The sequence below is a fragment of the Bifidobacterium colobi genome, from assembly GCF_018555455.1.
GTDB classification, from domain to species: Bacteria; Actinomycetota; Actinomycetes; order Actinomycetales; family Bifidobacteriaceae; genus Bifidobacterium; species Bifidobacterium colobi.
Map to the genome: position 1 here is coordinate 346,028 of NZ_JAFEJU010000003.1, position 57,671 is coordinate 403,698.

At 57.9% G+C, this 57,671-nt stretch carries 45 protein-coding genes, 2 tRNA genes and 1 pseudogene (2 of these 48 running past the window's edge); 12 read left to right on the forward strand and 36 right to left on the reverse strand.

Annotation, left to right across the window (positions count from 1 at the left end):
* A protein-coding gene (locus JS530_RS06020) for a DEAD/DEAH box helicase (RefSeq protein ID WP_214376274.1) crosses the window boundary here: on the reverse strand, nucleotides 1-2,792 show its 5' portion. The gene continues 1,354 nt to the left of window position 1, outside the view; only the first 2,792 of its 4,146 coding nucleotides appear in the window; its start codon is at nucleotides 2,790-2,792; its stop codon lies beyond the left edge, outside the window.
* 119 nt (nucleotides 2,793-2,911) lie between these two features.
* Here JS530_RS06020 and JS530_RS06025 point away from each other — a divergent pair, with 119 nt between their 5' ends.
* Nucleotides 2,912-4,021, forward strand: a complete 1,110-nt coding sequence (locus JS530_RS06025) for a helix-turn-helix transcriptional regulator (RefSeq protein ID WP_214376275.1) — start codon at nucleotides 2,912-2,914, stop codon at nucleotides 4,019-4,021.
* Here the strand turns inward: JS530_RS06025 and JS530_RS10940 are convergent.
* Nucleotides 4,003-4,125, reverse strand: a complete 123-nt coding sequence (locus tag JS530_RS10940) for a hypothetical protein (protein WP_281067685.1) — start codon at nucleotides 4,123-4,125, stop codon at nucleotides 4,003-4,005. The two genes, JS530_RS06025 and JS530_RS10940, sit on opposite strands and share 19 nt — an antisense overlap.
* A 142-nt stretch (nucleotides 4,126-4,267) precedes the next feature.
* Here JS530_RS10940 and dapD point away from each other — a divergent pair, with 142 nt between their 5' ends.
* The gene (gene dapD / locus JS530_RS06030; RefSeq protein ID WP_214376276.1) at nucleotides 4,268-5,287 is read left to right on the forward strand and encodes a 2,3,4,5-tetrahydropyridine-2,6-dicarboxylate N-succinyltransferase; all 1,020 of its coding nucleotides are present in this window, start codon (nucleotides 4,268-4,270) and stop codon (nucleotides 5,285-5,287) included.
* 566 nt (nucleotides 5,288-5,853) lie between these two features.
* Here the strand turns inward: dapD and JS530_RS06035 are convergent.
* Together JS530_RS06035 and map are read right to left on the reverse strand one after the other, a co-directional pair.
* A complete protein-coding gene (locus tag JS530_RS06035) occupies nucleotides 5,854-7,146 on the reverse strand; it encodes a citrate synthase (protein WP_214376277.1) in 1,293 nt (430 codons plus the stop codon).
* Between the two features lie 251 nt (nucleotides 7,147-7,397).
* On the reverse strand, nucleotides 7,398-8,180 hold the full coding sequence (gene map / locus JS530_RS06040) for a type I methionyl aminopeptidase (RefSeq protein WP_033891369.1): 783 nt from the start codon (nucleotides 8,178-8,180) through the stop codon (nucleotides 7,398-7,400).
* 944 nt (nucleotides 8,181-9,124) lie between these two features.
* Between map and JS530_RS06045 the strand changes: the two genes are divergently transcribed.
* Nucleotides 9,125-9,688, forward strand: coding sequence for a hypothetical protein (locus JS530_RS06045; RefSeq protein WP_214376278.1), 564 nt, complete (start codon nucleotides 9,125-9,127; stop codon nucleotides 9,686-9,688).
* A gap of 975 nt (nucleotides 9,689-10,663) precedes the next feature.
* Here the strand turns inward: JS530_RS06045 and JS530_RS06050 are convergent.
* Both JS530_RS06050 and JS530_RS06055 read right to left on the reverse strand, forming a co-directional pair.
* Nucleotides 10,664-11,623, reverse strand: a pseudogene (locus JS530_RS06050) (glycoside hydrolase domain-containing protein); the annotation flags it as partial.
* Between the two features lie 280 nt (nucleotides 11,624-11,903).
* A complete protein-coding gene (locus JS530_RS06055; protein WP_214376280.1) occupies nucleotides 11,904-12,554 on the reverse strand; it encodes an HdeD family acid-resistance protein in 651 nt (216 codons plus the stop codon).
* Nucleotides 12,555-12,723: 169 nt separating this feature from the next.
* On the opposite strand from JS530_RS06055, the gene JS530_RS06060 reads away from it, so the two are divergent.
* Nucleotides 12,724-14,904, forward strand: a complete 2,181-nt coding sequence (locus JS530_RS06060) for a M13 family metallopeptidase (RefSeq protein ID WP_214376281.1) — start codon at nucleotides 12,724-12,726, stop codon at nucleotides 14,902-14,904.
* A gap of 116 nt (nucleotides 14,905-15,020) precedes the next feature.
* Here JS530_RS06060 and JS530_RS06065 read toward each other — a convergent pair whose 3' ends face one another.
* On the reverse strand, nucleotides 15,021-15,650 hold the full coding sequence (locus JS530_RS06065; protein WP_240541113.1) for a single-stranded DNA-binding protein: 630 nt from the start codon (nucleotides 15,648-15,650) through the stop codon (nucleotides 15,021-15,023).
* Between the two features lie 278 nt (nucleotides 15,651-15,928).
* A complete protein-coding gene (locus JS530_RS06070) occupies nucleotides 15,929-17,731 on the reverse strand; it encodes a proline--tRNA ligase (protein ID WP_214376282.1) in 1,803 nt (600 codons plus the stop codon).
* 172 nt (nucleotides 17,732-17,903) lie between these two features.
* Between JS530_RS06070 and JS530_RS06075 the strand changes: the two genes are divergently transcribed.
* Nucleotides 17,904-20,603, forward strand: coding sequence for an SCO7613 C-terminal domain-containing membrane protein (locus JS530_RS06075; protein ID WP_214376348.1), 2,700 nt, complete (start codon nucleotides 17,904-17,906; stop codon nucleotides 20,601-20,603).
* Between the two features lie 108 nt (nucleotides 20,604-20,711).
* Here the strand turns inward: JS530_RS06075 and amrS are convergent, their stop codons facing one another.
* The 7 genes from amrS to JS530_RS06110 all read right to left on the reverse strand — a co-directional run bounded on the left by amrS (nucleotide 20,712) and on the right by JS530_RS06110 (nucleotide 29,690).
* Entirely contained in the window at nucleotides 20,712-21,788 is a 1,077-nt protein-coding gene (gene amrS / locus JS530_RS06080; RefSeq protein WP_214376283.1) for an AmmeMemoRadiSam system radical SAM enzyme, read from the reverse strand.
* Nucleotides 21,775-23,526, reverse strand: a complete 1,752-nt coding sequence (gene amrB, locus JS530_RS06085) for an AmmeMemoRadiSam system protein B (RefSeq protein WP_214376284.1) — start codon at nucleotides 23,524-23,526, stop codon at nucleotides 21,775-21,777. Before amrB ends, amrS begins: the two co-directional genes overlap by 14 nt.
* Nucleotides 23,527-23,567: 41 nt before the next feature.
* Complete coding sequence (locus JS530_RS06090; protein WP_214376285.1) at nucleotides 23,568-24,980, reverse strand: DEAD/DEAH box helicase; 1,413 nt, start codon at nucleotides 24,978-24,980, stop codon at nucleotides 23,568-23,570.
* A 13-nt stretch (nucleotides 24,981-24,993) separates the two neighbouring features.
* On the reverse strand, nucleotides 24,994-25,644 hold the full coding sequence (orn, locus tag JS530_RS06095; RefSeq protein WP_214376286.1) for an oligoribonuclease: 651 nt from the start codon (nucleotides 25,642-25,644) through the stop codon (nucleotides 24,994-24,996).
* Between the two features lie 324 nt (nucleotides 25,645-25,968).
* Complete coding sequence (gene guaB, locus JS530_RS06100) at nucleotides 25,969-27,519, reverse strand: IMP dehydrogenase (protein ID WP_214376287.1); 1,551 nt, start codon at nucleotides 27,517-27,519, stop codon at nucleotides 25,969-25,971.
* A 168-nt stretch (nucleotides 27,520-27,687) separates the two neighbouring features.
* The gene (locus tag JS530_RS06105; RefSeq protein WP_342590060.1) at nucleotides 27,688-29,025 is read right to left on the reverse strand and encodes an MraY family glycosyltransferase; all 1,338 of its coding nucleotides are present in this window, start codon (nucleotides 29,023-29,025) and stop codon (nucleotides 27,688-27,690) included.
* Nucleotides 29,022-29,690, reverse strand: a complete 669-nt coding sequence (locus JS530_RS06110; protein WP_425350857.1) for an L-threonylcarbamoyladenylate synthase — start codon at nucleotides 29,688-29,690, stop codon at nucleotides 29,022-29,024. Before JS530_RS06110 ends, JS530_RS06105 begins: the two co-directional genes overlap by 4 nt.
* Before the next feature lie 202 nt (nucleotides 29,691-29,892).
* Here JS530_RS06110 and JS530_RS06115 point away from each other — a divergent pair, with 202 nt between their 5' ends.
* A complete protein-coding gene (locus tag JS530_RS06115; RefSeq protein WP_214376346.1) occupies nucleotides 29,893-30,549 on the forward strand; it encodes a sugar O-acetyltransferase in 657 nt (218 codons plus the stop codon).
* Nucleotides 30,550-30,632: 83 nt separating this feature from the next.
* Here JS530_RS06115 and prmC read toward each other — a convergent pair whose 3' ends face one another.
* From prmC to JS530_RS06140, 5 genes are all read right to left on the reverse strand, one after another.
* On the reverse strand, nucleotides 30,633-31,514 hold the full coding sequence (prmC, locus tag JS530_RS06120) for a peptide chain release factor N(5)-glutamine methyltransferase (RefSeq protein WP_214376288.1): 882 nt from the start codon (nucleotides 31,512-31,514) through the stop codon (nucleotides 30,633-30,635).
* Between the two features lie 12 nt (nucleotides 31,515-31,526).
* A complete protein-coding gene (gene prfA / locus JS530_RS06125) occupies nucleotides 31,527-32,615 on the reverse strand; it encodes a peptide chain release factor 1 (RefSeq protein WP_214376289.1) in 1,089 nt (362 codons plus the stop codon).
* Nucleotides 32,616-32,814: 199 nt separating this feature from the next.
* Entirely contained in the window at nucleotides 32,815-33,027 is a 213-nt protein-coding gene (gene rpmE, locus JS530_RS06130) for a 50S ribosomal protein L31 (RefSeq protein ID WP_214376290.1), read from the reverse strand.
* A 129-nt stretch (nucleotides 33,028-33,156) separates the two neighbouring features.
* Nucleotides 33,157-33,230 (reverse strand) — tRNA-Ile (locus JS530_RS06135).
* Between the two features lie 77 nt (nucleotides 33,231-33,307).
* Nucleotides 33,308-34,546 carry an ROK family protein gene (locus tag JS530_RS06140; protein WP_214376291.1) on the reverse strand — a complete coding sequence of 413 codons (1,239 nt, stop codon included), beginning with the start codon at nucleotides 34,544-34,546 and terminating at the stop codon, nucleotides 33,308-33,310.
* Nucleotides 34,547-34,791: 245 nt separating this feature from the next.
* On the opposite strand from JS530_RS06140, the gene JS530_RS06145 reads away from it, so the two are divergent.
* From JS530_RS06145 to JS530_RS06155, 3 genes are all read left to right on the forward strand, one after another.
* Nucleotides 34,792-36,312: a xylulokinase gene (locus tag JS530_RS06145; RefSeq protein WP_214376292.1), complete on the forward strand. Its 1,521-nt coding sequence runs from the start codon at nucleotides 34,792-34,794 to the stop codon at nucleotides 36,310-36,312.
* 184 nt (nucleotides 36,313-36,496) lie between these two features.
* Nucleotides 36,497-36,823 (forward strand): hypothetical protein, encoded by a 327-nt coding sequence (locus tag JS530_RS06150; RefSeq protein WP_214376293.1) that lies wholly within the window; start codon nucleotides 36,497-36,499, stop codon nucleotides 36,821-36,823.
* On the forward strand, nucleotides 36,823-37,167 hold the full coding sequence (locus JS530_RS06155; protein WP_214376294.1) for a hypothetical protein: 345 nt from the start codon (nucleotides 36,823-36,825) through the stop codon (nucleotides 37,165-37,167). The genes JS530_RS06150 and JS530_RS06155 overlap by 1 nt, the downstream gene beginning before the upstream one ends.
* A 254-nt stretch (nucleotides 37,168-37,421) precedes the next feature.
* Here the strand turns inward: JS530_RS06155 and JS530_RS06160 are convergent, their stop codons facing one another.
* The 6 genes from JS530_RS06160 to JS530_RS06185 form a co-directional block, all read right to left on the reverse strand.
* Nucleotides 37,422-37,604, reverse strand: a complete 183-nt coding sequence (locus JS530_RS06160; RefSeq protein WP_214376295.1) for a hypothetical protein — start codon at nucleotides 37,602-37,604, stop codon at nucleotides 37,422-37,424.
* A 319-nt stretch (nucleotides 37,605-37,923) separates the two neighbouring features.
* Nucleotides 37,924-39,273 carry a xylose isomerase gene (gene xylA, locus JS530_RS06165; protein ID WP_214376296.1) on the reverse strand — a complete coding sequence of 450 codons (1,350 nt, stop codon included), beginning with the start codon at nucleotides 39,271-39,273 and terminating at the stop codon, nucleotides 37,924-37,926.
* Between the two features lie 240 nt (nucleotides 39,274-39,513).
* Entirely contained in the window at nucleotides 39,514-40,923 is a 1,410-nt protein-coding gene (locus tag JS530_RS06170) for an NAD-dependent succinate-semialdehyde dehydrogenase (protein ID WP_214376297.1), read from the reverse strand.
* A gap of 259 nt (nucleotides 40,924-41,182) precedes the next feature.
* Nucleotides 41,183-41,602, reverse strand: a complete 420-nt coding sequence (locus JS530_RS06175; protein WP_214376298.1) for a peptide deformylase — start codon at nucleotides 41,600-41,602, stop codon at nucleotides 41,183-41,185.
* Between the two features lie 111 nt (nucleotides 41,603-41,713).
* Complete coding sequence (locus JS530_RS06180; protein ID WP_214376299.1) at nucleotides 41,714-42,664, reverse strand: ROK family glucokinase; 951 nt, start codon at nucleotides 42,662-42,664, stop codon at nucleotides 41,714-41,716.
* 305 nt (nucleotides 42,665-42,969) lie between these two features.
* Nucleotides 42,970-43,046 (reverse strand) — tRNA-Asp (locus JS530_RS06185).
* A gap of 231 nt (nucleotides 43,047-43,277) precedes the next feature.
* Between JS530_RS06185 and JS530_RS06190 the strand changes: the two genes are divergently transcribed.
* Nucleotides 43,278-44,258: a Gfo/Idh/MocA family protein gene (locus tag JS530_RS06190; RefSeq protein ID WP_214376300.1), complete on the forward strand. Its 981-nt coding sequence runs from the start codon at nucleotides 43,278-43,280 to the stop codon at nucleotides 44,256-44,258.
* Nucleotides 44,259-44,342: 84 nt separating this feature from the next.
* Here the strand turns inward: JS530_RS06190 and JS530_RS06195 are convergent, their stop codons facing one another.
* The 3 genes from JS530_RS06195 to JS530_RS06205 all read right to left on the reverse strand — a co-directional run bounded on the left by JS530_RS06195 (nucleotide 44,343) and on the right by JS530_RS06205 (nucleotide 47,742).
* Nucleotides 44,343-45,548: a hypothetical protein gene (locus JS530_RS06195; protein WP_214376301.1), complete on the reverse strand. Its 1,206-nt coding sequence runs from the start codon at nucleotides 45,546-45,548 to the stop codon at nucleotides 44,343-44,345.
* Nucleotides 45,549-45,650: 102 nt separating this feature from the next.
* Nucleotides 45,651-47,123 carry a DHA2 family efflux MFS transporter permease subunit gene (locus tag JS530_RS06200; protein WP_214376302.1) on the reverse strand — a complete coding sequence of 491 codons (1,473 nt, stop codon included), beginning with the start codon at nucleotides 47,121-47,123 and terminating at the stop codon, nucleotides 45,651-45,653.
* Nucleotides 47,124-47,298: 175 nt separating this feature from the next.
* The gene (locus JS530_RS06205) at nucleotides 47,299-47,742 is read right to left on the reverse strand and encodes a hypothetical protein (RefSeq protein WP_214376303.1); all 444 of its coding nucleotides are present in this window, start codon (nucleotides 47,740-47,742) and stop codon (nucleotides 47,299-47,301) included.
* A 322-nt stretch (nucleotides 47,743-48,064) separates the two neighbouring features.
* Here JS530_RS06205 and ettA point away from each other — a divergent pair, with 322 nt between their 5' ends.
* On the forward strand, nucleotides 48,065-49,744 hold the full coding sequence (ettA, locus tag JS530_RS06210) for an energy-dependent translational throttle protein EttA (protein WP_214376304.1): 1,680 nt from the start codon (nucleotides 48,065-48,067) through the stop codon (nucleotides 49,742-49,744).
* Between the two features lie 466 nt (nucleotides 49,745-50,210).
* Complete coding sequence (locus tag JS530_RS06215) at nucleotides 50,211-51,116, forward strand: acyl-CoA thioesterase (protein WP_214376305.1); 906 nt, start codon at nucleotides 50,211-50,213, stop codon at nucleotides 51,114-51,116.
* Between the two features lie 12 nt (nucleotides 51,117-51,128).
* Here the strand turns inward: JS530_RS06215 and JS530_RS06220 are convergent, their stop codons facing one another.
* The 7 genes from JS530_RS06220 to tilS all read right to left on the reverse strand — a co-directional run.
* On the reverse strand, nucleotides 51,129-51,659 hold the full coding sequence (locus JS530_RS06220) for a DUF3180 domain-containing protein (RefSeq protein ID WP_214376347.1): 531 nt from the start codon (nucleotides 51,657-51,659) through the stop codon (nucleotides 51,129-51,131).
* A gap of 61 nt (nucleotides 51,660-51,720) precedes the next feature.
* Nucleotides 51,721-53,244: a 2-amino-4-hydroxy-6-hydroxymethyldihydropteridine diphosphokinase gene (gene folK, locus JS530_RS06225; RefSeq protein WP_214376306.1), complete on the reverse strand. Its 1,524-nt coding sequence runs from the start codon at nucleotides 53,242-53,244 to the stop codon at nucleotides 51,721-51,723.
* 28 nt (nucleotides 53,245-53,272) lie between these two features.
* A complete protein-coding gene (gene folP, locus JS530_RS06230; RefSeq protein ID WP_214376307.1) occupies nucleotides 53,273-54,145 on the reverse strand; it encodes a dihydropteroate synthase in 873 nt (290 codons plus the stop codon).
* Between the two features lie 128 nt (nucleotides 54,146-54,273).
* Nucleotides 54,274-54,855 (reverse strand): GTP cyclohydrolase I FolE, encoded by a 582-nt coding sequence (folE, locus tag JS530_RS06235; protein ID WP_152208864.1) that lies wholly within the window; start codon nucleotides 54,853-54,855, stop codon nucleotides 54,274-54,276.
* 123 nt (nucleotides 54,856-54,978) lie between these two features.
* Nucleotides 54,979-57,078 (reverse strand): ATP-dependent zinc metalloprotease FtsH, encoded by a 2,100-nt coding sequence (gene ftsH / locus JS530_RS06240; RefSeq protein WP_214376308.1) that lies wholly within the window; start codon nucleotides 57,076-57,078, stop codon nucleotides 54,979-54,981.
* 2 nt (nucleotides 57,079-57,080) lie between these two features.
* The gene (hpt, locus tag JS530_RS06245) at nucleotides 57,081-57,638 is read right to left on the reverse strand and encodes a hypoxanthine phosphoribosyltransferase (RefSeq protein ID WP_214376309.1); all 558 of its coding nucleotides are present in this window, start codon (nucleotides 57,636-57,638) and stop codon (nucleotides 57,081-57,083) included.
* Nucleotides 57,625-57,671: the end of a tRNA lysidine(34) synthetase TilS gene (tilS, locus tag JS530_RS06250; protein WP_214376310.1), read on the reverse strand. The gene runs 1,081 nt beyond the window's last position; only the last 47 of its 1,128 coding nucleotides appear in the window; the start codon falls outside the window, past its right edge; the stop codon is at nucleotides 57,625-57,627. Before tilS ends, hpt begins: the two co-directional genes overlap by 14 nt.

Genomic DNA, 57,671 nt, shown 5'->3' on the forward strand with positions numbered 1-57,671 from the left:
TACACCAATGATGCCGGGCAGACAATGAGCGATGGCTTCAATGGCTCCGCAGTCTCCGTCCGCGCGGCCCGCTGATATCGGGAAAGAATCAACGCGATGAGCTGCACGGATTTGCCCAAACCCATTTCATCGGCGAGAATGCCGCCGAAACCTTTATCGCACAACGTGCTCAGCCAGCGGAAACCATCGGCCTGATACGGGCGCAGAATGTTCTTGAGACTGTCCGGCACCTCATAGGAAGTCGGATCGATGACTGCCAGATCATCAATGTATTGGGTGAAGGATGCGTCTTTGACCACATCCGAACCGTCGTCGGGCAGTTCGCCGTCCAACAGGAACGCCTGATTGCCGGGCAGTTCAATGGAACCGGAGTCAAGCTGCTTCTCGCTGAGGTCAAGGTCGGACGCCAGTTTGTCTAATGTGCTCAAATCGGCGCCATCGAGACGAACCAGCGTGCCATCCTTCAACTGGTGGAAGCGTTGTTTGCGGCGATACGAGGCCAGCAATGCGCCTACCTCGTTCGGCGGCACTTCATCGGCGATTGGTGAAATCTCCACCAGATTGCCTTTGACAGACAACCCCACCTTCACGCTTGGCGCTTTGGGCGCCACCAGCCGGTCGAAGGCGGGCGTGGTGAACACGCTGCCGACCTCGTGTAAAGCCCGCAGTCCTTCGTCGAACAATCGCACGATCTGCTGGGTGTTGTCCCGGTCGATGGTGGCCGCGCCAGCCTGCTTGGCCCGGGTGCGTGCCGCGGTTCGTGCCGCAGCGGCCCGTGACGTTTTCGTGGTGAATCCTCGCGCCGCGGATGCCGGTTTTACGTCTCGTCCGCGCGCATCCGGCATGTCGAAGAACGCGCGCACCACATCCGTGGCGAGGTGCTCCGTTTCGAAATCACGGCCTACGACGGCGTTCGCCGGCGTATTATCACGTGCATGCACCGCAGGCCCTGCGGGCACCAGCGGCACCACCGTTTCGTCATAGCGGGCTTTGATCACACATTCCACACCATATTCAGTGCGGTCCAGATAGAATTCGTTCTCGCATTCGGTGGGGCTCAGCTCGGCAAGTTCGCGTGGAAGCTCATGCGCATCCAGCAATCCCGCCGTCACCAGACGAGGCAGCAAGGTTCTAGCGAACAAGGCCATATCATCGCCGGCAATAACTTGGCCTTCACCACCCGGCGCAAAAAGCTCGCCAATCAGGGTGCGAATATCCGCCAATTGTTCAGGACAGCGCACGAACCGGCATCCCGCCGCGCTTTTTCGCTGCGACTGCAGCATCATCGGCGAGGTATAGGTGAGCGGACTCGCGGCGGCAAGCAACAGCCACGAGTGTTTGCCCGCCTCAACCACCGCTTCCACGCCGGGTTCGCCTTGCAGCAGATATCCGGCGTTCGACCCATATTCACGGTAGTCGCGGCGAGTCAATCGCATGGTCAGACCGGGGTCGCCGCCATCCACCGGCACGGATGCCGGCTGACTGGAAAACCAGGAATCCAGCACCAGTTGGATGCCCTTGCCCTCACGAATCCCCAGTAGGGACGCGACCTCCCGGGCCGAAAGCGTCATACGCCGGTCAATGGCAATATGCCCGTAATAGCGATCCTGCTGCTCGGCGGCCTCGCGTACGGCGAGCGCGGATTCCAGGAAATCCAGCAGCGGCTCACTATCCGTATCCAGCATCTGCGGCGTATGCGCAAACGCCAGTTTCTTGCCGTAATCCACATATTCGCCGTGTCGCATAGCACGCACGAATTGAGGAATCGACTTCAACACATAGTTTGCGCCATTAACGGGAGCGCCGATTTTCAATTCCACGCTCCACACGCCGTCGATGAAGCTCAGGATGGGCGTCACATGCACTTGCCCCGGCGCCACCGTTTGCGGCATGCCTTGGTACCCGCTTCGGCCCGCGGATTTGCGCCGACCGGATGGCATGGAAGCCGAACCGTTCGCGTCCACACGTTGCATGATGGCCGTACGCCGACGCTCCTTGGCCTGCGCTTGGCTTTTGTCCAACCGCTCCATGTAATCGAGCATGATGCGAGACGGGCGCACGGCTCCGGCCTGATAGCCGTCGAATCGTTGCGGATCGTCACAGAAGGCGAGCGCCACCGCCACCATATGCTTGCACAGGCCGTATCCACGCCCGTATGCAGGGCAAGTGCAGGATCCTCCGTTGAGCTCACCGGTGTCCAGCGAGAACATCACTTCCGTGCGATACCGGCTGGAGGGGCTGGTGGTGCCGCGGAGCGTGGCATTGAGCTGCGCATATCCGATGCGATCATTACTGCTGAACGCAGGGGCCAGCATCATCAGCGAAGCATTATTGGCAATCACGCGCGCCCTGTCGAGAACCGCACGGGACGTGGACGTTTGGATATCCCTGCGCAGCGCGTCAAAGGGAATATATGAACCGCGGGCTTGCGCATTGCCTTGATTTCCCGCATTACGCGCAACAGTACCATCATCATCAAACCAGACCGCGCGACCTGACCTGTGCGCATACGGCACCGGCATATCATCCGCGCTTAAGGCATCTGCGGAACCGAATACTGCGGCATTATCAGTCGCAGCAGCCGCAGCAGTCACATCTGTTTCATCATCATCTGCAGCCGCATATCCACGAGGATTACGCCGCCGTTGAATCCAGCGGCGCGCGGCATCATCGAACTCATCGCCAAGCGCATCGTCATAACCATAGGATTCATACCCGTCGTCGTGAGGACCACGAGAATCATCCGCAGCCTCATCGGAGACATGCCCGAACACACCATATCCGCTCACCAAGGCGCATCTCCTCTCCAGTCCGGCCTTGCTCCGGACCACATTCCCGGGCTGCTCAAATTCAGAACAACCCAACATTCCCATCCTAGACGAAACGCGGTAGCCTTGAATCTATGGACGCCATGGATGCGGGATATGCAACAGATGATTCAGTCGATTCAGCCAAGCGCAAAACCTACGCCGGCAATAGCGCGTTGGAAATCCTCGAAGTACTGTGGCGGCACAGCTATTTGGGTCACGGGCTTTCCGTGCGGGAGATTCTCGATGAGCTCGCCACAATGCATCATACGGACGACCCTCGCGACCTGCCAACGGCGAAAACCGTGCGCAACCAGTTGAGAAAACTCTCCGAAGCTGAATTCCTCGGCAGACATGTGGGCTACATCACCGAAGAAGACAGCCTCAAAGTAGGCTGCAAAGACCCTCAGCCCGGTTGGTATGTGGACGCGTTCCTCACACCCGCCGAAATGCGATTGCTGGCGGACAGTCTCACCCTCTCGCGCATCAGCATCGACACCTTGGATGAGCTCGTCGGGAAAATCCGCGAACTCGCCGGAGCTGCAGGCGAATCCATCGACTACTTGAACCATGTGACCGCCTACACCCATATCAACGGCGAATTCCTTTCCACCATCGACCAGATCAACCAAGCCATCGAAGACGGTCATGCCATCAGCTTCCAATACTGTGATTACGGACCGGATGGCACCATGGTGCCGCATATCAGTCACACCACCGGATCACGCGGCATCTATATCGTCGACCCGTACCAGATGGTGTACAAAAACGGGCGATATTACCTGATCTGCCACATGCACGGCGAACATCATCTGCGCATATTCGTCGTCAATCGCATAGCCGGCGTCACCACTCGGGGAGCGAACGGGCCGCTGCGCATCGAACAGCCCGCCCCACACGATTTCGACGCCGTGACCTTCATGCGGCACAGGCCGTATCCGGTTGCCGATGCACCGGTCAATATCCGCATGGCCATCCGGGACCGCTCCATGCTCAACAACGTGTTCGAATGGTTCGATGATCCGCAAGTCAAACAATCAAAGGACGGCGAACAGTTCGAAGTCATCGTCGAGGCGCCCGAGAGAGCCGTATTTTGGTGGGCATTGCAGTATTCATGGGATGCGCGACTGATCATCATGGAACCGCAATCCCTGCGCGACCGGCTGTACCAAGCCGGCCTGCATATGGCCAACGTCTACAAGCCAGCGCCATAACCCATGGTTTCCATGGTTTCCATGGTTTCCATGGTTTCCATGGTTTCGGCTCCCATCACACTCACAGGGGAGCTGGCAGCACAGCTGACTGATGGGACACCCATATGCCATATGCCGTGATTGCACGCCGCATGCCGTGATTGCACGCCATAACCTGAAAAACCGTATGCATCTATACCCCACCTGCCATTAAGCTAGACAGTTAGTGATGAATTCACGCTACACGCAACACATAAGGAGCACTATATGAGCGAAGAGCGTACAGCATGGGGCTGGGGTCTGGCCAGCGTAGACGCAGCCGGCAACACCCTGGATGTCTGGTACCCGGAGCTGACCCTTGGCGAAGCACCAGCGGAAGCCGATCGTCCGAATCATAACTTCGGTACTCTGGCACACACGGAAGCCGATGCACGTGGCGTACGTCGCGTTCCTGTGTTCGCCGTCAGCCAGCTGGACGAGCCGATTGCTTCTCCGGCCGACGCCTATCTCAAACTGCATCTCCTGAGCATGCGTATGGCCAAACCGAACACCCTGAATCTGGAAGGTATTTTCGCCCAGCTCAACACCGTGGTCTGGACCAACTACGGCCCGTTCGCTGTTGAGGACTTCACACTGCGCAAGGCCGATGTGGAACGTGTGGCCACCGATGCCGCCCTGGCATTCGCCACGCAGACCGGCCTTCCGGCAGCAGCCCCCGCCGCCACCGTCAACGTGTTCGGCCTCGATAAGTTCCCGCGCATGATCGACTACGTGACCCCCACCGGCGTACGCATCGGCGATGCCGATCGCGTCCGTCTGGGCGCCTACCTGTCCGCCGGCACCACCGTGATGCATGCCGGCTTCGTGAACTTCAACGCCGGCACCCTTGGCGTTTCCATGGTTGAAGGCCGCGTCTCCCAAGGCGTTGTGGTTGGCGACGGTTCCGACATCGGCGGCGGCGCCTCCATCATGGGCACCCTGTCCGGCGGCGGCAAGCTCCGCAACTCCATCGGCGAGCACTCCCTGCTCGGCGCCAACGCCGGCATCGGCATCTCGCTGGGCGACAACTGCGTGGTCGAAGCCGGCCTGTACATCACCGCCGGCACCAAGGTGACCATCTGGGACAAGGCCAAGGCCGCCGCCGGCGAACCGCTCGAAGTGGTCAAGGGCGCAGACCTGTCCGGCAAAAACAACATCCTGTTCATCCGCAACTCGGTGAACGGCCGCATCGAAGCCCGCTACCGCAAGGTGGGAATCGAGCTCAACGCTAAGTTGCATAAGAACTGAGTGCACACTAGTGGAGCGTTATCTTCGTTGCTCCTCGATCGACGTACCATCGTACGCCTTCCCTCGGTGCGCCTCGATACCGCACACACTATTGCACACTCAGAACTGACTCTGCCGGTTCTTATGCAACCGACGCCGCATGATTCAGTGCATGATTATTCGGAATCATGCACTGAATCATGCACTGCAACGTCTCGTGCTGTATCGCAGTGGGGCGAACCCTCAAGCCGCTCGAAGAAACGCCTCGCTGCGCGTATGCAAGCGGGGCGTTCTTGTATATCTCTCGAGATATTGCCCCGCTGAACGCATCCCAACAAGGAATTCCCACGATTAGGTCGAGGTTTTGCTCCGCTTAGCACATGCTCACCAGAGCAAAACCTCGACCCAATCAACGTATTGCCCCAGTGAGCTCTCTAAACGCCGCAAATCCTCGACACACTCGAGGATTTGCCTCGCTAAGCACCCTCTCAGCGAGGCAAATCCTCGGCCCAATGCGATATTCCATACGCAATGCAACACATGTTGAGCACGTTTCGCTCACATGCTAGCAGCATGCCGAATTGCTATCACCGTTCGTCAAGCGGCACGTAATCGCGCTCCACCGGGCCGGTGTAAACCTGGCGCGGGCGGCCGATCTTGGTGTTCGGATCAGCGAGCATCTCACGATACTGTGCAATCCAACCGGGGATACGCCCCAAAGCGAACAATGTGGTGAACATGGCCGGATCGAAGCCGATGGCACGGTAAATCAAACCCGTATAGAAGTCCACGTTCGGATACAGATTGCGCGAAACGAAGTACTCGTCGCTCAGGGCAATGCGTTCCAACTCCACGGCCACATCGAACAATGCACGTTCGTCGGCCGGCAGCTTGGATGTATCCTCGCGTTCCATAATCTTCTCCAAGTACTGCTTGGCGATGGCTGCACGCGGATCATAGGACTTGTACACACGGTGACCAAGGCCGGAGATCTTCTGGCCGTTCTTCTTGGCCTCTTCCACGAACTCGGCAACCGTCTTACCGGAATCGCGAATCGCCTTCAACTGGCGCAACACAGCCTCATTCGCGCCGCCATGCAACGGACCGGAAAGCGCGTTCACGCCAGCGGCCACCGCGGAATACAGGTTGGCGTGGGCGGAACCGGCGATGCGCACCACGGACGTCGAGCAATTCTGCTCATGATCGGCGTGGATAATGAGCAGTCGACCCAGTGCGTGCACATACAGCGGATCGGATTCGAACGGTTCATAGGGAACGGCGAAACACATGCGCAGGAAGTCATCCACATAGCCGCGCGCGTAATCCGGATACAGCATCGGTTCATCACGGCGACGACGGAAGATGTAGGACACGATGGTACGCACTTTGGCCATGATGATGACCGCCGCCTCATCAAGCTGGTCGGAATCGGTGATATCCGTAGTATCCGGATAGAACGTGGCCAGTGCGTTGATGGCGGAGGCGAGCACGCTCATCGGATGCGCGGTACGCGGGAACGAACCCATGAAGGTGCGGAAATCCTCACCGACCATGGTGCGATGGTTGATGGCGGAAACGAACTTCTCGTACTGCTCCTTGCTCGGCAGGTCTCCATGGCGCAGCAGCCACGCCACTTCCAGAAAATCGGACTGGTCGCAGAGCTGTTCGATTGGGTAGCCGCGATAGCGCAGAATCGAATGCTTGCCATCGATATAGGTGATTTTCGACTCGCACTGAGCGGTGGTCAGAAATCCCGGATCAAGCGTCACCCAGCCATCGTTGCGCAGTTTGGAGACGACGATACCGTCCGCACCTGCCGTTGCCTTAACCACCGGCAGGGTATATTTGCTGTCATCCACATTCAGCTGGGCTGTTGCCATACTTATTGCTCCCTATTACATACGGGCTGATACCGATGGGCGTGCCATTCGGTTCAAAAGTATGGCTCACTATATGGCACCTATGTTTCAACGCAAGTTGTCGTCTCAAAAACACGCGCGACACCATTGCGCCGCAATAAAAAAACCTCCACGGTGTGGCAAACAACACTATGGCCATTCCGCTAAAACCGCAGAAATAAGCCATTTTCGTTTACCACACCGTGGAGGAATCACCACACCGTGGGAGAGAATCACAGGTTGGTGCGATCGGTGAAGATGATCGGGCCGTTTTCGGTGATGGCGATGGTGTGCTCGGAGTGAGCGCCACGGGAGCCATCCTCGGAACGCAACGTCCAGCCGTCCTTCGGATCCTGGTAGATCTCGTCGGTGGTCTTCAGGAACCACGGTTCGATGGCGATGACCAGGCCTTCGCGCAGCTTGTAGCCGTGGTGCGCCTTGCCGTCGTTCGGCACATGCGGGTCACCGTGCATAATGTGACCCACACCATGACCACCGAATTCAAGGTTGATCGGATAGCCGTAGGTACGAGCAACGTCGCCGATGGTGCTAGAGATGTCACCGAGGCGGTTGCCCGGCTTTGCCACGTCAATGGCGGCGGCGAGCGCTTCCTCAGTGCACTTGATCAGTCGCAGGTCTTCCGGATCGGGGTCCTTGCCGACCACGAAGCTCACTGCGGAATCGGCAACCCAGCCGTCCACGGAGATGGCGAGATCAAGGGAGACCAGATCGCCGTCCTTCAGGTTGTAGTCATACGGAATGCCGTGCAGTACTGCGTCGTTGACGGACGTGCAGATGTAGTGGGCGAACGGGCCGGTGCCGAAGTCCGGCGCGTAATCCACGTAGCAGGATTCTGCACCCTTGCGGTCCACGATCTTCTTGTGAACGAATTCGTCGATTTCCAGCAGATTGGTGCCGACCTTGGTGGTTTCCTGCAGTTCCTTCAAAATGCCGCCGACGAAACGGCCGGCAGGCTTCATTTCCTCGATTTCACGAGGGGTTTTCAGTTCGATCATACGGTTCTTTCTACCTTGTTGAGACTTGTTCTCAACTCTAGACCAGCCCGGGGTCAACCGCCAGGGACTATGCGCTATTTCTTGCGCACATGCCGTCCCCGCCTCCTCTCCACTCGGCCAATACGAACATCCACTAGAAGAGACGTTTCTTTGTAGTTCTCTGGCTGCTTCTTTTTCCCTCCCAACACGCCAAATTCCAAACATCCTGCAATATAGTTTGCGGATGTCTGAATGCTAGTTCTTCAGGGCTGCATCGCGCATCGACGGCCCGTAAGATTCGATCTCGTTCGAGCATTGATCGCATTTCCTCTTCCGTAAGGTCATAAACATCCGACTCGGACGTATTGCCCGCTCTATTGGCTTCATGTTTGAAAACGAGTTTCACAACGACTCCCTCCCGTCTATATCGGGAAATGGGAGACCCGCACCAGAAAAGACCAAAAGCATACAGACCGCTTAACAGCGTGCGGGGCCATCAACTCATTCTTATTTTCAAGACAACAGAATTCCGTTGATGGCCCCGCACCACAATTCTGTAGGCAGGTCTCTTTGCTTTGAATATGAACGTCCACAGCCAGCTTCGCTGCAGCAAATGATCGATACGCCTAATGAATGGCCAGTTCAATAAAAGGCATAGTCGTTACAACTTGTCAGTTCAGTCCATCGCTCTCCTTTCGTGAGAAGTCTGCGCACACAATAGGGTTCAATAACCTAACCGTCATATACTGGATTTGGTTGTCCAGCGAATATCGGAACTAAGTTCCAAACCTGTTTTTATCGTAGGAAAACTGCCCTTGGGCACTGAAGGCAAAGCGAGGCAAAGTGAGGCGAAATGAAGACGAACTTGACTCTGGCTCAGTCAGGTAACATGTACGCACTAGGAGATTTTTTGCGCCATTGCCCACTTGTACGCGATTGGAGTGCCCCACAGCAAAATCGGGTTTATGAAAGATTTTTTCGATCAAGCACGATTGGATTTGCAACTGCAAGTACTGAGGCATAATCGAGAGCACCCCTATCCCGATACCTGCCAGTTCTGCCACAGCACCATACAAATGAAACCACCGAGCGACGAGGATGTTACAGCAAGAGAGGCAGATTTTGATCGACAAACTTTCGATATCACAATAGACGGTTATTCAAAAGCAGCTGAACAAGGTAAAGGTTACTGTGCACTCCTCAACACCGTGTTATTGCTTGCTTTTCACGACTATCTGAACAGACGATCATCACATGCCCTTCAATGGCTGCTCATCGACACTCCTTTGCTGGGATTTGATGAAGGAGTCCATGCCATCAGCACATCCATGCGCGCTGGACTGTTCGACGCATTAAAAGAACAAGCCAAAGACCAGCAAATCATCATCTTAGAGAACACAGATCATATCGATGAGCTGGATTTTGACAGTAACGTCAACCTCATTCGCTTTACCAAAAATCGCCACCAAGGTCGTTATGGCTACTTGAATGACGTTTACGACATAACGGAAACCACTCCATTACGATAGGATAGAAATGCCAAAATACATATGCAAAAATTCAAATTTTTTTGCAAAGAAATATCATCTTTTTATTCTCGCAAATACCATACTCCCTTCGTTTCTTTTATTCATACAACTTCGAATCATATTTGAAATAGTAAAAATGACCTGGTTTATTCCATTACTATATATCGGCATAATAACAATTCCACATATTTCATTTTCATTTGTTTTTTATTTACTAAATAAAAAAGTATTCAAATCGATAAAATACAATTTTTCACTAGTATTAATATCACTAATTCTTTCTTACATATTTAATAATATAAGCATAATATGCTTATATTATTCACTTAACATTGATATAATTAACAGTTTTTTGACTTCATACATTATATCTATATCGATGACGGATCATGGATTGGTCGCCTCTATGGCTCATATGGCATACCAGCATTAATTTATGCGCTTGGGTTGGCTCTCTCTATAGAAAAACCAACCCAAGCGCAGAAATAATTAGAAGATATAATCAGCTAATGCTTTACACGATGCGTTAATTACATCAGCAGAAACCTCTCCAATTATTGACCACTTCAATATCCCATTCCCCCAATCCACTTTAGTTCGGAAAGCAGTGGCAGCATCATTCTGATTGGTAGCACCCATACTCCACGCAATTTGCTTGAAACGATTTGCCAATAAGCCAGCATCGTTGTAGTAGTCACGCATGGTCTGAGACAGCAGATGTGTGGATTCACCATTACCCGCACTAAGCACTTGAGCAAAACGAATAGCATCACCATCGCAGCATAAATCGTCACGATTACACGAATTACTGATGGACTTCCATACACCATTCACATATTTGCCGGTAATCAAATTAGCAATTCCCGGATGCGACAGGTATGTCTCATCTTGCCCAACAAGCGCCTCGCAAACGGCGTGAAGATCCGCATCGGGATTCCAATCCATGACATCTTGGATATTACTCATCGTCGAGGCCAAATCCCATCCCTGACCCCTGTAATTACTGATTTCAGTAAACTGGTCATATACCCAATCATTAGGAATCGGGAATCCCAGATTGCCGGAAAATCCCGTAGACATGTCCGACACGAACGCACATCCAGCACACCCCGCTTCAATAATACGTGTGCAAATGTTGCGCGAAGCGTAGATACCAACTTTATAACCACCACCAAGGCTAGAGAGAATCGCACGGAAATACGGAAGAATGGTGCTGCTCACCTGATCATCGGTAGCATCGAAATCGACCGCGAAATAGATATATGTTGGCGGAATACCCAAACGCTGCGCCGCCTCTCGAGCGCTCTGGGCATGCTTCCTACCGTTTTCCACAGTGAAATGGCTAAGCTTCGTGGAATATTCTTGGAAAATCGGGAAGAATTGCATACCACCCGCAGTAATGCGTTCAAGCTCGCCAGGACGAATTGCCTTGAAGTATTCCGATGGGTCAAGCTTATTCTGTCCAGGCTCAGTCAGATAACGACCAACAATTCGATAACCATCTGCCTTGAGCGTCGCCAATCGCTCCGCTGTAATTTCAAAACGGGTATCACCACCAATGCCCATATCAGTCTTGAGATCTTTAATTGCCGAACCGGTACCGCTGTAAAAATGTTGAGAGATATTGCTACCAGTTGAGTACCCCTTGCACCAGAGCGCTCCTTGGATGATGGAATATACATTCGATTTGGCCCCATCGCCGTCTTTCTGCTGCTGGACACCGTTAGGATACCGCTTCGCAAAAAGACTCTGCGTAGAAGGACCGAAATTATCGGCTGTGGTTTGGATACCTAGCTCAATTTGCAGCGCTCGCGTCAAACCGTAAATCGTTTCCCAACCGGTTTGCCCATTTTCAGAGACAGCGTTGAATCGAGAATCCTTCCCATAGGTTTTATTCAGCCACTGCTGTGTTTGCAAAACCATCTGGTCTACCATAATGTCCTCCTTTATAGGATCAGTACTGTTCGGGCGGGAATAATCACCCGCCTTCACTCGTACTGCCGCAGAAGATCAGATTGTTAACCAATCAACATCGACGGCGCTCCATCCGTGTCATAAAAAACGGTGCCCGAAATATCATTTATTATTTGTCTCAACGCTTAATCAACCGCTAAGTTCGACGCTCCACTGAGACAATGTATACAGTCGATAAAGCGCCCTTGCAGGAACAATTCCCGACAAGGACGCTTTGGACTCGGCAGCGCTTCAGCACACGCTACTTCCTGCGCTTGCCGAACGTGAACGCGCGGACGAGGGCAGTGATGCCCATGACCACCATCGCGCAGCCGCCGAAGACGATCATGAAGATCGTGGAATTCAACGGGCTCATCAGCACCACAAAGCCGGCAATGATGGAGATAATGGCGTAGGCGATGGCCCAACCGGAGCGTGGGATGCGCCAGGATTCCACCAGTGCCATCACGCCTTCCATAATCCAGCCGAAGCCCACCATCAAAGTGACGAGCAAGGCCAGAGTCTCGCCGGTCAAACCGTAATTGCGCACGACCACCACACCGCCGAAGGTGAGCAGGATGCCGATCAACACATCCAGCACGCGCCAGCCACCCGGCAACAGAGGCGTCACCAAAGCGCTGACGATGCGCACCACGCCGGAAATCACGAAATAGACGCCCAGCAGCAACGCGGCCAGCGCCAAAGTCTTATTCGGTGAAATTAGCAGTGCCGCACCAAGGGCAATGGCGGCAACGCCAACTACACCGTAGATCACACGAATGGTGGACTTGGCACGCTGTGGCAGCCATTCCTCAATCAAACGAAATGGGCTGAAATCACCGGCATACCAATTCGGCTGCTCCGGCTGCGGGGTGTACGGGTTCTGGTTGTTGAAATTCGGGTCGCTCATCATAGCTCCTTCCAATTCATGTTCCAATCACCGATTTTAGACAAACTGCCTAATTCACACCATAAGCACAGCTAGTCATAGTGTCTAATTTTTTATTAGTCGCACTACGAAATCAGCCCACAGCCCAATACAGTGAGCCGAACCTAACGCGCCATGGTCTAGGCTGGAGGGCATGACTAACGAAACCGCAGCAACGAAGTCGGGCATCGACCCGTCATCCTTCTCATCCACCATCAAGCCGGTCAACGACTTGTTCCGCTACGTTAATGGCCCTTGGATCGACACCTACCGTCTGCCGGACGATCGCTCCCGCTATGGTTCGTTCGATAAGCTCGCCGAGGATGCCGAGAACCAGGTACGTGAAATCCTCGAAGACAACGACTCCCCCGCCGTCAAATCTCAGGCGCTGTATCGTTCGTTCCTCAACACCGAAGCCATTGAGGAGGCCGGACTTGACCCGATCCGCGACGAACTGGATCTCATCGATTCCGCCATTGACAAGGCCGCGCTGACCCGCGTGCTCGGCACCATCAATCCCGCTGGCGGCCCGGATCTGTTTGGCCTGGCCGTGTATGGCGACCCTGGCAACCCGGATCTCAACATCGCGCATATCGAGCAGGGCGGCATCATGCTGCCCGATGAAGCCTACTACCGAGAGGATCACTACGCACCGGTGCGTGAAGCATACGTGACCATGGTGGCCACGCAGCTGGTCAACGCCGGCTATGCGCCCGCCGCCGATTCGGCCGGCAATGACGATCTGCCGCAGTCCGCGGATGCCAATGGTGACGAAGCACCGGCCGTAGTGCCGAGCGAGGCCGCACTGGCCATGGCCCGCCACTTCCTCGAGGTGGAAACCAAGATCGCCGCCAACCATTGGGATAATGTGGCCACCCGCGACTCGGTGAAGACCTATAATCCCACCGATTACGTCGACCTCGCCGCTACGCTCAAGAACTTCGACGTGGACTCGTGGATTAGCGCCTGGCAGTCCGCCTATGATGCCACCACGGCGGCAAAGGCCCAGCCCATCGATTTCAGGTCCGTGTTCACCCGCACGATCGTGCACGAACCGAGCTTCCTTAAGGGTCTTGATCAGTTCTGGGCTGACGCCGACTTGGCTGATTTGAAGCTTTGGGCTCACGTGCATGTGATTGTTGGCTCCGCGAGCATGCTGTCGCACGTGTTCGACGTCACCAACTTCGACTTCTTCGGCAAGGTGCTTTCCGGCGCCAAGAAGCAGCGCGACCGTTGGAAGCGCGGCGTGAGCCTCGTCAACGGCATCTGCGGCGAAGATGTGGGTCAGGAATACGTGCGCCGTCACTTCCCGGAAAGCTCCAAGCAGCGCATGGAGCAGCTCGTGGCGAACCTCATCGACGCCTACCGCGTGTCCATCTCCAATTCCGATTGGCTGGGCGAGGCAACCAAGGCCAAGGCTTTGGAGAAGCTTTCCAAGTTCACTCCGAAGATCGGTTACACCAATCATTGGCGTGACTACTCCGCGTTGGATGTTTCCGCCGATGCCGTGCTCGCCGACAACGCCAAGGCCGCGAACCTGTATGAGACCGGCTATCAGCTGGCCAAGGTGGGCAAGCCCGCCGACAAGGATGAATGGCTGATGAACCCGCAGACGGTGAACGCCTACTATGAGCCGAGCATGAACGTCATCGTGTTCCCGGCAGCCATTCTGCAACCTCCGTTCTTTGATCCCGAAGCCGATGACGCCGCCAACTACGGCGGTATCGGTGCCGTGATCGGCCACGAGATCGGCCACGGTTTCGACGATCAGGGTTCCCAGTACGACGGCGACGGCAAACTCAACAATTGGTGGACCGACGAGGACCGCAAGAACTTCGAGGAGCGCACCAAGGCGCTGATCGACCAGTACAACGGATTTGTGCCCCAACAGTTGGTTGAGAAGTATGCCGACGAGCCGGACAAGGCTCCGCATGTGAACGGTGCATTGACCATCGGCGAGAACATCGGCGATCTGGGCGGCGTGAACATCGCGCTCAAGGCGTATGCGTTCGCGCTTGGCAAGGCCGAAGGCACCATCAACGGCAGCGGTGACGAGAACGGCTCTCCGGCTGCCATCAAGGCGCTGTTGGATACCGCGCCGGTAATCGATGGTTTCACTGGTTTGCAGCGGTTCTTCCTGAGCTACGCCTCCATCTGGCGTACCAAGAACCGCGACGAGCTTGCCGAACAGTATCTGCAGATCGATCCGCACTCCCCCGCCGAGTTCCGCACCAACGGCATCGCCAGCAATGTGGATCTGTTCTACGATGCCTTTGGCGTGCACGAAGGCGATGCCATGTGGCTTGCTCCTGACCGCCGCGTGCGCATCTGGTAACGCATCCCACAGATGTCACCGACTGTGTGAACCCGGCTCACCGACTGTGTGAACCCGGCCTACAGCTGCACACCGATGCCGCTGTAGGCCGTTTGTTTATGCGCAATAATCTCCATTCATATCTGCGCCTCTTCAGCGAATTCATCATCGTAGGTTTGCTGCAAGGTATCCTGCCCGGATTCCATTGGCATAGTCGCGCACATCGATGCCGGATCGGATGCATCTTGCCGGAAGGCGCCATCACCGAGTTCAACCGGTGGCGCGGTCTGCTGCGGCAGTGTCGCATCGGCTGCACCACCCGGAATGCCGGTCGCACTAGGAGGCACAGCGTTACCGTTCGCATTGCCATTCACTGCGGCATTTCTACTGTTGCCATTCTGGCGCTGTGATTTTGTAAGATTCGTGGTGCCGAACATCAAATCATGACCGATATTCGTAGCCTCAAGTACCGTCCTACTGCGCGGCTCTCCGTGCTCATTTGTCCACTGTTCGGTGTTCAGCACACCAACCACAATGATGCGGTCGCCGCGTCGGATTGATTGCAATACATTATTGGCCAGAGACCGGAATGATTTTACGGTAAGCCATACAGTGCCAAATTCCTCCCATTGTTTGGTGTTGGGATTCAATCGGCTGCGCGTGCTGCCCATACGGAAGGTCGCCACTACAAAATTGTCATTCCCGCCTTTAACGAGGTCTCCGGCAACGAAGCCGGTCATCGTCACTGATGCCTGTTGGTTCGCCATGATATATCCTTTCCTTCGCGCCGCAATGGCGCAATACTATGGACCGCCGGAGTCGTTGTACGCACCGTTGCGAACAATCCGAGCGGCGGTATCTCCACTGTGAGGCATGTCGGTTGAGCAGCACAAGGGCAACTGGCAAATGTGGATACTATGACGGGGTTTGAAGCGTTGTGGATAACTTTTGGTTATCCACAATACGCAACAACGAACAGCACAATACGCAACAAAAAACGCCACCCTGCTGTAGGCAGGATGGCGTCAGTGCTTGTTTCGAAGCGTTACAGACGCTCGAGCAGGGTCTTCACGGCCTCGTCAGCCGGCACGGCAACCTTGTTCTCGCCATTGCGGTCACGAATCTCGATCGTGCCGTTGTTCACAAAGTCGCGGCCCACCACGGCGATGGTCGGCACGCCGATGAGCTCGGCATCCTTGAACTTCACGCCCGGAGAAACCTTCTTGCGGTCGTCGTAAATGACCTCGACGCCGTTGGCCTCAAGCTCTTCGACCAGCTTCTCGGCGCCTTCGAACGCCTGAGCGTCCTTACCGGTGGCCACCACGTGCACCTGAGCCGGAGCGATCACGGACGGCCAAGCCAGGCCAGCCTCATCGTGGTGCGTTTCGGCGACACATGCGAGCACGCGGGACACACCGATGCCGTAGCAGCCCATCCACACCGGCACAGTCTTGCCGTTCTGGTCGAGGACCTTCAAGTCCAGAGCCTTGGAGTACTTCAAGCCCAGCTGGAAGACCTGACCGATCTCCACACCACGCTCGAAGCTCAACGGGCCGGAACCGTCCGGGCTCATGTCGCCATGGCGCACCTCGACGGCCTCCACCACGCCACTGGCCTCGAAGTCACGACCGTAGACGAGGTTGTAGTAGTCCACTTCATGCTCATCGGCACCGGTGAACCATGCGGAACCCTTCACCACGTGCGCGTCCACGAAGTAGCGCAACGGCTCCTTGACGCCAGCGGCCTCAGCCTGCGGGCCAAGCACCATCGGACCAATGTAACCCGGCACGAGTTCGGGATGCTTCTTCAGGTCCTCTTCGGTGGCCTCTTCAAGCTCGGAGGGAGCGAACTGCGCCTCGAGACGCTTCATGTCGACCGTACGATCGCCCGGCACACCCACAACGATCAGCTCACGCCACGGCTCGTCATGCTCCTCATCCTCCGGGTGCTTGACGGCGATGACCACGTTCTTCAGAATGTCGGAGGCAGCCCATTCGCGGCCGTCATCACGCGGGTGATCGGCGTTGGCGCGCTCGATCATCTTGTCGATGGTCTTGGCGTCCGGCGTTGATTCCTTGCTGGCGGCAGGCGTGTTGGAAGCGTCGATTTCCGGCAGTTCCGGCGTATGCAGCGCCTCAACATTCCAAGCCTTGCCGGAGGGGGCCAGCGCGAAGGTATCCTCGCCGATCGGCATCGGAGCCAGGAACTCCTCGGATGCGGAGCCACCCATCGGGCCGGACATGGCGAACACCGGCACGTACTTGAGGCCGATGCGCTGGAACACGCGCTCATAGGCACCACGCTCGTCCATGTATGCCTTGCGCATGCCCTCTTCGTCCACGTTGAACGAGTAGGCGTCCTTCATCACGAATTCACGGCCGCGAATCAGGCCGGCGCGCGGACGGAATTCGTCACGGTACTTGGTCTGAATCTGGTACAGCACAACCGGCAGATCCTTGTAGGACGAGTACATGTCCTTGACCAGCAGGGTGAACATTTCCTCGTGGGTGGGAGCCAGCAGGTAGTCGGCCTGGTGACGATCCTTCAGACGGAAGATGTTGTCGCCGTACTCCTCCCAGCGATGGGTGGCCTCATACGGCTCGCGCGGCAGCAGGGCCGGGAAGTGCACTTCCTGTGCGCCGATGCCAGCCATCTCTTCGCGGATGATGGCCTCGATCTTGTTGAGTACGCGCAGGCCGAGCGGCAGCCAGGTCCAGATGCCGGGGGCCGCCTTGCGGATGTAGCCGGCGCGCTGCAGCAGCTTGGCGGAATCCACGTCCGCGTCCGCCGGGTCTTCGCGCAACGTGCGCAGGAACAAAGTAGACATACGAAGGGTATTGGAAGTCATAGGTTCCAAGATATTCATGCGAACCGACAAGCCGGCTATCAACCGATAGTATCCACCTGACGCGATGTATCAATGTACAGGAATCGCCATTGACTTATGTAGCTTTACGCATCTTGGTTTTCCGTCACCCGCGTGCGACAATGGGAAGCGATAGAAGGGGTAGGTGGGAACAATGACGCAGCCGCAATATTCTCCAATTCAACCGCAGCCTGGACCGCAACCGTCGCCATTCCAGCCACAGCAGCCGCAGCAGCCACAGCAGCCACAGCCGATGTTTGGGCAGCCGCAGCAGCCGCAGTTCGCGCCGCAGCCGCCATATGCTCAACCGCTGGCATCACCGCTGATGCAGCCGCCGGCACAACCATATGCGCCACCGTACGCACCGCCATATGGTCAGCCACCGATGCAACAACCACCGATGCAACAGTCACCAATGCAGCCGCTGCCCAATCAGCCACAGCCACAGCAGGCAGGACTGCCACAGCCAAACGGACTGCCACCGATGAACCCGCAGGCCCAGGACTCTGGACTATCGATGATGCAGGATTATTTTGGGCAGCAGCCTCAGGAACCACAACGTGCACGTAAGCCTCAGCACTCTAGCGTCCAAGTGCTGCTGCTGATTCTCGGTGTCGCTTTGGTGACCATCGCCGTGCTGGCGTTCGCATCGTTCGCGTATACGCTCATCGGCGATATCGGTCGCGCGATTTCCATCGGCGTGGTCGGTCTCATCGCACTGGTCATTGGCATGCTGCTCACCAAACGACTGCGCGTCACTGCGGAGGGATTGACATGGGCCGGTCTTGCGGCACTGTCCATCGATGCCGCACTGGTGAGCGATATTCCACCGGTGGCCAAAGTGGTTGCTGATGGTATTTCCACAGGCATTATCATCGCGATGATTACCGTACTGGCCTATGGGCTGCGATTCATGGCCCCTTATGTGGCCTTGCCTGATACGGGCAAGCGAGCACAGCCAGTTCCGCAACCGGGTGCTGATGCCGGCACTGTTGCCGGTGCTGTTGCCGCAGAACCATCTGACCACCAGAACATGACCGCCAGCAAGACCGTCCCGGTGATGCCGCTCAGGGCCACCACCTTGTACGCCATGTGGTCGATTCCATATGCCGTATTGTCGCTGGCTTCGTCGCTTCCCATTACCAATAAGGATCTGCTCTGGCCGTTGGCGTTCATTATCACGGCCGCAAGCATGGTGCTTTTTGCCGCTTTGGTACGCGTGCCCTCACAGGGCCGCTACGCTGATTTCGAGTGGATGACCTCGCTGATCGTGGCCAGCATTGTTCTGGTGATCGCCGGCTTTTCCGCTTCGTTCACGTTGCAAAGCACCAAACCTCATTGGCTGGTCGCCATCACGTTCATCATGGTGCCCATTCTTTGGGCCGGCATGCTGCTGATTTTGCATCTGAGGAAGGCCTATCGCACTGGCAAACCGGTCAACCCGGCACTCCGCATCGTACCCACGCTGGGGCTGGTTTGGTCGCTGACCACAGGTCCCGAATCCGTGCTGCGTGAAACGTTACTGCCGGTAATCAGCGACGATTGGGCATGGACCATCCCGGACATCATTTCGACACTTATTCTGGCGATCATACTGACGGTCAGCACACTGCTGTTTACCCGCAGCAAGACGCTCAGCCCTCACGAGCGTATTTCAGCCAGCGCAATGGGGGCGATACTTCTCTCGATTCTGTGCACTTCGTCGTTCTCGCAAAGCAGCACACTGCAAGCGGTGATGGGCCTCGCTGGATACGTCATCATGCTTACGGTGAGCGCGGCGGCATGGCTGATATCCCTGCGGGCTTCTGTCGCGGCACAAGCAGAGACCGAAGCGCCGGCGGCCGACACTCGGATTCCTGCCCAGATGGCGGTGAGGCCAAACCGGGTGAAGCCAAACCAGACCAAGGCGACGCGCACCAATGGCGCGTCCCCGCGCACGCACACACCCAAACCCAAAGGATTCATGCCGTCCCCGTATATTCCGGAACGCAGCACCCAACCGCATCCGGAATCATTGCGCTCTCGTCCCTATCCCCCGGCTCCTGAAGATGCAGAAGTCAAGGCAATAGCGCAACCGGCATCAGCCGTCAATGTCATGGCAGCCGCCGTGCCGACAGCCGCGGCCACACCAATGCCATCGGCACCATTGGCGGCAAATCCGTATCCTGTGCAACCTCCTGCGCAGCCTTCCATGCAACCTCCTGCACAGCCTTGGGCGGTGTCGCCATACCCGATGCCGCCGGCACAACCCATGCGATCCACGCCCATGCCGCAGCAGCCGGCGCCTCGAACCGCATATCTGAGGAAAGACACCGTAACCTATCATCTTTCCCCGTCGGCGCTTATCGTGACTGGCTTCTCCCTCGTCAGCGCCATTGCGCTGATACGTACTGCAGCCACTGAGGTAGACCCCTTCGTTCCGGTGGACGTCATCACCGCCCTTGCCGGTTTGGCAGCGCTGATCGTTGGCATTTGCTGCCTTCAGCTCAAGCCACGTCTCCGCAGCTGGCCCGCGCTGTGGCTCGGATTGACACTGCTCATGGTGCCGTCACTGCTGATGAGTTGGACCAACACCCCAGCATTGCCACGCACGATTGCACTGTTCACCATCGCCGTGATCGCACTGCTTATTGGCGCCATCAGAGGACTGCAAGCACCATTGGTGTACGGCACGGTGATTCTCATCATCCATGTGATTACGGTGATTTGGCCGTGGCTTGCCGAATTCTCCCGCCACTATTGGTGGGTTTGGCTGCTCGTCGGCGGCGTGATACTCATTGCCGCAGCAGCACGATACGAGGCGAGTCTCAAATCGATGCGCACGTTGGCCGCTCGCATCAGCGACCTGCGCTAAGCTGCTCGTCCAGATCAATAAATCCATATCAATAGGCTCTTCGCTCCATCGCGGAGAGCCTATTGTTCTTTCGTCTCGCCGCTCTACGTGCTCTGCGGTTGTGCGTTCTCACCACCGGCCGGCAATCGGCGTACCGCATTCGGGGCAGCGCCCATCGGTGCCGCTTAACCGGTCGGTGATGATGCGATACCAGTCGCGTTCAATCAGCACTGCCCGGCACTTCGGGTTCGGGCAGTATGTGGTGTCGCCGGCGTGATCGTGCACGTTGCCGGTGTACATATAGTGCAGTCCTTCGTTCATGGCAATCGTGCGTGCGCGGGTCAACGTGCCGTGCGGGGTCGGCTCAATATCCTGCATTTTCCAAGCTGGGTGGAAAGCGGAGAAATGCAGCGGCACATCATGGCCAAGATGCTCTCGAATCCACGCGCATTCGGCGTGAATCTGCGCATCATCATCGTTGAGGCCGGGAATCAATAGCGTGGTGAGTTCCACCCACACGTGATCGCCGCTTGGCGTGCGCGCCTCGTTCACCGCATAGTCGATGGTGTCGAGCACATCGTTGAGATGCGTGCCGGTCACTTTCCAATAGAAATCCTCGGTGAAGCCTTTCAAATCGATGTTCGCCGCATCCATCGCCGCGTAGAACTCCGGCCGTGCCGCGGCACTCATGTATCCGGCGGTCACGGCAATCGGATGAATGCCCCGCTCGCGGCATGCTTGAGCGGTATCAATCGCATATTCCGCGAACACGATTGGATCATTGTAGGTGAACGCCACCGAGTCGATGCCTCGGTCCGCCGCCACTTGTGCAATCTTCTCCGGACTGGCTTCCACGCCAAGCCTATCGAAGTCACGAGCCTTGGAAATATCCCAGTTCTGGCAGAATCGGCATCCGGAATTGCAGCCGGCGGTACCGAAACTCAGCACGCTGGACCCCGGATGGAAATGGTTGAGCGGCTTTTTCTCCACTGGGTCCACGGCGAATCCCGAGCTGCGGCCATAGGTGTCCGACACGATAACGCCATCATGATTGGAGCGGACGAAGCAGAATCCTCGTTGCCCAGGCTTCAGCACGCAGCGCCGTGGGCACAGTTCGCAGCGCGCGCGTTTGCTGCCATCATCGTATTTCGTCTGCCAGCGGCCGATGGCAGCTGCCGGCACTGTGGAATAATCAGTGCTCGGCATACGCGCTCACCTCGTATCGTTCACAAGTGATTTCGCCGTCATGCCAGTCATACGATGGCGCAATGCCAGCTTTGGCCAGCAGATGCGAAACGAAATCATGCGGTACCTGCAACTGCTCCCAGACTTGCGGCAGGAAGGTGGCTCTACGGCCGTGACGGTCGGTCAGAATAAGACCATCGATGCCGGGCCGCAGTGTTTGCTCAAGTTCAGTGCGCGACTGTACCGGCAGCGGACTCGGCTTGCCAAGTACCGAAACCTCCACGTGGAGCAGCGGATATTCATCTTTGCTCACCGGGAAGAATCGCGGGTCATGGGCCGCGGCATCCACGGCATGATCCGCCACATCCTTGCCAAGCGCCCGGTAGGCTTCCAATGTGCCGATGCAGCCACGCAGCTGACCGTGTTCGGTCAAAGTCACAAAGCTGGCACCGGGCTCGTCCAGCCAAGGATTGCTGCTGATGATTACTTCCGGACTGTTGCTTGGGTCATTCTCGAGTCCCAGATGCTGGCGAATGGCCGCGCGTGCGAGACTGAGCAGTGCTGTGCGACGATTTGCCTCATCTACTTGCTCTGCTGACGTACGACTGGCGGAATCCTGCTTGGAATCATTACTGACATGATTATCGACATGAGTTCTGGAGGCAGACTCAGTGCTGTTGCCGGTAGCTTCGCTTTGCCATACCGCGAACGACGCATAGCCGACCACGGGCTCGTCGGGATCGTCCATCGCGGGGCGCGGCTTGCCGGCGAGCGCCACCACGCCATCGTCGCCGGAAGTGCTGCGGCAGAGGAGCCGTAAGTCGAACTGCGGGTTTGTGGGCGTGGCGGTATTCTCCTGCGACGAATCAGCTGTTTCACGAGATGTTTCACGCTTTGCCGAGTCGAGTCCGCGGGTCAGTACGTCGAGCAGCCCGTTGATAGGGTACGCGCCGCACGCCCTGCGCGGATGGATCGGCAGCCGCAAGTGCGCAATATTGTCTATGGTCTCGTCATCCAGCTGGCGCGCATAGGCTTCTGGATGGTAGTGCGATAAATCAGAGCTGATGACGATGACCGTCTCCGGGCCTCCCCACAGTGAACGCAGCACGTCACCGACTTCTTCGGGGCTGGCATCCCCGGCGTTCAGCGGCACAATGCTCAGGTCAGGGCCGAATATGGTTTGCAGGAATGGGATCTGCACTTCCACCGCATGCTCGTGCGCATGTGTAGGATCGTTGACAATCAGCGCCGAATCTGGAACATTAGGATGCGCATGCATACCGGAACGCAACGGCTCATCAGCTGCCAGTCCCAAAGCCCTGCGCTCTGCATTCACATCTACTGATGCCTCACCTAGCGGCGTTGCAAATGCCGTTGCCGTAGAACAGGCGACGCCACGCACGGCAACACGGTGGGTGGGCCCCACAATCACCGCACGGGTCACACTTCCCCGCCCCCGTTCAAGCAAAGCGTAGGCGAGCGCCGCAGTCGTACCGGAATACACGTATCCAGCGTGCGGCACAATCACTGCTTTCGGCACACCTGCCGGCAGCTGCGGCGCTAGTTCTTTGAGCAGCGCGCGGCCGTAGTCAAGCTGGGTATTGATCAGCTGCTTGAGCCGAGTCCTATCCGCCGGGTAGAACGTGCCGGCAACCGCAGCCGGGCGCACATACCCTTGCCGAGCACTGTTGCCTGCGCTCGCTGCGCTCCTTGTAGTACTGCGAACATCCTTGTTCTGATGGATATCGAAACTCACCATAACGACCACCCCTAAGTATTATGGTAGTCGTCTCAGTCCAATCAAAACAAAGCATCCTGGGCGAAGTCGTCATCAGCATCGTCGAGCGCGGTGGCGGACGGCTTGAAGGCGGATGGACCTTCTTGGGCGAGCTGATCGCTGGCGGCTGCGGAAGCATCGCGCAAGGTGCCGTCGAGCGTCACGGCATCCGGTGAGACGAGGAACATGCGATTATTGACACCGGCCAAATACAGTCCGCCCAGCGATTCCACGCGGGACAATGCCACGTACCCCATGCCGGGGGCGAAGGTGCGGCGCAAATCCATCACCGCGCGGTCGAGCGTCATGCCTTGGGACTTGTGAATCGTGATGCCCCACGCACAGCGCAACGGCACCTGCGAAACCGAAGCCAGCACGGTTTCGCCATCCATCATCTCCCATGTGGCCGGCTTCATCGTCACGATATTGCCGTTCTCGAATTCCACAATCGGCCAGCCACCCTTAGCCTCAGGCGCGAATGCGCGCACCGTTCCCAGCGAACCGTTGACGAACTGCCGGTCGGCATCATTGCGCAATGCCATAACCGCCGCACCTATCTTGAGCACCAAATGCTCCGGGGCGAGCATGTTCTTCTTCAGCCGGTCCACCAGATTCACCGGACCAGCAGTCTCGGCAAAGAACTCATGGCTTTCGCTTGGAATCTGGCGCAATCGCAAATCGTTCAGCCCATCAGCCTGGCGATTCACTGGGAACAGATGCACTGCCACTTTGCCGGGCTCCGGCATGACTCCTAGGCGAGTCACCAATGCGTCGAGATCGCTTTGGGTCACGTTGCTTTCGCGAATGTCGGTGAGCACGGTGAGCAACGCACCGGTGTCTTGCCTGTGCTGCTCGGTCAGATAGCAGATGGCGGGATTCAGCTCATCCCATACCAACGATTCAGTGACGAATCCTTCCGGATTTCTGCCAGCCTTGGCATACTGCTCACGAGCTGCCACAAATTCAGGTGTCGGCGCAATCACATCATTATTGCGCCCGGAAACGGAAACCGGCGGCAGCTGGAAGAAGTCGCCGGAGAGCACAACTTGAATACCGCCGAAAGGTCTGGGATCGCGGCGGACTGCACGGCAAACCTGATCGACCATGTCGAACAGCCAGGCGTGCATCATGGACACTTCATCGATAACAAGAATGTCGGTGGCCTGAATCTTGCGTTTGCGGCGGGTTTTGATGAGCTTCAGCAGATTGGCGGTCAAGCTTGTGGCCACGCCTATGCCACTCCACGAGTGAATGGTCTGCCCATTGATATGCGTGGATGCTATACCTGTGGACGCAGTGACCGCCACATCAGCGCCGTCGGCCCTAGCCTGACGAATGAACTCGTTGAGCGTGTAGGTCTTGCCGGCACCGGGAGCGCCGGTCAAGAAGACATTCGCACCGGCATTCAGGATGGCTAGGGCTTCGCTTTGGCGCATTCTTGGTTTCGTTCTACTTATTCAGCAGGCTGGTGGCTACGATTTGCTCGGCAATGGCCTTGGCCTGGGCATCATCCGGACCGGGGGCCGGAGCCATGAATGCCTTGCGGTAGTAGCGCAGCTCATCAAGGGATTCGATGATGTCTGCGAGCGCACGGTGACCGCCGTTCTTCGGCGGACGGTTCTCGTACACGGCCGGGTACCAGCGGCGGGCAAGTTCCTTGAGGGTGCTCACGTCCACACTGCGATAGTGCAGGTGGCTCATCAGATTCGGCATGTAATGGTCAAGGAACTTCTTGTCGGAGCCGATAGTGTTGCCGGCGAGCAGCGGCTTCACGCCTTCCGGGGTGAAACGAAGCACATAGTCGGTGACCTTCTTTTCGGCTTCTTCAAGGCTCAGGCCGTTTTCCCACTCGTTAATCAGACCGGAGCGGGTGTGCATGTTGCGCACAAAGTCGTTCATATGGTCCACGGCCTTCTGGCTGGGCTTGATGACGAAGTCCACGCCCTCGTCCAGCACATTTAGGTCGAAGTCGGTGGGTACCACGGACACCTCGACCAGCTCGTCGCCGCCGAAGATATCCAATCCGGTCATTTCGCAGTCAATCCAGATCAGGCGCGAATCCTTGGCGCTGTAGGTTTCCGCATCATGGCTGTCTACCATGTTTTGCCTCTTTTCTTCGTTTCACCCGTTATTGCAAGAACAGTTCAGACTATACCCCAGCGCCTACAAGCCTCATGCAGGACGTCTTTCCTGAAAACTTCCTTTGACTGTAGGTTTTTGAACGAAATATGTCCAAAACCCTACAGTCAGAGTGGAATTTCCTACAGCGACCGTTCAATTCCCTTCAGTCAATCAATGTATTCCATGTACTTGATGGGGACTGAGGGCACATACACGAAAAGGGCCCGCCTGAGCGAGCCCTTTCAGCAGTAATCAAGTAATCAGACCTGGCCTATCCAGCAATCAGACAAGCCGGCAGTCGGATCAGTTGTGGAAGCCGGAGTAGTTCGGAGCTTCTGCGGTCATCACGATGTCGTGCGGGTGGGATTCGCGCAGACCGGCATCGGTGATGCGGATGAACTGGCCACGCTCCGGCATTTCGGCGATGTTGTGCGCGCCGATGTAGAACATGGACTGGTGCAGGCCGCCGAGCATCTGGTAGAGCACGGCGTTCAGCGGGCCGCGGTACGGCACTTCGCCTTCCACGCCTTCCGGCACGACCTTATCGCTGGAGGTCACGTCGGCCTGGAAGTAACGGTCCTTGGAGTAGGACTTCTTGCCGCGCGGAGCCATGGCGCCGAGGGAGCCCATGCCACGGTACAGCTTGTACTGCTTGCCGTGCAGGAGCACCTTCTCGCCCGGAGCTTCCTCGCAGCCTGCGAGGGCGCCACCGAGCATCACGGAGGATGCGCCGGCGACCAGAGCCTTGGCGATGTCGCCGGAGTAGTGGATGCCACCGTCGGCGATGCACGGAATACCGGCGGCACGGCAGGCCTGGGCGGCCTCGTACACGGCGGTGAGCTGCGGCACGCCAACACCGGCGACCACGCGGGTGGTGCAGATGGAGCCGGGGCCAATGCCGACCTTCACGGCGTCGGCGCCAGCGTCGATCATGGCCTGAGCGCCGGAACGGGTGCCGACGTTGCCGCCAATGATCTGCACGTTGTCGAATGCGGAGTCGTGCTTGAGGCGGGAGATCATGTCGAGGGCCAGGCGGGCTTCGCCGTTGGCGGTATCGACCACGAGCACATCCACGCCGGCTTCCATCAGAGCGGAAGCGCGCTGCCATGCGTCGCCGAGGAAGCCAACGCCGGCGGCCACGCGCAGGCGACCCTGCTCATCCTTGGTGGCATCCGGGTACTGCTCGGTCTTGACGAAGTCCTTTACGGTGATCAGGCCGGTCAGGTGGCCTTCGGAGTCGACCAGCGGCAGCTTCTCGACCTTGTGCTGGGCGAGCAGACGGTGGGCGTCATCCTTGGAAATGTTGGACGGACCGGTGACCAGGTTCTCCTTGGTCATCACGTCCTTGACCTTCAGGGTGTTGTAGTCTTCAGAAGCGATGAAGCGCATATCACGGTTGGTGATGATGCCGACGAGCTTGTTTTCCTTGTCCACCACCGGCAGACCGGAGATGTGGAACTTGCCGCACAGCTTGTCGAGATCGGCCAGGGTGACTTCCGGGCTCACGGTCAGCGGGTCGGTGATCATGCCGGACTCAGAGCGCTTGACCACATCGACCTGAGCGGCCTGGTCGTCGATGGAGAGGTTGCGGTGCAGCACGCCGATACCGCCGTTACGAGCCATGGCGATAGCCATCTCGGACTCGGTCACGGTATCCATGGCTGCGGAGAGCACCGGGGCCTTCATCGTGATCTTGCGGGTCAGATGGGTGCTGGTGTCCACCTCGGAAGGAATGACATCCGTCTCGTTCGGCAGCAGCAGCACATCGTCATAGGCAAGGCCGAGCTTGGCGAAAATCGGGGGAAGGGGGGCGTACGCCGACTGGGCGTTCAATTCATCAAGGTTTGTAGCCATGTAAACACTATATGAACATGCGCTGACCTAACGCGACACACTGCTGTTAGCGGTCACAATTTCATCAAGAATAACTGACCTAATCCGATGCCTTCAGGCTGATTCCGCACTGTGGTCATGACTGTGGTCACGCCTGAGGTCACTGCGCTGGCTATGCCCGGGCAGCAATCATGCGCCATGCTGTTGGGTATGACTCTGCTCAGCCACGGCGACATCAGCTGCGATGGCGGCAGCCGGCGAGGCAGCAGTCGTATTGTCCGCAGTAGTACTGGCAGCATCCGCACTGTCAGCAGCATCACCATCAGCTTCAGCAGCACCCGCCGCATCATCAGCGCCCTTCGCCTTACCCGCCGGCATGGTCACATGCCGTGCGCCTTCACGAACCGCCTCCATAGCGAGGCTTTCCGCGCGCAGTTCAGGAATGCGATGTTTCAGATACGGATACATGGTGGCCACAGTCAGCACGGCGACCGCCACAATCATGCCGATAAGCACATGCTGAGCCTTAAAGAACAGAATCGTCAGCGAACCGAAGGCGATCAGTGCCGCCCAACCCCACAGAATCAGCACGGCCCCGCGCACGGAGTGACCGATTTTCAGCATGCGGTGATGCAGATGCATACGATCCGGATGCATTGGGGATTGGCCTTTGGCAAGCCTTCGTACAATGGCCAGGCACATGTCGAGCACTGGCAGGAACAGTACCAGAATCGGCAACAGGATTGGCATGAACACCGGCAGATAGATGCTTGCGTGGATGGATGCCGGGTCAAGACGGCCGGTCATCACAATCGAAGCGCAGGTAATGAGGTAGCCGAGCAGCATCGAACCGGAGTCACCCATGAACAGCTTGGCCGGATGCCAGTTGTGCAGAATGAAGCCTACGCACACGCCCACCATCATCACGTCAATCAACGTGGCCAGCGACGCATAGCTGGGCGAATAACGCGCGATGATGTACGAGTACAAGGCGAACGCAATACCGCCGATGGCCACAATGCCGGAAGCCAGACCGTCCAATCCATCCACGAAGTTCACTGCGTTGATGGATGCCACGATAAGGAACGCGGTAATCGCCATGGACAGGCTTGGCGAGGCGGTGACCAGCGAGCCGCCCAACGGCAGTGAGATGATCTGCAAACCGCCCCAGGCCACGAACACGGATATCAGCAACTGACCGGCGAGCTTCAGCATCCAATCCAGATCCCAAAGGTCATCGGCCATGCCAAGCAGGCTGATCATAATGCCGCCCGCCAGAATCACCCACATTTGATGGTTTCCGGTGAACAGACCGGATAAAAACATGGTTTTGCTGGCGAATATGGTGGCCACCGTGAACCCGATGAGCATACCCAGGCCGCCCATGCGCGGGGTGGGAATCTTATGCACATCGCGGGCGCGCACCTCGCCCACTGCACCGATTTCAATGGCCACGTGGCGAATCAGTGGTGTTACCAGCCAGGTCACGCCACCGGCAATGGCGGCAATCAGCAGATAGATTCTCACTCGCCCAATCCTCCACCGTTCATATGCAGTGCCTTACGAATCACACTTTGCGCGATTACGCCTTCGCGCAGGATCTCAATACCGTCACGCCCGTAGGGATCGGCCTTGACCACCGTGCTGGACACATGACCGGGAGTCGGGCCGCCGTCCAGATACAAATCAACCTCGTCGCCGAACGCGCGCACAGCCTCCTCAACGCTTTGCGCGCTTTCCTCGCCGGAGCGGTTCGCGCTGGATGCGGCAAGCGGACCGGTGGCGCGCAGAATATCAAGGCAGAGAGCGGAGTTGGGGATGCGAATGCCTTGGGTTCCCGGCCGGCCTTCACCGGTATCGGCCAATGTGGCCAGCGTGCAGTCGGGGCGCGCCACGGCAATCGGCGAGAATGCGCCGGGCAGGAACGCTGCGGACAGTCGGTTCAATGGGGACGGCAGATCAAGACCGAGCTCGTCAAGCTGATCAATGGATGCCAGCAATACCTGCAATGCCTTGTATCGCGGCCGGCGCTTCAGCGCATATACATGATCGATGGCTTCACGGTTGCGTGGATCGCAAGCCACGCCGTACACGGTGTCCGTAGGAATGACGACCAGTCCGCCCTCGCTCACGATCTGCGCGGCCAAAGCCAGCGACTCATCGGTGATTTTCAGCGTCTGCGTGGACCCCATAGTTCTGCCATCTCCGTTCATGTGCGTATGCAACAATCTACCATTGCACCATCGAACCGGGACGTGCACAGCACATGATTCCTCGTGGCATTGCCTCATTACCCGGCCATCGTACCTTGCGTATAAGCCACGCACTATTACAATGGACACGATTTTTGTTTCTCAAGGCAAATAAAGGAGTGACGCTGTGAGCAACGAATCCATGAACGAACTGCCTCCCGTTGAGCCGCGCATGCCGCGTGCCAGCGAGCGCGAGGAGATGCTGGCCGGCAAACTCTATAATCCAGCCGACCCCGAGCTCGTTGCACTGCGCGACAAGGCCGCCGACCTCTGCACCCGCTTCAACGCCACTTCCCGCGCCGATCACGCCACCCGCAACGCAATTCTTGACGAGCTGTTGCCCGGTCACGGCAAAGGCTTGGATGTGCTGGGACCGATTTTCTTTGACTATGGCTGCAACACCACCATTGGCGAGCGCGTGTTCGCCAACTTCAATTTCACTGTGCTTGACTGCAATCCGGTGACCATCGGCGACGATGTGCTCTTCGGCCCGAATGTCTCTTTGCTGCCGCCGATGCATCCGCTGCGCTGGCAGGATCGCAATGTTCGACAGGCTCCTGATGGTTCGATGTATGACTATGAGTATGGCAAGCCGATTGTGATTGGCTCGAACTGCTGGTTCGGCGGTAATGTGACCGTGATCGGCGGGGTGACGATCGGCGAGGGATGCGTGATCGGCGCAGGGAGCGTGGTGACCCGTGATATTCCGCCGCATACGGTGGCTGTGGGCAATCCTGCACGCCCAATCAAGGAAATCACGGACAAGGATGCGTCTGCGCTGCAGTATTACGCGCAGTGAGTGCGCATTTCAACGGTAACCGTGGGATGTAATTGCCATTCATGCCGAAATTGCAATTACATCCCGCAAATCAACAAGAAAAGCTACCGCTTCTCCGCGAACAGGTACCGGTCGCGCCCGGTCCAATCCTTGCCGGTTGAGGCATTAGTGAATCCGGTGGCTCGCGCATAGGCTACGAGACGATCGCCTTGACTAATGTCATGCTCCATCACCAATGCACCGCCCGGCTTCAGCAAACGATATGCACGCTCGATGATGTGCTCTGGAATCAAGGTACCGTCCGCGGAACCGCCATAGAGCGCCAGTTCCGGGTCCCAATCGCGCACTTCAGGCTGCTCGGGAACATCGGTTTCGGGAATATATGGCGGATTGGTGATCACCATGTCCACAGTGCCGTCGAGCTGCGCCAAGGTCGCCAATGATGTAGCGTCGCCGATTTCCAACTGATAATTCGATGCGATGGAAGGATACTGTTTGGCAACGCGCGCTAGGTTCCGCTGCGTCCACTCGGCGGTACGCGGCGATAGTTCCACAGCCCACACCTGACTGCCCGGTACTTCGCTGACCACTGCGAGCCCGATGGCACCCGAGCCAGCGCACAGGTCGACAACGCGCAGATGCATAAGCCCGTGCTGGGTCATCCAGTCAAGGCCGGCCTGCACTACGGTTTCGGTTTCCGGGCGTGGAATGAACACGCCGGGGCCGACTTCCAAATCCAAATACCGGAACGGCGCATGGCCCACGATGTACTGCAACGGCTCACGCTTGACGCGGCGGGCAATCATCGATTGGAATCGCTCATCATCGAAATCGATCGGCTCCCCCATCAGCAAAGCCTTGTCGATATCGCGCAGTGCAACGCCTGCAGCCTCAGCCATCAGCAGTTTCGCATCATGCTGAGGTGTTTCAATCCCGGCTTCGCGCAGTCGAGCCGCAGCCTCCTGAATCACTTCACCACTCGTCACGAGGCCAACCAATTACTGCTGATTGGCCAGACGGTCGGCTTCGTCGGCTTGGATATCAGAATCGATAACGGCCTGCAAATCGCCGTCGAGCACGGCATCCAAGTTGTACGCCTTGTAATTCGTACGGTGGTCGACGATGCGGTTCTCCGGGAAGTTGTAGGTGCGAATGCGCTCGGAACGATCCAGCGAACGCACCTGGGAGTGACGCATATCGGCGGCCTCGGCGGCCTCCTGCTCATGCTTCATGGCCAGCAGGCGGCTCTTCAACACGCGCAATGCGGCGGCACGGTTCTGGATCTGCGACTTCTCATCCTGCATGCTCACCACGATGCCAGTGGGAATATGGGTCATGCGCACAGCGGAATACGTGGTGTTCACGGACTGGCCGCCAGGACCGGAGCTCATGAAGATATCAATCTTCAGATCCTTCGGATCAATCTCGATCTCATCATCGTCTTCGTCGGCTTCCGGGAACACAATCACGCCGGCGGCGGAAGTCTGGATACGACCCTGCGATTCGGTGACCGGCACACGCTGCACGCGGTGCACGCCACCTTCATACTTCATGGACGCCCACACGCCGTCTTCCGGAGCGGGAGTGCCCTTGGCGCGGATGGCAATCTGCACATCCTTCACACCGCCAAGCTCAGTGGTGTTCTCGGACTGAATGTTCACGGTCCAGCCGCGCTTTTCGGCGTAACGCGTGTACATGCGCAGCAAATCGCCGGCGAAGAGCGCGGCTTCTTCGCCGCCGGTACCGGCCTTGATTTCCATGATGGTGTCGCGCGCATCGTCCGGATCACGCGGAATCAACGCGGTGCGCAACTTCTCTTCGGCAGCCGGCAACTCGGCTTCCAAGCGCTTGGCTTCCTCAGCGAAGTCGGCGTCCTCGCTTGCCATCTCCTGAGCCGCCTGCAAATCATCCTTGATAGCAAGCCAAGCCTTATAGACGCTCACAATAGAGCCGAGTTCGGCGTGGCGACGACCCAGCTTACGCAGCTTATCGGGATTGGACACGATTTCGGGGCTCGCCATCTGCTCTTCGATGGACTGGTACTCCTCAAGCGCGGTCGCCGCGGCCGGGAACTGTTCGTCTGCCATAACGTTTCTTTCCAAAATCAACAATCAGCTAACAATTACTGCTGCACTTACTGCAGCTGCTACCTCTATAGTGCATGCCATACTGAACGACTGCGCGATGCTTGTTGCATCACATGCCCAGCTGCATGAAGATACAAAAACGCCAGTCCTGGGCGGGTATGCCGAAGCATGCCGACCGAGCGGACTGGCGTGAAGTATGCTACTTGCTCTTCTTGCCGTAGCGCTTCTCGAAGCGAGCGACGCGGCCACCGGTGTCGAGGATCTTCTGCTTGCCGGTGTAGAACGGGTGGCACTGGGAGCACACGTCAACGAACATGTGATCTTCCTTGCCAGCGGTGCGGGTCACGAAGGTGTTGCCGCACGAGCACGTCACCTCAACGAGGTGGTAATCAGGATGAATGCCCTGCTTCATGGTACGTCTCCTATAGATTCGGGGGACCCGGGTCGCAATGCCCCTATGGCAGTGCGTGAACCGGAACCTGAAAGATGATACTCGCGCACATGGACGTGCGCCAACCATATTTGCAATACGGGAAATAAGTGGGGCCGCAGGGGCTTGAACCCTGGACCGGGCGATTATGAGTCGCATGCTCTAACCGACTGAGCTACGGCCCCACGTTGGTTTGCATCGGCAAAAGCCAACTTGGATAGTGTAGCACGGCCCCGCTATCCACCCAACCGCGCTGCCCCGATTAGGCCTGGGTCTCCGCATCCATGTACGTCAGCGGATTGTCGATGAATCGGCGCAATCCCATCTCGGCCGCGCCGTACAGCGACGGATGCTCTGCCACCGGAGGCACATACACACGAATCTTCACGCTCGGGTATCCGAGAATCTCCGAGCGCAGGCGAGCTTCCAGCACATTGCCCAATTCCTCCCCGAAATGCGTCCACAAACCACCAAGCAAAACCGTATCCACATCCACCATATTGACCGCGGAGGCGATGGCGGAGACCAATGCGTCCGTAGCCTGATCGACCACCTTGGAGACCACGGGGTCCCCCGACCGCCACCGTTTGAGGAATTCCTCGATGGCTTCGTTGCTGGTGGCCGCCTCATCCTGTGCGATCCCCGCGGATTCCACCAATGCGCGGCGACCGGCGAACGCTTCCAAACACCCGTGGCGCCCACACCGGCATAGGGGACCATTCATGGATACCGACAAATGGCCTATTTCCCCGGCGAACCCATGCGACCCGGTCACCACGGCACCATCGCGCACCACGGCACCGCCAATGCCGATATCCGTCGAGAGATAAATGAACGAATCCATGCGATCGACCACGTTCAGGAAATCCGCCCGCTCGGTGGCATACCCCGGAATCTGAGCGATTGCAGCCATTTTCGCCTCATTGCCGGCCACCACGTCGAGCCTGCGAACCACGTTGAATCGGGTCAGATCCACATGCTCCCAGCCAAGGTTGCGTGCCACCAGCAGTTTCATATCGTCCGTGACGATACCCGGCAAGGCCAGCCCCGCACCCACCACTGCGCAACCACGGCGCTGCAGCTTGCGTTCGATGGGAAAAGTCATGGCATCCAGTTTGGCGAATATCTCATACGGATCGGCACCGGTCGTATCCGCACTGACCCATTCCTTGCCCAAGGTGTCGCCATTCAGATCGAGGGCAAGGCAACCATAACCGTCGGTGTTAATCTGCAATCCTATGCCGGCGACCGTGCCGCCGTGAATTTTCAACGGCGTGCTCGGCCGTCCATACGCGGTTGCGACCACTGGCTCACCCTCAACAAGAATATTGTTGTCGAGCAGCATCGAGGAGAGCAGTGACATCGTGGCTTTGGTGAGACCCGTCTCTTTGGCGAGATCCGCTCGGCTCATTGGCTTGTCCGCGCGCAGCAGGGCATCCAAGGTCACTGAGAGATTGTGGTTGCGCAAATCCTCCTGATTGATCCTGCGTAGATTCGCCATTGGCACCTCACCTCTCGTTCCTCATCGGCCAGCACATCAGCGATCACAGACGTTCCCATTATGTACCGCATGTGTACCACACGTTGCACGCACGCCATCCGGAACACTCGAGTCTGGCGGCACCCCGTAGGCGTTGCGTGTTTCCGGTTGCGTTTCATCACCCACATACAGTATAGTTTAATCGTCTAACTTACTGGTCGGAACGCGCCGCAATACAGCGCTTTAGCCTCATTGAGGAGGAATATATGGCAACCACTCTGGTCGCTGGCGTTGATACGTCAACCCAATCAACAAAAGTTCGCGTTACAGACGCCGCAACCGGCAAACTGGTCCGTTTCGGCCAGGCCAAGCACCCGGACGGCACTTCGGTCAACCCTGAATTCTGGTGGAAGGCCTTCCAGGAAGCCGCCGAGCAGGCCGGTGGACTGGATGATGTGTCCGCCTTGGCTGTAGGCGGCCAGCAGCATGGCATGGTGATTCTGGACAAGCAAGGCAACGTGATTCGTGACGCCATGCTGTGGAACGACATCAGCTCCGCACCGCAGGCCGCGGCACTGATTGAGAAGCTCGGTGAAGCGCCGGCTGAGGATGGCGAACCGGACGACGTCATCGCACGCGGCAAGCAGCGCTGGGTCAAGGCAGTCGGCTCCTCCCCCGTGGCTTCCTACACTTTGACCAAGGTGGCTTGGGTGGCTGAGAACGAGCCGGAAAACGCCAAGAAGATTGCGGCTGTTTGCTTGCCACATGATTGGCTGAGCTGGCGTATCGCCGGTTATGGTCCAGTGGCCGAAGGCGAGGATGCCCATCTGGAAGCCCTGTTCACCGACCGCTCTGATGCTTCCGGCACCATTTACTACGATGCCGCACACGGCGAGTACCGCCGAGATCTGATCGCCATGGTGCTTGCCGCCGCGGAAGGCGAGAAAGCGGCCAAGGCTCACGCTGATGCCATCGTGCTGCCGACTGTGCTCGGCCCCGCCGAGGCCGCAGCAGTCAAGGCCTCCCCCGCGATTGCCGGCAAGGATGTTGAAGGCGGATGCATTCTGGGCCCCGGCGGCGGCGATAACGCCATGGCTTCGCTGGGCCTGGGCATGGCCGTTGGCGATGTGTCCATCTCCCTCGGCACTTCCGGCGTGGCCGCAGCCATCGCCGAAAACCCTGTCTACGATTTGACCGGCTCGGTTTCCGGCTTCGCCGATTGCACCGGCCACTACCTGCCGCTGGCTTGCACCATCAACGGCTCCCGTATCCTGGATGCTGGCCGCGCAGCACTTGGCGTGGATTATGACGAACTTGCCGACCTGGCCTTTAAGTCCGAACCTGGCGCCGGCGGCATCACGCTGGTGCCGTACTTCGATGGCGAGCGCACGCCGAACCGCCCGGATGCCACCGCATCGCTGACTGGCCTGACGCTGCACAACACCACCAAGGAGAATCTGGCACGTGCATTCGTTGAAGGCCTGCTGTGCTCTCAGCGTGACTGCCTTGAGCTGATTCGTTCGCTGGGCGCTCAGATCAGCCGCATTCTGTTGATTGGCGGCGGCGCGAAGTCCGTGGCCATCCGCACGCTGGCGCCTTCCATTCTCGGCATGGATGTCACCCGCCCGGCTACCGACGAGTATGTGGCCATCGGCGCCGCACGCCAGGCCGCATGGGTGCTTTCCGGTGAGACCGAACCGCCGACTTGGGAACTCAATATCGAAGGCGTGGAGACCGGCGAGCCGACCGAGGCCGTGTATGAAGCATATGCCAAGGCTCGCGGCTGATTGCAGTATGGCATGCGGCCTTCCTTGCACGATATAACTGAACACGCTACCGCCGTGGTAGGCAACCGTCACGAAATCGGGTGCCTGCCACGGCGGTTTTGCGTTCAGCCGCCAACCACTTGATGCCGTCGCAATCCATCAAACTCGCTATAATCATTGAGTTTGCATAAGTTTGGAGATACTCATGAATGATCGCTCCCGCATGATGCTGTACGCACTGATCGCAGCGGCCTGCGTGGTTTGGATTTACCAATCCGTGAAAGAATCCGTGACCAGCGGTATCGCCATCGGTACCTCAAATATTATTTTTCTGGTATGCATCGGCATTGCGGCGCTCTACTGCACCGCCAATGCATTGATGCTCTGGTGGCATCAGCCCGGCAAGGATGATGAGGCTTCTTCAGAAAGCGGCGAAGATACCGAAAACACCGAAGATGTCATCGACAGCGACACCGCGGACGACAAGGTCGATTCCGCGCAATCCGATCATTCTTCCAAGAAGGAGCAGTAATGGCAGTATCAACCATGTCCATGGCAATCAGCATCGCACTGGCAGTTGTCTGTCTCCCCTGTGGCCTGTTTCTTGGCCTTATTCCATTACGAGCGGATCTGGTCACCACCAAGCAGTCCAAGGCATCGCAAATGATGTGCTTCATCATCGTTTTGGTGTTCACTGGTCTGCTTGTTTCCGGCCGCGATCTCGAGACCTGGAGCATCGTTATCGGCTTGGTCATCGGCTTCGGCATCGGCAAGATTCCGCCGCTGCACGCTTGGGCACTGAACAAGTGGCCTTTCCTTGAGCCCAAGAAGCCGGACGCCAAGCCGAAGCGCGTGAAAAAGGCCAAGAAGAAGTAGCCTCCGCTCGGTTCCGCTCCTCAACCGGCGTTATGTATGCGGCTCAACGAGACCATCGCAAACATAGCGCCGTTTCTTATGCCCGAATCCTCACTATGTATGCGTCCCAACGAAGCAGCCGCATACATAACGCCGGTTCAATACCCGAAATCCTCACTATGTATGCGGAATGATGGTTCCGCCGCATACATAGTGAGGATTCTCAATGCCTGGCCCCACCTGAATCGCATTGCACTCAGCAGCGATCCGCCTTACTACTCCCTGTCAAAGAAAGCCAGGAACTTGGGCCGCCATGCATAGCGCGTGGAGACAAGAATCAGACTTACGGTAGTCAGCACCAGACCAAGAGGAGCCGCGAGCGAGGACACGAAAAGCAGCATGGCATACAGCGCACCGAGCACAGCCAGTGCAATCACAAGCAAACGATGTGCGTTCATAACAGATCTCCATTGACGTGGCGTTCAGTACGCGATCATTATCCCCCGCATAATGCGCATCAGCATTTCCATCAGTTTTCGGCATTGTTGCAACTTACCGATGCAGAAACATGCTCGCGTTAACTGCAAACGTCGCCCTGGCAACCTTGCCTGAGCGACATTTGCAGTGGAAGGAGAAGAAAGAAAAAGGAAGGTGGATAAACTGTCCTCAGGCATGTGCGCACCTGAGAACAACCATGGATATCAACGATGATTACTCAAGGCGCGAGGTTCACCAAGCGTGCCTTGCACCTCGAGTAATCATCAGTCAGTCATCGGCTCACTTAACCTCGGCCAGAGCGTCGATGATGTAGTTGTTGATGGTGGCCTTGACGGACTCCAGGTGATCGGACTTGGTAGCGGCGATCAGCTCGGACTGCGGCTTGTCGAGGCTGTAGGCTTCGAGGTCGGCCAGGGTCACGTTGCCGTCCTCGATTTCCTTGCCGATGCCGGAGTCGTAGGAGCTGTAGCGCTCGGCCATGAGATCCTGGATGAAGCCATCCTGGTTCATCTTGTCGGCGACCAGCAGGCCTGCGGCGTAGGAATCCATACCTGCAACGTGAGAACGGAACAGATCCTCAGCGTAGAAGGAGGTACGACGCGGCTTGGCATCGAAGTTCAGGCCACCGCGCGGACCGATGGAGCCGGCCTGCAGGACTTCCCACATCACGGCAACGGTCTCGTACAGGTCGGTCGGGAACTCATCCATATCCCAGCCGATGAGCTTGTCGCCCTGGTTGGCGTCGAGGGAGCCCAGGAAACCGTTCTCGCGAGCGACGCGAATCTCGTGCTGGTAGGTGTGGCCGGCCAGGTTGGCGTGGTTGCCTTCGAGGTTCAGCTTGAAGACATCGGTCAGGTCATGGCTGCGCAGGAACTCGATGGCGGTGGCCGCATCGAAGTCGTACTGGTGCAGGGTCGGCTCCTTCGGCTTCGGCTCGATCAGGAACTGAGCGTCAAAGCCGATTTCCTTGGCGTAGTCGGCGCACAGGTGGAAGAACTGAGCGATGTGATCGGTTTCACGCTTCATCTCGGTGTTCCACAGGTTCTCGTAGCCTTCGCGGCCACCCCAGAACACGTAGTTCTCGGCACCGAGGCGCTTGCCGATTTCGAGGCTCTTCTTCAGCTGGCCGCCGGCGTAGGCGTAAATGTCAGCGAACGGGGAGGTTGCAGCACCGGAGACGAAGCGCGGGTTGGTGAACAGGGAGGAGGTGTTCCACAAGAGCTTCACGCCAGTGGCCTTCATGTTCTCTTCGATCTTGTCGACGACCTTGTCCAGGTTGGCGTTGGTCTCGCGCAGGGTGTCGCCTTCAGGAGCGATGTCGCGATCGTGGAAGCAGAAGTACTCAACGCCGAGCTTGGTGAACAGTTCGAAGGCGTAATCAACCTTGGCCAGAGCCTGATCCATCGGATCGGTGTACTTGTAGTACGGACGGTGAGCGGTACCGGTGCCGAACGGATCAACGAGCTCCTGGTTGAAGGTGTGCCACCAAGCGACGCCGAAGCGCAGCCAATCCTTCATCTTCTTGCCGGCAACAACCTTGTCAGCATCGTAGTAATGGAACGCGAGACCTTCCTTCGGTCCCTTCTCACGGCCGACGTACTCAACCTTGTCAACATCCCACAGACCCATTTGGGTGCTCCTTTGCAATAGTGCTCAACGGATTACGGGATAAATAATAAAACGAATGAACTATGTTTGTCAAATGATTGAATTAATAAGCGCGCAGTCAGCGTGTTGCCTGTAATTGCAACGGTTTCTGCACGCGATTGCCCGCCAGCCACCGGCACTTCGGCATGTTGTTCACCCGAGTTTCCGTTTGCCGGCGGGCCGCCACAGTACAGCTGCATTCAATGCAGCCTCAATGCAGCATCACAGCGCGTCAATATCTCCGACTGCGATGACCTTCTGGTTGACGAATTCTTTAAGACCGAGATCGATGAGCTCGTGGCCGTAACCGGAATTCTTCACGCCGCCAAACGGAATATCCGCGGCAACAATGGTCGGATGGTTAATGGCCACCATACCGGTGTCGAGCTTGCGAGCCACCTGCTGCGCATGGCGAATGTCCTTGCTGAACACGGAGCCTCCAAGGCCGAACGGTGAATCGTTGGCGATGCGGATCGCATCCTCCCCGTCCTTGGCACGGTAGAGCTGCGCCACCGGACCGAAGAACTCGGTGTGGAAGGCATCATTGTCCTCGCTGATGTCGGTCAGCAGTGCAGGAGGGAAGAATGCTCCATTTGCGGGTACTTCGGCCAGATATTCGACATTCGCACCTTGCGCCACGGCGTCATCGACCTGGCGTTGCAACGTCCGCTTGGCACCTTCGCTGGACAGCGGCGCAAGTGTTGTGCTCGGATCGGTCGGATTGCCGGCGACCAGTCTTGCGGCACCAGCACGGTACCGGGCTAGGAAACGGTCATAGACGGCATCCACCACAATCAAACGCTTCGAGGAGACGCACACCTGCCCGGCGTTCCAGTTACGCCCTTGCACAGCCCAGTCGGCGGCCTTGTCGACATCGGCGTCGTTCAACACGATGAAGGCATCGGCACCGCCAAGTTCCAGCGTGCTTTTCTTCAGATGTTTTGCGGCGAGCGATGCCACCAAGCCACCGGCCTTTTCAGAACCGGTGAGCGCCACACCGCGGACCACCGGGCTGGCGATCACGTGTTCGGTCTGATCGTGCGGCAGATAGAGGTTGGTGAGCAGACCCTGTGCCACCGATTCGTCGATGCCTGCGGCCACGGCGGCCTTGCGGAAAAGATCCTCCATACGAGCCGCGCACTGCGGCACATTCGAAGCGTGCTTGAGCACCACCACGTTACCCGCGGTGAGCTGCGGGGCGGTGATGCGCACCACTTGATAGTACGGGAAGTTCCACGGTTCAACGGCGAAGATCACGCCCATCGGATCGTTGACCAACTGCACATCCGTGTCCCCATAGCCACGGGCGGGCAAGAAGCGCGGAGCCAGCAATTCCTCACCATGCTCCACGTAATAGCGCAGCATCGCGGCGCAGATGTCTACCTCGCCGACCGCTTCGGCACTAATCTTTCCCATTTCCAAGGTGATGGTCGAGGCATAGTCCTCACGGTTCGCTTCGAGTATTTCAGCGGCCTGTTCCAGCACGGCGACACGCTGAGCAACCGGCAGGTCACGCCAGACGAGGAACGACTTGTGCGCGGTATCAAGCGCGGCATCGACCTCTTCGGGCGTGGCATTGGCGAAGGTGGCTACGGTCTCATTGGTGTATGGGTTTATTGTTGCGTACGTCATTGTCGTATGAGTCCTTTGCTTGTTGGTATCTCTGTTGTTCATCACAGGTCGTCTGTGGCCTGTAATCCCCTACTCCCAACTTTATTGGGCTCACCTCAGACACCTCGGCGCAAGGGCTGCTCTGCATGTAGACCGTGACTTGCCTCACATTGGCAAGCGCTATTGGATCACGGACGCGCATCGGCGCACATGATACGCAAAAAGGCCGGCCACCGCGGATTGCGATGACCAGCCCTGTATGGTGGACGCTGGCCGCAGCTCAGATGATGATGCCGTTGCAGTGGTCGACTTCATGCTGGATGATCTGCGCGGTCCAGCCGGTGAATGTGGCATGGTGCGCACGGAAGCGGCGGTCCTCAAAATCGACTTCGATGCGACGGTAACGCATCGTGCGGCGTTCGCCGGCGAGGGACAGGCAGCCTTCCTCGGTTTCGAAAGCGCCATCCGAGGCGGTGATTTTTGGGTTCACCATCACTGTGATGCGCCCGCCAAGGTCCTCGTCGACAAAGGCGATGATGCGCTTGTTCACACCGATCATGTTGGCTGCCATGCCCACACATCGCGAGCGGTTCGCCTCCAATGTATCCACGAGATCCCGCATCACAGCCTCATCCCCTGGCCCGGCTTCTTCGCCCGGCATGCGCAGGAATGAACGAGAGGTCATAATCGGTCGTTGCATTTCAGTCCTTCTTCTTCGCTGCAGTAGTTCCCATCAGAGGATAGCAAAACGGCTCTGGCGAATTATCGCACAGAGCCGTTATAGCTAATAGGTACAGCTAATAGGTAATCGTCAGCGCAGCGCCAGGTTGGCGGCACCGATCAGACCGGCGTCCTGACCAGCGGTAGCAGCAACGATCTTGGCATGGCCGCGGTAAGCGCTGCCTTCCAGGAAGCGAGCGTAGTTGTAACGTGCCGGCTCGAGCAGGATGTCGCCCACGGCCACCACGCCGCCACCGATCACGAACAGATCCGGGTCAAGCACGGCGGAGACCGCAGCCATCGTGCGGCCGAGCCATTCGCCGATCTTGCCAAAGGCGTACAGTCCGAGCTCGTCGCCCTCCTGGGCGGCCTGAGAGACCATCGGACCTTCCAGCTTGGTCACATCTCCCCCGCACAGCTCCAGCAGACGCTTGGCATCCTGCGGGCGGCGACGCACGGCGGACTTGGCGAAGTTCTCCAGCGACGTGCCGGAGGTGTAGCGCTCGGCGCAACCGCGCAGACCGCAGCCGCAGTGATCGCCGTCCGGGACCATCGGCAGGTGGCCGATTTCGGCGGCCATGCCGAAGGAGCCGCGGTACAGCTCACCGTTGATCACGATGGCGCCACCAAGGCCAGTGCCCACGGTCAGGGCCACCATGTTGCGGCTGCCTTGGCCGGCACCGTGCACATACTCGCCCCAACCGGCGCAGTTGGCGTCGTTTTCCACAATAACCGGCACAGCGTGATCGATCAGTGCGCCGACATGCTCGGACAGGTTGTAGTCAATCCAAGCCGGAATGTTGGCGGAGAAAGTCAGGGTCTTGCGGTCGGCGCTCACATTGCCAGCAGCGGAGATACCGATAGCCTGAATGTCAGTGTGACCGGCAGCAACAGCTTCACGATATGCCTCGGCGATGTGCTGGTTGATGGCATCCGCATCCATCGGCGTAGGCACGCGCCAACGCTGAATGATGTTATCGTTTTCATCGCACACGGCGGCAGCGATCTTGGTGCCTCCGATATCCACGGCAAGTGTGGTCATAACTCGCTCCTTGAGTATGAAATGTCGGTTGAGATACTGGAATCATAACGAAACGGGATGACTTAATTACCAATAGGTACATAAGTTGTTCATTCCACAACACGTTCTGTACCGCAATCGTTGTCATGCCACATCCAAGCGACATAAGGATTGTTAGCGCAAACGTTGGCATTCGCATGATTATGGCATCAATCGTTCTACTGGCGTGTCGGCACAGGGAAAAAATCAATCAAGGAATGCAGACACTGCGGCGACACGGCAGTCACGCTCAAAAACAAAAAAGCTTCCGAAATCCGGAAGCTTGGTGGCGACCCCGGCCGGACTTGAACCGGTGACCTCCGCCGTGACAGGGCGGCGCTCTAACCAACTGAGCTACGGGGCCGTTGTGCTCCGCAATGAAGCACGAGAGGATATACTATATGAACTCCGGCCTAGTTGTCCATCTCCGGCGTGTCGCACACCCGTCTCGCAGTGCTTCCCCGCGAAATCGCCCGCAGAGACCGGCGTTCTCGGTCCACGACATGCCACGATGCATGCTCGAAAAATACGCTGACTGTATGCTGAAGCCCAGAACCCTCAATACAGGCAATGTGACAAGGCAAAGGAGACGATCATGCGTGAACTCAATTGGGCTACGCTAGGATGCGGTGTCATCGCCAACCAGCTCGAACAGGCTTTGGAGGGCGAAGGCCGAAAACTCTATGCGGTGGCCAATCGCACCCACGACAAGGGCGTGGCATTCGCCGAAAAGTATGGCATCGGCAAGGTGTACGACACTATTGATGATGTGTTCACCGATCCGGATGTGGATGTCATTTATATTTCCACACCGCATAACACCCACATCAACTTCCTGCGCAAGGCGTTGGGCGCCGGCAAACATGTGCTGTGCGAGAAATCCATTACGCTGAACAGCGAGGAACTCAACGAAGCCGTGGCACTAGCTGCCGCCAACAACGTGGTGCTCGCCGAAGCCATGACGCTGTATCACATGCCGCTCTACAAGAAGCTCAACGAAGTCATCGCTTCCGGCAAACTCGGCGAACTGAAGCTGATTCAGATGAACTTCGGCTCCTACAAGGAATATGACATGGCCAACCGTTTCTTCAACCGGAATCTTGCGGGCGGCGCCATGCTTGATATCGGCGTCTACGCGCTTTCCTTCGTACGCTGGTTCATGAGCTCGACCCCCGATCAGATTCTCTCCCAGGTCAAGCTGGCACCCACCGGCGTGGATGAGCAGGCCGGCATCCTGCTGACCAATAAAGATGGCCAGATGGCCACGGTCACCTTGTCGCTCCACGCCAAGCAGCCCAAGCGCGGTCTGCTCTCCTTCGACAAGGGCTACGTGGAAATCTACGACTACCCTCGCGGCGAGCGCGCCACCATCACCTACGTGGAAGACGGCCATACCGAGGTCATTGAAGCCGGCGAAACCGCTAAGGCGCTGGCCTACGAGGTGGCGGACATGGAGGCTGCCATCGCCGGTGACCGCAGCATCATGCACTTGGATTACACGCGTGATGTGATGGATATGATGACCTTGATTCGCCGTGCCCAGTGGGGTTTGAGCTATCCGGAAGAGGAGCAGTGATTCGCTGCATCCCCCGTTACGTTATGTCTTGAACGCGTTAGGGCTCACATTGCCCCGACGCGTTCAAGGCGCGGTTTGCAGACATTACATCACGGTTTTCAGCCAAGCCGCAATCACCATGACGGCAATGAAGCCGAGGGATATCAGCGTATAGCGCACGAACATGCTGCGTTCGCGCTTCGCGCGCACCATATCCAATCCCCATCCTTCGGAAGCGACTTGCGATTCCTTGCGCGCACGCCGGGCAACATCCTGTTCGATATGCTCACGGTATCTAGGCATGGTCACAGGCCCCGGCATGGCGATGGTCGCCAGCGATCGCAACGCTCGAACGAATGTTTGCGACGCGCCATACGCCATCACCAATACGCCGCCCGCATACAGGGACGACGAATCATGAGCAAGCCAGCCGATCATCACCAGACCGAGCAGACCTGCGCCGAGCAGCGCCCAGCTCAATCTGCCGAGCGCGCGAATCTTGCCTTCCGAGGGATGCGAGGCGAACAGGAAACACCAGATGGCCAAGGCTGCGAACGGCAATGCCGCGAACGCGAACGCCAACAGCAGCCCCAAAATCGAGCCAACACCGCCGAGCAGCCACATCACCACGGGTATGGCGATAAATGCCGCCGCCGCGAACGTCAGCAGCACGCCCATGGCTACGACCTTGCGTCGCTCCGACGATGGCCTGACCGGCGGAGTGGCCCACCACCATTCGACTGTTCCCAGCTGCGGTCCTCGCTTCAGATAAGCAATGGCAATGGGGTCGCCGGCATCGGCGTCGCGAATTGTATTCGCAGCCCTGCGCCATCCCAAGGTATAGGTGCCCGCAACGCAAACCAGTGCGAACGCCGCACATGCGAGCCAAGGGTAAGCCCGGCTCAGCATCGTGGCATTACTAACGCCTTTCAGGGACTCGTACACCTCGCCATCGAACACGTAGACCTGCAACCGGTCACCCACATGGTAGAAGTATTGCGAATGCGTACGATGGCGGAATGGATAGTCAGTCCCGTTCACCTCGACCATCACCGAATTCTTAGCCGTGTTCACACTGGACACCGTGCCGGCCACCTGTTCGCCAACCGCTTGCCCTCCGCTGTGATCCGTACCGGCCATAACCGCGGCGATCAGCACCACAAGGAACACCGCCAGCCATACGAATGCCTTGATGCGCATTTTGGCCACGGCAGCTCGCTCCGTATCCAGCACCACAGTCGCCCCGACGCCACCATTGGCTTGATCGGCACGCCGAGCATCTTCGATAGAACGTTGATATGACTCACTCATAACATAATTGTGTCATTCTTCGCCTTGCACAGTCGGCAAACTACAGTGAACAGTAGATGAATCGTCCGCCCGCTTCGGTTGGCCGTGCGGCCGGCCTTGCAGTCAGCCTACTTCAGTCAGTTCAGGCGGCCGGCGTGTGGAGTATCGGAACATCAGCGCCGCAAGCAGCACACCGATCACCGCCATGCCGCCGATCACCCACATGCTCTGCGCAAACGCGTGCACATAGGCGGCAGCATCGCTCTCCCCTGCGGCACTGCGAGCCGACGCGAATTCGGTAATCAGCGAGCTGGCCACAGCCGTACCTATCGCACCAGCCATTTGCTGCACCGTGTTCATCACCGCAGAGCCATCCGCATTCAATGTGTGCGGCAGCTGGTTCAGCGCATGCGTCTGGTCGGGTACCAGCACGAATCCGGAGAACGCCATGAATACCGCGTAGGCCACGGCAATCACCCACACATTGCCGGTGAGCGCAATGAAAACCGCATCCATCACCGTAACTACAGCAAAGCCAATCACAATGAATTTCGGCGGGAAGTGATGCTTCAATGCACTGCCGATCAGCGGCGCGGAGATGGCACCGACCACCGCACCCGGCAGCAATGTCAACGCAGCCATGAGACTACCCATGCCGAAGCCGCGCTGCAGCAGGATCGGCAGCAGGAAGTTCAATCCGAGCACGCCGCCGGAGGCCATGAGCAGAATCAGCATGCCGAGCGCGAATCCCGGATAAGCGAATACGCGCACCTCAACCAGCGGTTTGCTCATGTTCAGCTGCACCACCACGAACACTGCCAGCACGGCTACGCTGGCCGCTAGCACCAGCCAGAATCGCCAGTCACCTTGCCAAGTGGCGAAGAAGCTCACGGCCATAATCAGACCCGCCAATCCAAGCGCCACCAATACCATCGACGGCATGCTGATGCTTGCCTGTTCCCTGTCTCCGGGATGGCGGATTTCCGGCACCGTAGCCATGCCAAGCAGGAATGAAAGCACCAGGAATGGCAGCATGGTGTAGAAAATCCAATGCCAGTTAAGGTATTCCATGACCACACCGCCGAACACCGGGCCGATGGCCGGGGCCGCGCAAGTCACGAGGCTGACGATGCCGAGCATCGCGCCACGCTGTTCGAGCGGCGCCTTCTCCAGAATGATGTTGGTAATCAGTGGCAGTGAGATGCCGGTGCCCAGTGCCATCACCAATCGAGCCGCGAGCAGCAGCGGGAAATTCGATGCAAACGCACCGAGCACCGTGCCTGCCGCGAAAATCAAGACCGCAGCGATGAACAATGTTTTGGTGGCGAACCTGCGCACCATAAACGGCGAGGCAGGAATCGCCACCGACAACAGCAGTAGGTAGCCGGTGGTGAGCCACTGCACTACCGATGCGTCGACGGCGAACTCCTGCATCAATGTGGAGTAGGCGATGTTCAGTGAGGTTTCCGAAAGAATGCCCAGAAAAGTCAAGATCGCCAAGGAAACCACTGCGATAACCAACTTCGACTGCACCGGCTGCTTACCACCATTGGGCAGCTGCTGTGCCAACTGGGAAGACGCACTGCGTTCGTTCATAGGACTCCGTTCGCCTGTAGGATTGTTGTATATCAAACAATATGGTTATCCTATAGGCAAATGTTTCGCGAAACTACATGGCTTGCACAGCTACAAAGCATGATTGTTCGCCGCCGACCGGCGAGGATTGCCGTACACTCGGCATCGCGCCGATGCTACGCGCTTGCATAACGTCTCATACAAGCGGTTCGCATGCATGCAGTTCGCAGATGACGCCGGTTTCCTGACGAATCCACTCCGCGGCCTGCAGTGCGGCTATATTCCATAAGGCATGCGGGATGCCGCCGAAATCCGGCTGGGCGGACCAAAAGGTCAGGTCATCGGGGAATGCGGTAAGCGCCGTGCCCTCCTCGGGAGCCCCTCCCCCGCTCGGCACGACCGCGCGGTACAGGCGCTTGGCGAGCGTCGCCACAAACTCGTTGGCCGCGGCGAACGTGTCGTTGAGATGTTGCTCGGCCACGACCGGCGGCCCGACGATTTCCCACGATTCCACATCCGAGGCATCCCATTGCGCGGATTCGCCATCCACCTTGCGCTCCAAGGTGACGAATAGCTTGGCGAACTCTCCAGAAGTCAATCCAGTGACCCGCCTGCGTGTGGCCAATTCAATCGGTGTCATCGTGTCACCCCACCTCGTATTCGGCAAACAACAACTGCCAGTGGTACGTCATTGCATTGTTGACCAATATGCATCAGCATCCCGACCGGCACGCAAGCCGCGCCATTCCAGCCCTTCCGATACCATGGTGGGCGGTAGTTTGACGGGGATTCGATCGTAATATGGACAGGCTTCACATCGCTTGAGCCGGCGCGGCGAACACCGTGAGAGACAACGCAGCCGATGCGGCACACGCAAAGGGCCCGCACTCACGCCCGCACAAACAACACGACAAGACTAGAAACGGCGCAATTTCAACCTTTCTAAGGAGCAACTGCAACTCATGGCAGAATTCGTATTCCAGATGATCAAGGCACGCAAGGCATTCGGCGACCGCGTGATTCTTGACGACGTGACCCTGAGCTTCCTGCCGGGCGCGAAGATCGGCGTGGTGGGCCCCAACGGCATGGGTAAGTCCACCTTGCTCAAGATCATGGCCGGCCTGGAAACCGTGAGCAACGGCGAGGCCACGCTGACCCCGGGATACACGGTGGGCATCCTGCAGCAGGAGCCGCCGCTGGACGACACCAAGACCGTGGGCGAGAACATCAAGATGGCGTTCGGCCCGATTGCCGAGAAGGTGGCGCGTTTCAACGAGATCGGCGAGGAAATGGCCAACCCGGACGCCGACTTCGACGCTCTGATGGACGAAATGGGCAAGCTCCAGACCGAAATCGACGCCGCCAACGGCTGGGATCTCGACTCTCAGCTCGAGCAGGCCATGGACGCCCTGCAGTGCCCGGATCCGGACACTCCGGTGAACGTGTGCTCCGGTGGTGAACGCCGCCGTGTGGCACTGTGCAAGCTGCTGCTCGAAGCCCCCGACCTGCTGCTGCTCGACGAGCCCACCAACCACTTGGACGCCGAGTCCATCCTGTGGCTGGAGCAGTTCCTGCACCAGTACAAGGGTGCCGTCATCGCCGTAACCCACGATCGTTACTTCATGGATAACGTGGCCGAATGGATTTGCGAGGTCGACCGCGGTCACCTGTACCCGTACAAGGGCAACTACTCCACGTATCTGGAGACCAAGGCCAAGCGTATGGAGATCCAGGGCGCCAAGGACGCCAAGCTGGCCAAGCGTCTGAAGGACGAACTCGACTGGGTGCGCTCCTCCCCCAAGGCTCGTCAGGCCAAGAACAAGGCTCGTCTGGAGCGCTACGACCAGATGGAGCAGGAGGCACGCAACAACAAGAAGCTGGACTTCTCCGAGATTCAGATTCCGGCCGGCCCGCGTCTGGGCTCGCTGGTGCTGGAAGCCAAGCACATCCACAAGGCTTTCGGCGACCGCGTGCTCATCGACGATCTTTCCTTCACCCTGCCGCGTAATGGCATCGTGGGCGTGATCGGTCCGAACGGTGTGGGTAAGTCCACCCTGTTCAAGACCATCGTGGGCTTGGAACCGCTCACCAGCGGCGAGCTGAAGATCGGCGACACCGTCAAGATCAGCTACGTCGATCAGAACCGTGAGGGCCTTGACCCGAACAAGAACCTGTGGGAAGCCGTCTCCGGTGGTCTCGACTTCATCGAGGTGGCCGGCGTGGAAGTGCCGACCCGTGCCTACGTGGCCAGCTTCGGCTTCAAGGGTTCCGATCAGCAGAAGCTCACCGGTGTGCTCTCCGGTGGTGAACGCAACCGTCTGAACCTCGCCCTGACCCTGAAGCAGGGCGGCAACCTGCTGCTGCTCGACGAGCCCACCAACGATTTGGATGTGGAGACCCTCGAAAGCCTCGAAAACGCACTGCTCGGCTTCCCGGGCTGCGCCGTGGTGATCTCCCACGATCGTTGGTTCCTCGACCGCGTGGCCACCCACATCCTCGCTTGGGAAGGCGACGACGAGAACCCGGCCAAGTGGTACTGGTTCGAAGGTAACTTCCAGGCATACCAGGAGAACCGCGTGGCTCGCCTCGGCGAGGATGCGGCCCGCCCGCACCGCCTGCACAAGAAGCTCGTGCGCGGCTGATTGGCTACTCCGCTGACGTAAAAGGACCGTCACCACTCGGTGACGGTCCTTTTACGTTATCGAGGGTGCTTACGCCTTGGATGGATGGAATTTACGCACAAATATAAACAAAAGTACGCAAAACAATCTCGCAACCAATGCCACCGGCCTTCCACTCAAGTTGACTGACGGTTTTCCAACGTTGACTGACGGTTTTCCAACGAAAAACGTTATAAAACCGTCAGTCAACGTTAGGAATCCGACAGTCAAGCAGAACGAGAGCCGGCAATAGTCCAGAAGCCACACATATCATATTCAGAAATAGCACTAGTCCATATTTATGCCCACATAACGAAACGCGCCCATACCTAACCGGCAATTAACCTTCCTCACAGGCTTGTTACATCACATTGCCATGACTCTTAACCCTCACTCGGTAAACTGCCAAACAGCATGAGAGATAGTCCGCAACACGAATCGAGGAATCATGGCTCAGCCAACCACCGTTACCCCACTGGATCATCTGATTGAAGTGCTGCGGTTGGGTGAACCTTCCGCATACCGCAATCACACGTATATCAACGGTGAAAGCATGTTCTTCCCCACCGGCCGCGTCTACGGCGGTCAGGTCATCGCCCAATCGGTCATCGCCGCATCGAAAACCGTGCCGGCATCCCGCCTGCCGCACTCCATCCATGGTTATTTCATCGCGGCCGGCGATATTCGCCAGGATCTGCTCTTCGATGTGGAGACCTTGCGCGACGGTCGCTCCTTCTCCGCTCGCCGCGTGAACGTGACCCAAGCCGAAGGTTCGATTCTGACCGCCATCGCATCCTTCCAGGAAACCGGTCAGGAAGGTGTGGAATTCGCCGATCCGATGCCCGAGAACCTGCCCGACCCCGAAACTTTGACGTCCGCGAAAAAGCTTATGGAGCCGTTCGCCGAGAAGTCGCCGTTCGCCAATTATTATGCGGAAAAGTCCCCGTTTGATATTCGCCATATCACGCCGACGGTGATGCTCAGAGCCGATAAGAAGTCCGCTGAGCATGATTCCGGCAAGCAGATGGTGTGGATGCGCGCCGACGGCCACGCCGATGTGCCGCAGGTGATGCACCGTGCTCTGCTCGCGCTCGGCTGTGATCAGCTCATGATGGAACCGGTGCTGCGCCGCGCCGGACTGTCAATCTCCACCCCCGGCATCTCCTACGCCTCCATCGACCATTCGATGTGGTGGTATCGCGACATCGATATCAATGAATGGCATTTGTATGTGCAGGATACGCCTATCGCCGCGCACGGTCGTGGTCTCGGCAATGCCAAGGTGTATTCGCAGGATGGCGAACTGGTGGCGGTAATCGCTCAGGAAGCCATGGTTCGCGTACCGCAGAAGTAAGCAGAACAGCTATTACTGTTTGCGATAGGCCGGAGATACGCCACGCCGACGTTTGGCCTCGGCCAGCTTGGGATTCTCCGGCCCCTCGTTCGGCGGCAGCTGGCACAGCCACTCACCGATGATGCCGATGATCATGTCGGCAATGCAAATCACGGCCGACACCGCGCATTCGATAATCGCATCGTGGTAGAACGGCGCTTCGAAATGGCTGGCGCTCATCAGAATCTGCCCCACATACCAGCCTGCGAGCGCGGCACCCGCCAAGCCCAAAGCCTTGGACAATACCAGCGTGTTCACTGCGATGGTCGGGTTGATGAAGCTATGCGGACGCTTCTTCGGATCGGTGTTCGCATATTTATGTACTTGCAACGCCAGCAGCAGCACAATAATGCCCAGTACGGCAAGCAGTCCGGCCACTACCCACGGGGTGCCAATCAGCGACAATCCGGATTGCTCACCATATGAGGCGAGCGCCATGCCGGCCAGCAAACCCAGCACGGCACCAATCACGTACTGCCACCATGGTGTACGACGTACCTTCACAGCCATTCTCCTTGTGCTTTCGCCTGCAACACCTGTGCAGGCATCGCCCAGTAATTCAACGTCACTGACCCATAATCCAATTATCAGACAGCAGTCCAACCTGCCCGGCATCCGGCGCCATGGCAAGAAGGAACGAGACAGGCTCCAAACCCAGCGTGGCCTCGGGATCCATATCCATCCATGGTGCCAGTACAGACGCATGGTGTTTTGCGGACGGCCATGGCACGCGGCAGGTCGGCGTATCCGAGGTGACGCCATCCATATCGATCAGGTCGAGATCAACAAGACCCTCATGTGCCGCTTCGATGCTGCCCAGTGCCGCAATCAGGTCGGCGGCCGGCAGCTTGGTTTCAACCTGAACGACTGCGCTCAGCGCATCCGGACCGTCGAAATGACTCACATGGTATAGCGGGGAGATGCCTTGCACTTGATTGCCCGGGATGCTGTCGATGGACACAATCGCCTCGCGGAACAGTCGTTCCGCCTCGCGCGATGTGGAATCCATGGAAATCACGGCTTTACGGGATACCGGAGCAGGTGCTGTGGCAGGTGCCGAATCAGAATCCGGCACCTGTACCTGAGCAGCAGTCTGCGCATTGGTCTGCGTTGTGGTATCCGGGTCGTCATGCCCGCCCAGCATCCAATCCTCGCTGTCAAGCTTGACTGCGTCACGATCGGCCGCCGCAGCAAGCAAATCCGAAACCAGACCGCTATGAGCGCCGGCTAATCGGGCGTACGGATCCAACGCATTCCACGGTGCCAGCACGAAGGCTCGCTGCCATGCGCGCGGATGCGGCAGCGAGAGATCCGGATCGGCACTGCTGATGCCATCAAAATCGATGATGTCGAGGTCGAGCGGGCGGGAATCCCAATGATGTTCGCGATTGCGCCCATGTGCGCGTTCGATGTCCTGCAACGATGCCAAAAGCTCATGACTGCGCTGTGTGGTTTCCAGTTCCACCACCGCATTCAGAAAGTCCGGGGTGCCGTCCGCCATGCCCCACGCGGCAGTGCGGTACAACGGTGAAATGCCGGTGACTTGGGTGCCCGGCAGTCCGTCGATCTCTCGTACCGCCGCTCGCAAGGTGGATTTGACATCGCCCACATTGCCGCCCAGTGCCACGACCGCATGGTGCACGCCGTGCTGCGGCTGTGTACTCGGCACAGTGCGCCCGGCGGCATCTGCATTCACGTGCGTTTCGTGCACAGGAACCGCTGCGCCTTGTGCATCGCGTACGCGGCTGATGGATACCGCCACGTCCGCGAACGGTACGGTGATGGGTGCGTGCGGTTTGTGCACGGTGATATCGACTTTCGCAATCGGTTCGATGGCAAGAATGCGCTCGGCAATGCGCTGGGCAAGCTTCTCAATCAGATCCACATGCTCGCCCTCGATAACAGCCACGATATCTTTGGCCACGCGACCATAGTCGACGGTATCGCCGAGCGCATCGGATTGTCCTGCGGCAGCAAGGTCGAGATAGAGCGTGGCATCCACGATGAACGGCTGCGCGCGCTGATGCTCGAAATCGAGTACGCCATGTGTGCCGTTGGCGCTGACGCCGGTGAGTGTGATGGTGTCCATGTGGTTCGCGCTCCTATCTCTCGATGTCTTACCGTTCGCTGTATTTACGCCACAGATTGCCGGCAATGACTGCGGCGCGGCTCTTGGCAACGTCATGTACGCGTACTGCCCATGCGCCATGTTCGGCGCTCAGCGCGGACAGCGCCGCGGTCACATCGTCGCGCTGGTCCATCGTGGGCTCGGCGATGCCGTTGTCGGCCAGCAGCGCCGAAATGAAACGCTTGCGGGACTGACCAATCAACACCGGGTATCCGGTGGCGCGGAAGGTCTCGAGACCGGCCAGCAGCGGCAGGTTATGTTCGATGCCCGGCTTGGAGAAGCCCAGACCCGGATCGATGATAATGCGCTCAGGCTTAATGCCGGCCGCCAGCACGCCATCCACCTGACGCATCAATTCGTCATGTACGTCGGCCAACACGCCGTTCTTATAGACGGACGTGTCTTGATCGGGGTTGGCGCCCTTGGAGCCGGCCAACCAGCCACGCCAATGCTGCACGATGTACAGGCAGTCATGATCGGCTACCACATGCGGCAGGTCGTGGTCCAAGGTACCACCGGACACATCGTTGATGATTTGCGCGCCGCCTTCGAGCGCCGCGGCGGCTACCGATGCACGTGTGGTGTCGATGGACAGTATGGCACCGGCAGGGATCAGTGCGGCAACAGCACCGGTGATGCGCTTGAGCTCGTCTTCCTCAGAGACGCGCTTGGCACCGGGACGGGTGGATTCGGCACCGATGTCGATGATGTCCGCGCCGGCGTCCATCATGTCGCGGCCGTGCTGCGCCGCCTTGTCTGGGTCGAGCCAGAGGCCGCCGTCCGAGAACGAATCCTCGGTGATGTTGAGCACGCCCATCACCATCGTGTTCTGTACGTCGTGCAATGTCTGCAAATCAGTCATGTATTGGTTCCCCTTCTGTTTGTATGTTGTCTCTCCCCCACCCGGCTTCGCCGGGAGCCCCCCTCATCAGAGGGGGCCGAGTAAGGCTATCACCCAGTAGCGCCGGGAGCCTACCGGGGGCGGAGGTGTTATTTATCCAAGATCAGGCTCATGGCTTCGGCTCGGGTGGCGGGGTTGCGCAGCAGGCCGCGCACCGCGGACGTCACCGTGCGCGCGGATGACTTCTTGATGCCGCGCATCGACATGCACAGATGCTCGCATTCGGTCACCACAATCACACCGCGCGCACCGGCATAATCCACCAGCGCATCGGCAATCTGCTGGGTCAGGCGTTCCTGAACCTGCGGCCTGCGTGCATAGACCTCCACCAGACGGGCGAGCTTGCTCAAGCCCATCACACCGTCCTTGGCGGGGATATAGCCAACGTGGGCCACGCCATGGAATGGCAGCAGATGGTGTTCGCAGACGGAATACAATTCGATATCCTTGACCAGCACCAGCTCGTCGGTATCCACATCGAAGTGCTTTTCCAGTACATCAGCCGGCGATGCGTGCAATCCAGCGAATAATTCGCGGCCGGCCCGCGCAATACGGTCCGGCGTTTCCACCAGACCTTCGCGGTCAGGATCTTCACCGATCGACTTCAGGAACAGACGAACGGCCTCGCGCACGCCTTCTTCGTCGTAGGTGCCTACGTTCTCCTCAGTCATCTACTCTCCTCATATGATTCTCCGTGCTGTTACGTAGCTTCCATGTACCAGTGAATTGAGCAAGCCCGTGGTCTGGCTATGCAAGCAGCACAGTCAGACCACGGGCCTTTATTGCCTCAACAATCACTCACCGGGCTTGATGCCAGCCGAGCGCTTCAGGCTCTCAGGAATCTCAACCGGCGGTTTATCCGAGTCAGGGCGACGCTCATTGGACAGCCACACCGGGCGAACCGGCGCCTTCTTGATCGGCGCGAAGATCTGAGCGAGTTCCTTTTCGTTCAACGTTTCCTTGACCAGCAGCTGGCGAACCAGCTCGTCAAGAATCTCACGATTGTCGTTGATGATGTTCCATGCCTCGGTGTGCGCGGTTTCCACCAGCTTCAGCACTTCCTCATCAATCACTTCCGCAGTGCGATCGGAGTACTTGCGCGGCGCCAGACCGTCCATCACCGTGGTCTGATCATCGTCATCAGCCCACTTGATGGCACCAAGCTTATCGGAGAAGCCATATTCGACGACCATCGTACGGGCGATCTTCGTGGCCTTCTCGATATCGTTCGAGGCTCCGGTGGTGGGATCGTGGAACACGATTTCCTCAGCGGTACGGCCACCCATCGCGTACGCCATCTGATCCAGAAGCTGGTTACGCGACTGCGAGTAGCGGTCGGCGGTAGGCATCACTGCGGTGTAGCCGAGCGCACGGCCACGCGGCAAGATCGTCACCTTGGTCACCGGATCGGTGTTGTTGAGAGCCGCTGCCACCAGCGCATGACCACCCTCATGGTAGGCGGTGTTGCGCAGTTCCTCCAGAGCCATGCCCTTGGACTTGCGACGCGGACCGGCCTGCACACGATCGATGGCTTCGTCAATGGCTCGGTTGTCAATGAGCTGAGCTCCGGCGCGGGCGCACAGCAAAGCAGCCTCGTTGAGCACGTTGGCCAGATCGGCACCGGTGAAGCCCGGCGTACGCACGGCCACCATGTGCAGATCGACGTCCGGCACGAACGGCTTGCCCTTGGCATGCACCTTGAGGATTGCCTCGCGGCCTTCCAAATCCGGTGCGGCCACGCCCACCTGGCGGTCGAAACGGCCAGGACGCAGCAGTGCCGGGTCAAGCACATCAGGACGGTTGGTTGCGGCGATGATGATCAGGTTGGTGTCGTTGTCGAAACCATCCATCTCCACCAGCAACTGGTTCAGCGTCTGCTCACGCTCATCGTGGCCGCCGCCCATACCGGAGCCACGCTTACGGCCCACGGCATCGATCTCATCAATGAAGATGATGGCCGGAGCGTTCTTCTTGGCCTCATCAAACAGGTCACGCACACGGGATGCACCGAGACCCACGAACATCTCCACGAAGTCGGAGCCTGCCATGGCATAGAACGGCACGCCGGCCTCACCTGCGATGGCTCGCGCCAGCAGCGTCTTACCGGTTCCAGGAGGACCGTACAGCAGCACGCCGCGCGGAATGCGCGCGCCCAAAGCCTTGTACTTGGACGGATCCTTGAGGAAGTCCTTAATCTCCTCGACTTCGGCGAGCGCCTCATCTTCGCCGGCCACATCAGAGAACTTGGTGGTGGGTGTCTGGCCTTCGAGCAGCTTGCCGTTGTTCTTCTTGCCACCCATGCCGAGCATGCCACCGGCACCGCCCATGCGGCTCATCAGCCACCAGAACAATGCGAAGAAGATGATGAACGGCAGAATCGAGGTGATCAGATAGCTGAGCATGCTGGTCTGCTCGATGTTCGAGGTCCAGCCCTTTTCGAGATCACCGTCTTCCACGGCCTTGGCCACCTGCGCTCCTTGGGCGAAGGTGTAGTAGAACTGCACGTCCTTGCCGTAGTTGGTGATCTTGCCGGTATCCGGATTCTTCTTGGAGAAGTCATCCTTCAGCTCAAGGCGCACCACCTGCTTGTTGTCGGTGATCTCCGCATACGTGGCCTTGCCCTGCTTCAACAGCGCGAAACCATCCTTGGTGTCGATGGTTTTAGTGGCGCCGCCGGAGAACATGTTGAACATCAGCACGGCCATAGCCACAAGCACCGCGCCCCACAGCCATGGCGACTGCCAGACGGGGCGGTTCTCGTTGTTACCGCCGTTCTTCTTGTTGCCGTTGTCGTTGCGCTTGAACGGATTGGTGAACGGGTTGCCGTTATTACGGTTGTTGTTCGGGTTCGGGTTGTTTCCGTTGCCCGGCCCAGGTCCCTGGGGGAAGCTCATGCTTATTCTCCTTGGTAAACGGACGGCTTCAGCACCGCGATGGATTCGAGGTTGCGGTAGCGTTCGTCATAGTCGAGGCCGAAGCCCACAACGAATTCGTCCGGAATCTCATATCCCGGGTACTTCACATCCACGTCGACCTCGCGGCGGGAAGGCTTGTTCAGCAGTGCGAACACTTCCACCGAGGCCGCACCGCGACGCTTCAGTTCGTCAACGAGCCATGCGAGCGTACGCCCTGAATCGATAATATCTTCCACAATCAGAATGTGCCGGCCGCGAACATCGGCAGACAAATCCTGACGAACTGTCACCGTGCCGCTCGACTTGGTGCCGGCACCGTAGCTGGACAGGCTCATGAAATCGATTTGTACAGGAATGCTCAGTGCTTCGGTGAACGCCACCAGCGTGTTCACCGCACCCTTCAGCACTGCAACGACCAGCGGATTCTTATCGCGGTAATCATCGCTTACCCGCGCGGCCATCTCCTGGATTTTGGCATCGATCTGTTCTCTGCTGACCAGCTCGTGGTCAATATCTTCCTTAACGTCAGCGATTCGCATGCGCTCTATCTTGGCACACGCGAATGACGTGTT

Excerpts from the sequence above, each read along its gene's own strand:
- JS530_RS06025 (WP_214376275.1), top strand. The coding sequence starts at position 2,912 with ATGGATGCGGGATATGCAACAGATGATTCAGTCGATTCAGCCAAGCGC.
- JS530_RS10940 (WP_281067685.1), bottom strand. The coding sequence starts at position 4,125 with ATGGGTGTCCCATCAGTCAGCTGTGCTGCCAGCTCCCCTGTGAGTGTG.
- dapD (WP_214376276.1), top strand. The coding sequence starts at position 4,268 with ATGAGCGAAGAGCGTACAGCATGGGGCTGGGGTCTGGCCAGCGTAGAC.
- JS530_RS06035 (WP_214376277.1), bottom strand. The coding sequence starts at position 7,146 with ATGGCAACAGCCCAGCTGAATGTGGATGACAGCAAATATACCCTGCCG.
- map (WP_033891369.1), bottom strand. The coding sequence starts at position 8,180 with ATGATCGAACTGAAAACCCCTCGTGAAATCGAGGAAATGAAGCCTGCC.
- JS530_RS06045 (WP_214376278.1), top strand. The coding sequence starts at position 9,125 with ATGAAAGATTTTTTCGATCAAGCACGATTGGATTTGCAACTGCAAGTA.
- JS530_RS06055 (WP_214376280.1), bottom strand. The coding sequence starts at position 12,554 with ATGATGAGCGACCCGAATTTCAACAACCAGAACCCGTACACCCCGCAG.
- JS530_RS06060 (WP_214376281.1), top strand. The coding sequence starts at position 12,724 with ATGACTAACGAAACCGCAGCAACGAAGTCGGGCATCGACCCGTCATCC.
- JS530_RS06065 (WP_240541113.1), bottom strand. The coding sequence starts at position 15,650 with ATGGCGAACCAACAGGCATCAGTGACGATGACCGGCTTCGTTGCCGGA.
- JS530_RS06070 (WP_214376282.1), bottom strand. The coding sequence starts at position 17,731 with ATGACTTCCAATACCCTTCGTATGTCTACTTTGTTCCTGCGCACGTTG.
- JS530_RS06075 (WP_214376348.1), top strand. The coding sequence starts at position 17,904 with ATGACGCAGCCGCAATATTCTCCAATTCAACCGCAGCCTGGACCGCAA.
- amrS (WP_214376283.1), bottom strand. The coding sequence starts at position 21,788 with ATGCCGAGCACTGATTATTCCACAGTGCCGGCAGCTGCCATCGGCCGC.
- amrB (WP_214376284.1), bottom strand. The coding sequence starts at position 23,526 with ATGGTGAGTTTCGATATCCATCAGAACAAGGATGTTCGCAGTACTACA.
- JS530_RS06090 (WP_214376285.1), bottom strand. The coding sequence starts at position 24,980 with ATGCGCCAAAGCGAAGCCCTAGCCATCCTGAATGCCGGTGCGAATGTC.
- orn (WP_214376286.1), bottom strand. The coding sequence starts at position 25,644 with ATGGTAGACAGCCATGATGCGGAAACCTACAGCGCCAAGGATTCGCGC.
- guaB (WP_214376287.1), bottom strand. The coding sequence starts at position 27,519 with ATGGCTACAAACCTTGATGAATTGAACGCCCAGTCGGCGTACGCCCCC.
- JS530_RS06110 (WP_425350857.1), bottom strand. The coding sequence starts at position 29,690 with ATGGGGTCCACGCAGACGCTGAAAATCACCGATGAGTCGCTGGCTTTG.
- JS530_RS06115 (WP_214376346.1), top strand. The coding sequence starts at position 29,893 with ATGAACGAACTGCCTCCCGTTGAGCCGCGCATGCCGCGTGCCAGCGAG.
- prfA (WP_214376289.1), bottom strand. The coding sequence starts at position 32,615 with ATGGCAGACGAACAGTTCCCGGCCGCGGCGACCGCGCTTGAGGAGTAC.
- rpmE (WP_214376290.1), bottom strand. The coding sequence starts at position 33,027 with ATGAAGCAGGGCATTCATCCTGATTACCACCTCGTTGAGGTGACGTGC.
- JS530_RS06140 (WP_214376291.1), bottom strand. The coding sequence starts at position 34,546 with ATGGCGAATCTACGCAGGATCAATCAGGAGGATTTGCGCAACCACAAT.
- JS530_RS06145 (WP_214376292.1), top strand. The coding sequence starts at position 34,792 with ATGGCAACCACTCTGGTCGCTGGCGTTGATACGTCAACCCAATCAACA.
- JS530_RS06150 (WP_214376293.1), top strand. The coding sequence starts at position 36,497 with ATGAATGATCGCTCCCGCATGATGCTGTACGCACTGATCGCAGCGGCC.
- JS530_RS06155 (WP_214376294.1), top strand. The coding sequence starts at position 36,823 with ATGGCAGTATCAACCATGTCCATGGCAATCAGCATCGCACTGGCAGTT.
- JS530_RS06160 (WP_214376295.1), bottom strand. The coding sequence starts at position 37,604 with ATGAACGCACATCGTTTGCTTGTGATTGCACTGGCTGTGCTCGGTGCG.
- xylA (WP_214376296.1), bottom strand. The coding sequence starts at position 39,273 with ATGGGTCTGTGGGATGTTGACAAGGTTGAGTACGTCGGCCGTGAGAAG.
- JS530_RS06170 (WP_214376297.1), bottom strand. The coding sequence starts at position 40,923 with ATGACGTACGCAACAATAAACCCATACACCAATGAGACCGTAGCCACC.
- JS530_RS06175 (WP_214376298.1), bottom strand. The coding sequence starts at position 41,602 with ATGCAACGACCGATTATGACCTCTCGTTCATTCCTGCGCATGCCGGGC.
- JS530_RS06180 (WP_214376299.1), bottom strand. The coding sequence starts at position 42,664 with ATGACCACACTTGCCGTGGATATCGGAGGCACCAAGATCGCTGCCGCC.
- JS530_RS06190 (WP_214376300.1), top strand. The coding sequence starts at position 43,278 with ATGCGTGAACTCAATTGGGCTACGCTAGGATGCGGTGTCATCGCCAAC.
- JS530_RS06195 (WP_214376301.1), bottom strand. The coding sequence starts at position 45,548 with ATGAGTGAGTCATATCAACGTTCTATCGAAGATGCTCGGCGTGCCGAT.
- JS530_RS06200 (WP_214376302.1), bottom strand. The coding sequence starts at position 47,123 with ATGAACGAACGCAGTGCGTCTTCCCAGTTGGCACAGCAGCTGCCCAAT.
- JS530_RS06205 (WP_214376303.1), bottom strand. The coding sequence starts at position 47,742 with ATGACACCGATTGAATTGGCCACACGCAGGCGGGTCACTGGATTGACT.
- ettA (WP_214376304.1), top strand. The coding sequence starts at position 48,065 with ATGGCAGAATTCGTATTCCAGATGATCAAGGCACGCAAGGCATTCGGC.
- JS530_RS06215 (WP_214376305.1), top strand. The coding sequence starts at position 50,211 with ATGGCTCAGCCAACCACCGTTACCCCACTGGATCATCTGATTGAAGTG.
- folK (WP_214376306.1), bottom strand. The coding sequence starts at position 53,244 with ATGGACACCATCACACTCACCGGCGTCAGCGCCAACGGCACACATGGC.
- folP (WP_214376307.1), bottom strand. The coding sequence starts at position 54,145 with ATGACTGATTTGCAGACATTGCACGACGTACAGAACACGATGGTGATG.
- folE (WP_152208864.1), bottom strand. The coding sequence starts at position 54,855 with ATGACTGAGGAGAACGTAGGCACCTACGACGAAGAAGGCGTGCGCGAG.
- ftsH (WP_214376308.1), bottom strand. The coding sequence starts at position 57,078 with ATGAGCTTCCCCCAGGGACCTGGGCCGGGCAACGGAAACAACCCGAAC.
- hpt (WP_214376309.1), bottom strand. The coding sequence starts at position 57,638 with ATGCGAATCGCTGACGTTAAGGAAGATATTGACCACGAGCTGGTCAGC.